The organism is Cupriavidus sp. 01L45 (assembly GCF_056399885.1).
Genome location: NZ_JBFTSG010000071.1, coordinates 1 through 40,636 on the forward strand (window position 1 = coordinate 1; position 40,636 = coordinate 40,636).

Sequence of the window (40,636 nt, forward strand, 5' to 3'; positions counted from 1 at the left end):
CGCGTCACGCGCTTCTTACTTCTTACCGTGGCTTTCCGCTTCCGCAAAACTGATCTGTCGCTTCATCTCCGGACCTGACTCAAGGGCATGCTTATGACAACGCACTCATCCTATGTCGCGATGACTCGCGAACCGATTTATTCAGCATTTCCCTAGCGTTCGCAATGAGCGGCTCGCCGATGGTGGCCGGAACGACAGTGTCCTTAGTAGCGCGGACGACCGTTAAGCGGCCAGGAAATGTCGCCATCTGTTCGAAGACAACCGGGCGCCGCCAGCTTTGCGGTGAGCGGAGTATCTTGGTGAAGGCTGGCGCGAAGGAAACCTCGAAAAGAGTAGTGATGTTCCAAGTCGGGACCCGTCACTTCCGAGTTCGTACTCGCGAGGGTGCTTCAGGGACATTCTCCGCGCGCTTCGCGCCCTTGCGCTCCTTCGTTATGAGGTTCGCGGCTTCCTCGACAGGCGCTTTGGCCTTGGCCGCTGGAGGCTTGGCTTTTCTGCCACCCTTAGCCAAGCTTGCTCGCAGCGCTTCCATCAGGTCAATAACTTGGCCGCTGGCCGACACCTCGACTTGTTCGGGCGACACAATCTGTTTGCCTGCAATCTTCGCGTCGATGGCCTGAAGGATGCGCTTCTTCTCTTCGTCCTCGTATTGCGTTGGCTCGTAGCTATCCTCTGCAGCCTGGTCGATAATTTGCAGCGCAAGATTCAACTCGGCGTCGGAAACCTCGACCTGTTCGATGTGCAGGTCTTTCATTGACCGGACTTCATCGGCGAACAGCAACTGCTGGAACACCAAGCCGTCCTCTGCCGGGCGAATCTGCACCCTATGCGTCTTCCCTTTTGACGCCCACTTTGCCAGCGCGCAGCGGCCGCTCTTCAGCATGGCGTCCTTCAGCAAGTTATAGGGCTTGCCGCCCCGCTTGTCGGGCGCGACGAAGTACGCCTTGTCATAGAACAGTGGGTCGACTGTCTTCTCCGGAATGAACGCCACGATTTCGACGACATGGCTTGCGCTTTCCTCCAACGCCTTTAGCTCTTCCGGCGAGAATAGGACATAGCGGTCCTTATCAAACTCATAGCCCTTCTGCAGGTCAGCACGCTCAACCACCTGACCGGTCTTCTCCGAAATGTACTGTTGCTTGGCACGGGAGCCGTCCTTGCACATGTAGTTGAACTTGACGGCGCTCTCACTCTCCGTGGCGGTGTATAGCTTGACCGGTATGGAAACCAAGCCGAAGGAAAGGGACAACGATGCGATGGAACGGGCCGGCATACTATCCTCCACGCCTCGACACTGTTGCACTGAGCAACTGAGGCAAGCGCACGCGCGCTAAGGTCAGCTTAGCCGCTTAAGTGCTGTCGTCAATGACTGCCGCGTCGACCAATAGCCACTCCATGGGTCCTCGGTTTGGAAGCTAAGGTACTCGCGCGCTGTCACGACAGTCCATTGCGCGCCACTTTTCAGCGACATAAGCTGCTCCCACGTCACTGGCATGGACACCCCCAAGCCAGGGCGGGCCCGGGCAGAGAAGGCTGCCACGGTCGTCTGGCCCATCCCGTTGCGCAGGTAATCGACGAAAACTTTCCCCTTACGATTGGCGGGCCCGGACGTAGCAGAAAACCTTTGGGGGATGGTTATGGCAATGTGTTGAACAAATGCCCGGGAGAATCCCTTCACGGTATCGTAGTCAAGCCTTGGCGACAGCGGCACCACTACGTGCAAGCCTTTCCCGCCGCTGGTTTTCAGCCAGGCTTTGAGCCCAAGTTCAGTCAGTAGCGTGTGGACAAGGAGTGCCGCTTCCTGCATGTGCGGCCACTTCAGGTCTTCGCCAGGGTCCAGGTCGAAGATGACCCTGTCAGGCTTGTTGAGACGCTTGGCCATAGAGTTCCAGGTGTGGAACTCCACAACATTCATCTGAGCAGCAGATACAAGCGCGTCCAGGTTGTCGACGGTGAGCAGAGCAGCGTGGCCCGGCCACAAGGCGGGGTCGTGTTCTTTGAGCCCCGGCATCTTGCTCTCAGGGTGTTTTTGAAAAAACAGTTCTTCGGTGATGCCATTGGGCGCGCGCAGCATCGATAGTGGGCGGTCCTTTAGGTGGGGCAGCATCCAGTCGGCTACGCTTTCGTAGTAGCGAACCAAGTCGAGCTTGGTGAGCCCCGTCGACGGGTCGATGACCCGTTCAGGGTGGGTCACCTTCACCAAGCTGGGTGCCGGCGCTGAAGCTGCGGTCTTGGCCGCTTCCCGGGTGATTTGGCTTGCCGGTTTGTCAGTACGCAAACCTTTGAACGAGGCTTGTCGCACGTGACCGTCAGGCGTCCACTCGGCGAAGGCAACCTCTGCCACCAGCAGCGGCTGGACCCAATGCTCGCTGCCCGCAGTGCGCTTTGACCAGCGCCCGGGCTTAACGGCTTTGGCGTCAAACGGCGCAGAAGGAACTTCAATTGCGGTCAAGCGGGTCCACAGGTCTCGGCCGGTCTTGGCATCCCAACCTGTGCCGACTTTGCCGGCATAGCGGAGCTTGCCATCCTCGTGGTAACCCACCAGTAGGCTACCGACTTCCTGGGGCGCTCCGCTTCGGTCTGTGAAACCGCAGATGACGAATTCTTGGCAGAGTGTGCATTTCGCCTTGAGCCACGTTTGCGTTCGTGTCGACACATACGGTGCGTCTTGCCGCTTGAACATCAAGCCCTCTAGCCCCAATTTGCATGCGGCCTTGAAAACCTGCGCCGGCGGCGCGTCGAAACGCTGGCTGGTTCGAATCCGCTCGGTGGGCTCGCCGATGAGCTGCTCCAGGAGCGCTTTCCGGGAGGTCAGGGGCACCTTTCGGAGGTCTTGGCCGTCCCAATATGGAATATCGAAAAGGAAGTAGACGATGTTTTCATTGCGAGCCCCGTCCATAGCGTTCTGCAAAGCATTGAAGTCAGGGAGTCCGTCCTTGATGACCACGAGCTCTCCATCGAGCCAAGCGCTTGTGATGCCCAATTTTTCTACTTCGGCAGCGAGACTCTTCAGTTTATTGGTCCAGTCATGGCCGCCTCTCGTGAACAAGCGGACTCGTCCCTTGTCGATGCGCGCCATCATGCGATAGCCGTCGAACTTCGTCTCGACTATCCAGTCATCGCCTTTCGGCAGCGAGGTTGCTAAGGTGGCTAGCTGTGGCCCTAGCTTCGCGGGCAGGTCGGCTTTGGCAGCAAGCGACAAGTCGATTGTTGATACCGCGGTGGGCGGATTCGCGAAAGACGTTTTCGGCTCGCGCTGCTCGACCAGTCCTAGCGGTCTGTCGATGACGCTGTCAGGCAGCGCCTTGACGACGTCATACTCGGCGAGCGGCTTTGCCCACTCATCGCGCTTCTTGAATAGCATCCACGAGTCTTGCTTGTCTTCAGGCTTGGAGATGCGCACCAGCTCCCACAGGCCGGCGAGCTTTTCCCCGTGGAGCTGGAAGATGAGTTTTCCGTCTTTCATTCCCACGTGTGGGTCGCCTGTCGGCTCCCAGGTTCCACGGTCCCACACGAGAACCACGCCTGCGCCATACTGTTTTGGCGGAATGGTGCCCTCAAAGTTTGCATAGTCGAGGGGATGGTCTTCGACGTGGATGGCCATCCGTTTTTGCTGCGGGTCGAAGCTTGGACCCTTGGGAACAGCCCAACTCAGTAAGACTCCATCGAGCTCAAGGCGAAAGTCATAGTGGAGACGGCCTGCCCAGTGCTTTTGGATGACGAAAGAGAGGCCTTTGACCGGCGTCGAGTGGCCGGAAACCTGAGAAGCAGGCTCGGGCGTGACATTGAAGTCACGCTTCTGCTCATACTGGGAGAGCGGAGGGCGGATACGGTCAGCGGCCATGGCCCAGTCTACGGCGAGTCCGAGCGGGCCGCCAACCCAGGCAAAGAATGTAATCAGTGCGATACCGACCCACCACCGCCAGAACGACGACCTTGTCGGCCATCCTCGGCATCGGCGCTACGGAGTTGAACTAGCCCTTCATCCGGCGGTCCGCACCGGCGCAGGCGGAATTGTTCGACGTGCTCAGGTCGCGACAATAGATATTGCAGCACAACGGAAGCCACGTGCACCGCCACGAGTATCGACCGGTAGACGGGCGAATTAAAGGCGTCTGCGACTTTCTGCACTGATTGATTGGTGCAGGAAGTCGAAAGGCCGTTGTTGTGAGTTGCAATTTTGGAAATAATGTAGGATGCTGGAGTTACTATAGAAACGGAGAAAGACAATGGCGACATACAAACAACTGCTGGCGGAAAAAGAAAAGATTGAGGCTCAGCTCATCGAAGTACGTGCAACAGAGGTCGCTGGTGTTATCGAGCAGATTCAAGCCCTGATGGCGCAGTATGAGTTGACTGCCGATGACATCGCTCCAAAGCGTCGCCGTGGCCGTCCCGCGGCAGGCGCGGCAGCTAAGGCTCCGGCAAAATCCAAATCATCCTTGCCGCCTAAGTATCAAGACCCCAAGACGGGTGCAACTTGGACTGGCCGTGGCCGTGCGCCGGCTTGGCTCGGTAAGAATCGCGTCAAATTTCTGATTCCAGAAGCGTGAGCCCCACGCGGCAGTACGAACTGCTGCCGAATGCCTTACGCCGTATTGACTGAGAGGTCTGGACGCAAGAGAGCTCTTCGCTGGGACGAAGGGCTTTTTGCTTATACGACTTAGCCGTGCTGACTGGCGTCTCCGACATTTCGCGGCTTCCTGACCTTGGGCCGGCGTCGTTAGGCTTTGCAGCACCGCCTTTGTGAGCAACGGCATGTCCACTTTGGCCCGTAATGGGCCGGCAAAGAGAGAAGAAGGCGAGCCCACCAAGACGTATTCAGAACCTCTTGTGCTCACGCGGATGTCGTGCCTCATGTCAAGCCTGCAAAGCTCTACTACGTCAAGCCGTTTCATAGTCAAGCTCCAGTTCATCCGCGGCACGTCGCCCGACGATGTGAAGCGCTTCAATCTTGGTGCATGCGACTACGTGCTTTGTCATGGGAGAACCTGCGCGGACGCCACACACTCACACTGCTGTGAGGCGAAGCATGAGGCGTGCGTTGACTTCAATTCGGCCACAGCCCGTGCATACATCCAGTCCACCTCGTCTGAGGACCGTACAGTAAGAGCAAGACTTTTTAGTAGTCCGTCATGAAGCCCATAAAAGAGGCCATGCACGGCGACTGTCTGACCCCGTGCCCACGCGTCTTGTAGCACCGTCGTCAAGCAGAGGTTCCTGGCCTGTTCAAGAACGTTAAGCCGGCACGTGGCGTCGAATCTAACCTCTGGTGCTAGCGTCTGGAGCCACAAAGAGTGCTTCTCGACAACATCCCGAATGTGTCTCACCCAGTTGTCGGCAAGGCCAATGCGCATCCCATCGAGAGCGGCGCGTACACCGCCGCAGCCAGAATGCCCAACGACCGTGACATCCTGGACCTTGAGCATGTCGACCGCGTACTGCAATACTGAGAGACAGTTCAAATCCGAATGTGCGACGACATTCGCGATATTCCGATGCACGAACAGCTCTCCTGGCAGCAGGCCAACGAGCTCATTCGCGGGAACACGGCTGTCAGCGCAGCCAATCCAGAGCCACTGGGGCGCTTGCTGCCGCATGAGCGAATGAAAGAAGCCTGGGCGTCTATCTTCGACCTCGGCTGCCCATTGGCGATTGTTCTCTAGGAGGCTGTCCAGGTCCAGCTTCAGCCTTCCCTTGGCTGCGTGGTTCATCACTAAACCTTTCCAGTGTGGCATCGTCGCTGGGTAGCGGGGCGATACCGGAGATTGGTCACGGCTTTACTGTCGTCTAAACGTTGCGACCTGTAAATTCCGAAGGATGGAAGCCATTCATACGCTAGACGTATGGAACCGATAGCGGTCGCTGGCAATGAATCGTTACTTTGGGCAAAGACAGGGCGTTTGACGCGGTCGCCGAGAAGGGGGGATGTTGTGCATCAGGACTGATGCACGCGAGGGACCACCGCGCGACGTGCGCACACACTGGGCGATGACGAGCCTGCGCAACTCATGCGCGCCATTTCCTTGCGAGACGCGGAAAGTTGGAGCGTCAGCTGGTGCAACTGCTGGCTGTCGCAAAGGCCATGAACATGGAACAGCTGGCGGAGCGAACAGCTGGCGTCCCACCCGACACCGCCCCTCGGACTTCTGTGTTTCAGAAATCCCATCGCTCACGCCATCCAAAGGATTCTTCCCACACCTTTTGAGTGTCCGGAAAAGCTCGTCCGGAAGTTTCCGTGACTTTGCTTTGTATGTACATTCCGAATTGCGTATTGAATGCATACGTAATTCGGATGTACTGGAGGCATCCACAAGCAGGACCCCAAGGTGGTGCCTGTGACGAGCATTGCACCTGTTGGCCCTTGAAGGAACGACGCCACATACTCGCTGAGCGCCGTATCCCCCCACCACGTGCCCGGTGGAAGAATGCATCAATCGAGTTTGATGCCGGCGTCCAGAACTACTTTCTTCCACTTTCCTGCCTGGGTGCGCATCAGACTTTCTAATGCTTCCTGGCTGCCTCCTGCAGGCTCAAGGTCCATTTCAACAAGACGACGCTTAATCTCGGGGTCGGCCAGAATCTCGTTGATAGCCTTGTTCAGCTTGGCTGTGACTTCCTTGGGCGTTCCTGCTGGTGCGACCAGCGCCTGCCAAAAAATCATTTCGAAACCTGGCAAGCCGTTCTCAGACACGGTCGGGAGTTCCGGATATGCTGCTGCCCGCTTTGATGTCGTAATGGCTAGCGCTTTGAGCTTGCCGCCCTTCACAAGCGGCATCGCTTCAGGCGCCAGCGCCATCATGATTTGCACCTGCCCCGCCATCAGGTCCTGTAGCGCCGGGGCACCTCCCTTGTACGGAACATGAACAATGTTCGTGTTAGTCGCCTTTTTGTACAGTTCCATGCCGAGATGGCTCGGCGTGCCATTCCCAGCCGATGCGTAACCGTCGGAAGAGGGGCGACTCTTCAGGTAGCGAGCTAGGTCAGACATTGAGCTGACGGGCACGCTGGGATTGACCACCACCACGCTTGGAATCGAGGTGACCTGGATGATTGGCGCGAAATCCTTTGCCGGGTCGTAGCTCAGTTTGCTGTACAGGCTTGGATTGACAGATAAGCCAGTCATCGTCGCGAAAAGCAACGTGTACCCATCCGGTACCGACTTTGCCACCGCGCCTGCGGCGATAGCTTCGCTAGCGCCAGGACGATTGTCGACCACAACTGCCTGGCCGAGTTTGGTCGCAAGCTTCTGGCCAATCAGGCGGGCCACGCCGTCTGTAGAGCCCCCAGGCGGATAGGGAACCAGTACGCGGATTGGTTTGTTGGGATAGTCGGCGGCACTGGCGAAGGCCGGTGCGATGAGAAGCGATATTGCGGCAACTAGGGCAGTGGTAAGGCGCTTCATGGCGTCGTCTTTTCAGGGGAGTGTAAGCTAAGGGTGCGAGGTAAAGGCGGACTACGCGCTGTGGAGTTCGAGAACGGCATCGCCGTACCCAACTGTCTTGCCATCATCCACAAGCTGGTTCCCAGTCCTCCCGTCTGCCGGGGCGATGATGGCACTCAAGACCGAGTCAATTGTCAGGTAGCCCACATGGTCTCCCTGCCTGACTGCATCGGAAAATGCATCAGCAGCGAGCGGATGCACCCGACTGAATGCGCCAGTTGCGCTCGAAAGAATATCCTTGTGCTTCGTAAGCGAGGGCTTGATGAGCACATTCGTCTTCACGGGCTCCTCAACTGGATGCGCAGCTTGTCCGGCCGCCTCGGCGAAGCGCAGAGTCAAGGTTTGAGTGCCATCGCTATACGACAACTCGGAAGCCCCGGCTCGCTCCAGACCGGCGACCAGCGAGGCAATCTCTTCAGTCTTCATGGCTGCCTTCCTTTGAAGCTGCGTCCCAATGCGATATCAGCCTCTCGAGATAGTGGATGTCGGCGCCCCCGTTGCCAAAGGTTGGCTCGTCCATCAATTTGCGGTGCAATGGGGCGGTTGTTTGAATCCCGTCAACGTGCATCTCGTCAAGGGCGGCCCTCATCCGCGCGATGGCTTCTTCACGAGTGGCTCCATGCACCAGGAGTTTCGCAATGAGCGAGTCGTAATGCGGCGGCACGACATACCCAGGGTAAACATGTGACTCAACGCGAACACCTGGCCCGCCCGGGACAATCCAGTCGAGGATTTTTCCTGGGCACGGCGTGAATTTCCACGGATGCTCAGCGTTGATACGGCACTCGATGGCATGACCGGAAAAAGAGACATCGCTCTGCGTGATACCAAGCTTTTCACCCAGCGCAACGCGCAGCTGCTCGGCGACGATGTCAATGCCGGTGACGAGCTCGGTCACTGGATGCTCCACCTGAAGGCGGGTGTTCATCTCAATAAAGAAGAACTCGCCGTTCTCGTATAAGAACTCGAACGTGCCTGCGGATTTCGGTGAAGGTGATCGACCGTTTCGGTGAACGTGATCAGGGAAGGAAGGTGGTACTGCGCGGTCAGGAGATTGTAGCGTAGGTGATCACGATCCCCGCTTCTTGCTATCTGTCGATGTCCGCTTGCGCATCGACTCGCCCTTGAGCGGCACCTTGTGGGCCTGGTGAACTAGCCGGTCCAGGATGGCGTCGGCGAGCGTCGGGTCATTGAGCCATTGGTGCCAATGCTCGATGGGTAACTGGCTGGTCACGATGGTCGAACGCGTGCCGACACGGTCGTCGAGGACTTCCAGCAGATCACCGCGGGCGCTCTCGGAAGGCTCCTGCAGGCCCCAATCGTCAAGGATCAGGACATCGACACGGGCCAGTTGCGCCAAGCGCCGGGTAAAGCTGCCATCGCCGTGGGCGATCTGCAGTTCTTCGAACAACCGCGGCACCCGCAGATAGAGCACCGAGAACCCTTGCCGACAGGCCTGCTGACCGAAGGCGCAAGCCAGCCAGGACTTGCCAGCGCCTGTCGGCCCGGTCAGGATCAGGCTCTGTGCATTACGGATCCAGTCGCAACTGGCCAGGGTGGCGACGAGCCGCTGGTCAAGTCCCCGGCTGCCGTCATAGATCACATCCTCAACGCACGCTTGGGTATGCTTGAGCTTGGCCGCGCGCAGCAGCCGCTCTAGCCGCCGGGTGTCGCGCCAGGCGATCTCGCGATCGACCAGCATCGAGAAGCGCTCCTCGAACGGCAGGCTGGTGCTGGCGGTCAGAGCGGACTGTTCCTCGAAGGCTCGGGCCATCCCATCCAGCTTGAGCGCCTTGAGTTGGCCAACGGTGTGTTGCATCAGCATGTATTTTCCTAATGGTAGTAGTCAGGGCCACGCACGTTGTCATGCATGGGGGAATGCCACTCGGACTGCGGTCCCGGCAGAGTGGCTTGCCGGTCCAGATGGTTTTCGAGGATGGAGATCACCGACTTGCGAGTGAGGGAACCGATGGCGACGGCTCGAGCGCAGGCAGCCTCCAACCGGTCCTTACCGTATTTCTTGGCGAGGCTGAGCAGGCCCAGACAGGCGCGGTAGCCCATTTCGGGGTGACTTCTGCTGGTGAGTTGGTATTCGACGATGACAGCGACACTAGGGCCAATCGAAGCCGCCCAGTTGAGCAGCCGGCCCGGCGTCCATTCAAGGTGGGCGCGGTGCGCTGCGGGCATGTGGTCCTTAACCGTGCTGTGGCTACCCTTGCGGGTATTGCGCGCGTGCAGCGCCACGCGCTTGCCGCCGGACAGGATCTCGATGGTGTGGCGCGTTATGCGAGCCTCCACGGCCTTGCGAACCAGGGCATGTGGCACGCTGTAGTAGTGGCCGTCGATCTCGATGTGATAGTCGATGTTGACCCGGCACTGCTTGAACGTCGCCACCTCATAGCGTCGCTCCGGCAGCGGGCGCAGCACCGGGCGGTCCAGCCGCTCGAACCATTCCCGTCGCGTGCCAGGCAACTTCTTGAAGGGGCGGCTGTTCAGGTCGGCGACGAGCTTCTTGATGGCCTTATTGAGCTCGGCCAAGCTGTAGAAGCGGTGGTTGCGCAGCCGTGCCAGAATCCAACGCTCGACGATCAACACGCCGGTTTCGACCTTGGCCTTGTCTTGGGGCTTACGTGGCCGCGCCGGCAGCATGGCCGTGCTGTAGTGATGAACGAAGTCCTCTGCGGTTCGGGATAGCACAGGCTCATATCGGTCCGGCCGAGCGACCAGCGCTCGCGGATTGTCCGGCACCAGCAATTCCGGCACGCCGCCGATGAACTCCATCGCGCAAACCATGCCTCCGATCCAGTCGGCAGTAGTCTGACCGCGGGTGGCGCACGCGTAGGTGTAGTTCGACGCGCCCAGCACGGCGACGAAGATACTGGCCTCGAAGGTCGTGCCGCCTTCCGGGTTGAGAACCGGAACCATAGGACCAGCGAAGTCCGCGAACAGCTTCTCGCCGGCATTGTGATGCTGGCGCATGGATCGCTTGAGCATCGCCGCCCAGTCCCGGTAGCGACAGCAGAACTGTGTGTACTGGTAGATTGGGACACCTGAATTCGCTTCCAGGTATTCCTCCCACAGCAACTGCAACGTCACGCCCTTGCGGCGCAACTCGCGATGCAGGTAGGCGAAGTCCGGTGTCACTCGACCGCCCGCGCTGTTGGCCGGCTTCTGCGCGCCAAACAGCCGCTGCTCCAGCGCATCCTCGTCAAGACTGTCTGCCAGCGGCCAATCCAGTCCCGACGCCTTCGCCATCGCCGCGTACTGCGAGACAGCGCCAACACTCACACCCGTAGCCCTGGYAATCTGCCGGTGCGACAGGCCACACGCCCACTTCAGGCGAAGCACTTCCTTGATCTTGCGCATGGTCATCCGGTTGGCCGGCATCAGCTTGCTTCCTTGCAAAAAAAGGAAACAGCGTATCGCCGGCGATCTAGCCCATGCGCAGTACCACCCCCAGCCCTTGCCCGGCGCCATTTCGGCGCATGATCACCCGTTTCGGCTGCTTGATCAGCTATTTCGGCAACGTGATCACTCGTTTCGGGATCGTGATCACCGATTTCGGCGTCGCCGCCAAAGTGATCACGTTCAGCCGAAACCGGCGATCACCTTCCGGCCGAAACAGGTGATCACGTTGCGCCGAAATCGCTGATCACGGGCCCCGAAATACGCAAACGTGCCGGCGCCGCGGTATCCAATTTGCAAGCACGCTTGAGTACAGAGCTCTCCAATTCGTGCTATATCGCTTCGGTCGATTCCTGGCGCTGGAGACTCCTCAATCAGCTTCTGGTGCCTTCGCTGGGTAGAGCAGTCGCGCTCTCCTAGCCAGATGGCATTTCCATGTGTGTCAGCAAGAATTTGTATCTCGACATGGCGAGGCGTCTTGAGGTACCGCTCAAGGTACACGGTGGGATTTCCAAATGCGCGGCCAGCCTCCTCGCGCGTCATGGCCACAGCATTCAGGAGCTCAGCCGGGCTATCAACCACGCGCATACCTCTACCGCCACCACCGCCCGCCGCCTTGACAATAAGCGGGTAGCCGACTCGCTCTGCGAGGTCAACAATGCGGTCTGGTTCTTCTGACAGTGGACCATCTGAGCCCGGAACGCAGGGAACACCAGCTTTTGCCATGGCCTGCTTGGCGCTCACCTTGTCACCCATTAGCCGGATGGATTCAGAGGTCGGTCCCACAAAAACAAGCCCGGCGCTCTCGACTGCAGCAGCAAACGAGCCATTCTCGGAGAGGAAGCCATATCCAGGATGCACGGCTCCCGCGCCTGTTGCCTTCGCGGCGAGAAGAATCTCTTGGTGATTCAGGTAGCTCTTCGACGATGGAGCAGGGCCGATGCATATCGCTTTGTCCGCCAATGCGACATGTCGAAGCGTGGCATCCGCCTCGGAGTGAGYCGCTACCGTCTTGAGTCCGAGTTTGCGACAAGCACGCTGAATTCTCAGTGCAATTTCACCACGGTTCGCTATGAGGACAGTATCAAACATGGGCTGCCTCCAGGTCCTCGATGACGAAAAGCGGTGTGTCGGCAGAGACCGCCGCGCCGTCGGCGACGAGAATCTCCGCAATCCGTCCTGCACGGTCGGATTCAATCGGGTTGAGCAGCTTCATTGCTTCCACGATTGCCAAGGTTTGGCCTTCCTCGACGGTGTCACCAACCGACACGAACGAGGGTTGGTTTGGGGCAGGAGAGCGATAGAAGGTGCCAATCATCCCCGCAATTACACTATTTCGAGTGGCCGTCGCGGTGGGGGCCTCGGCGACGGCGGCCTCTTCCGCCAACGCAGGCGCCCGCTCCGTCACAAGTTGTTCGGACGTCTCAGCGGTGGGGCTAGGGCGTGATGAGCGCCTCTTCAGCTTCACCTGTCGCTGCCCGTCGCCATATTCGATTTCGCTGAGCGCCGTTGAGCTTTCAAGGACGTCGAGCAGCGTTTGCACGAACTTCAGGTCCATGTGTTCCTCAGCTGAATGACTTAACCACGATGCCCGCGCCCTCGAGCGTGCTACGGACTTTCGCCGCCATCTGGATGGCACCGGGCGTGTCGCTATGGACGCAGATGGTGTCAATCTGGACGGGGAGAAGCTTCCCGGAAGTAGTTTCAATGGCGCCGGCCCGGACCATCCGCAGCATGCGGGCTGCCGCTTCGTCGCCGTCGTGTAGCACTGCGCCGGGCACGGAGCGATGTACCAGGTTCCCTTCCTCGGTATATGCACGGTCGGCGAAGACCTCGCGCCGCACAGCCAACCCCATCTCGGAAGCCACACGCTCCATAGCAGCGCCAGCGAAAGTCATGCAGGTAAGGCTCGGGTCGACCGCCTTGATTGCACGTGCAATGGCTTTTGCGACGGCTTCGTCAGCCTGCGTCAGGTTTCCGAGTGCACCGTGTGCCTTGACGTAGGTAATGGGGTGGTCAGCATATCGCGACAGCGCTTGCGCCGCGCCAATCTGATACGCAACCAGACGTTCAATTTCGCCGTGCGTGAAAGGAATGACGCGACGACCGAAGCCCCACAGGTCGGGGAAGCCAGGATGGGCACCCACGGCGACGCCACGAGCCTTTGCCAGCGCGAAAGTCTTCGCCATGATTTCCGGGTCGCCCGCGTGCAATCCACAAGCGACATTGGCCGAGGTGACAATCTCGAGGATGGCAGCATCATCGCCCATCCGGTAGGCGCCGAAACCCTCACCCATATCGGAATTGAGGTCTACTTCGATGGCTCTATTTTGTGTGCTCATGATTCTCGGTTCCTTGTTGAGGTTTGGGAGGCGGCTAGCTAGGCGCGCCCAGACATCATTGCCAGGGTGTCCCTGATGCGTAGTTCTTCGTCGCGTCTCGTTTGAAGTGCGGCTACGGCGGTATCAATGTCTGTGAGTTCGAATCGAATTCCGCAACCGATAGGAGCTTGCGATAGCTTCCACAAGTCGGCTTCAATCACAGTGGCAATCTTCGGGTAGCCGCCGCACGTATTGGCTTCTGCAAGCTGGACGATGGCTTGACCCGATGGGGGGACCTGAATGGTCCCCGCGACGATGCCATGAGAGAGCAGTTCGACGTGTTGCGATTGATTCAGCATCGGTCCGTTGAGTCGATATCCAACACGATTTGCGTCTGGTGTCACCTTGAACTCATCTCGCAGGAAGGCCGTCTGCGACTCGGGCGTGAACCGCTCGAATTCAGCTGCAGGGAGTACACGGACGGAGATGCAGTTTGTGCTCAGTTCATCCCAATATTCGAGCAAGCCCTTAGGAACCACGCCGAGCCCGACCTTCCAAGGACGGTCCGAAGCCGATTGCTCAGTGCCCACCTCCAGGCGGTCCCCGCGCATCAAGCCGCGACCCGAAGCACCACCAAAGGCGCCTTTCAGGTCAGTTGACTTCGAGCCCATGATTGGTTTGACGTTCATGCCGCCACCAATAGTCAAATAGGCTCGGGTCCCGCGCCGGGGGCGCTCGATGACGAGGGTCTGCCCCGCCGAAGCTGTTCGACCCCACCATAGCGCGAGGCGCTGTTCATCCAGGCTCGCCTTGGCGTCAGCGCCTGTCACGGCAAAACGTGTATCCTCGTGGAACTTGACGCGAAATGGGAACAGGTTGATTTCGATGCCCGCTTCCCCACGGTCATTTCCTACCAGCGCGTTACCGATTGATAGGGCGAAAGGGTCCATGGCGCCGCTGCGGCTGACGCCGTAACTCATGCATCCGTAGCGTCCCAGGTCCTGCACTACGTTTGGAGCGCCGTTCGAAAGAATCTCTATCACGCCGCAATCTCCTTGATGCCGAACCTGACCGTGTCCCCGGGCGCGAGTAAGCACGGACTGTCCTTGGTTGCGTCAAACATCTCTCGGTCGGCGATGCCGATGAGGTGCCAGCCTGACGGCGCTGTGCATGGCATGACGCCGGCCTGGCTGCCGCCCACAATCACTGAGCCCTTCTGGACCTTCATGCGTGGCGAGCTTCGACGCGGCACTGAAAGCTCTTCAGGAAGTCCCGTCATGTATGCGAATCCGGGCATTGAGCCAACGCACGCAACGGTGTAGACCGCTGAGCTATGCCGAAGGACATACTCGTCTATGGTGAGTGCCGCGCCTTCTGCGAGGTCCTTTAAGTCCTCGCCATACTCGCCGCCGTAGGTGACGGAGATGTCGAAATGCCTGCCGGAGCGGTGCGTTGGCGTTGCGGACTCCCATAGCTGGCGCATCAGCGCTTCCGCTTTACGTGGGTGAAGCTGGAGCGGGTCGAATGTCAGGAGGAGGTTATTGACGCCGAGTACCACCTCATGAGGCGTAGCCTTCCCTAAGCGCTGACGCAGCTTGCTGGCCAGTGAAAGCAGGAGTGACTGGATGTCTTTGTCGAAAGCGCCGGTGGACGCGTCGAGCAGGAGCGCGCCGGAGCCTGCGGCGTGAATGCGGGCAGCGATGGTGTTGTCGGGCTCTGCCAGTTCCAGTGTGAGCGTCATGCTTGAAAGATACCGATTGCGATTCAGGGTCCGGCCGCGCAGTGACGCAGCGGCCGGGACTGGTCAGTGTTCCAGCGGCTTGTGAGCCGTCTCCTTGGCTGCAAGGAGGCTGGCCAAAGTGACCAGCAGGCCGGCTCCGATGTAGAGCGAGAGGGTGGTGGACGACTGATATGTCTTGTAGAGGCTGGCGAAGACGAGGGGCGCAAATCCCCCGCCGATGATGCCGCCCAGCGTCGCTGCCAGCGATGCTCCCGCATACCGGACACGCGTCGGGAACTGTTCCGTCACAAAGGCAGCTTGTGGACCGTACATCATGGCCTGGAACAACATGCCAACTACGACTGCGATACAGATGTTCGCCGGGTCGAGGGTGTTCATCAGCGGAAAATATGCAAACGCCCAGCCAATCGACAACACGGCGCCCGCCCCATACACAATTCTCCGGCCGAGCTTGTCGCTGAGCGCGCCGAAGAGTGGCACCGAAACTGCATGGAGAGCAGCGCCGAGCATGGTTGCGGTCAGTGCCAGAGAGCGAGGCAGATTGAGCACCGTCGTCACGTAAGTGAGCGTGAAAACCACGAGCAGGCCGTAGACAATGTCGGAGCCGATTCTCACGCCACCCGCAATCAGCAGACGCCGCCCGTAGCTGTGGAGGACTTCCTTCAGCGGCATTTTGGCTTTGCTATGGCCCCGCTCGAGCTGCTCGAACATCGGCGTCTCGTCCACGCCGCGGCGCAGCCACAGACCGAATGCAACGAGGAAAACACTTGAAAGGAAAGGAATCCGCCAACCCCAAGCGTGGAACGCTTCGGTGGGAAGGAAGTAGGTGAAGAAGGTAATGAAGCCCGCACCTAGCAACGTGCCACAGGCAGGGCCAACCTGGGCGAAAGATGCATTGCACCCACGTTGTTCCTGGCTGCCATGCTCCATCGAAAGCAGCACGGCGCCCGCCCATTCGCCGCCAATCGACACGCCCTGGAGGAAACGAAGCGCGACCAGCAGGATGGGACTCCAAGTGCCCCAGACTTCATAGGTGGGCAACATGCCCATGAGGCCGGTCGACGCACCCATCAGCACCAACGTGGCGACCAGGACGAAGCGTCGGCCGAGCTTGTCACCGAGGTGGCCGAAGACAATGCCGCCGAAAGGCCGTGACAGGTATCCGACGGCGTAGGTCGAGAAGGCCAGGATGGTTCCAGACAACGGGTCCACCGACGGAAAGAACACGCTGTTGAAGACGAGTGCCGCCATGAGGTTGTAGACCGTGAAGTCGTACCATTCCAGGGTCGTACCAATTGAACTCGCGGCAGCGAGGCGCCGCATCTTTTGACGCGGGGCCGCAACATGGGCTGACTCGCCTGTTGGCGAAAAAATCGTTGCGTTGTCCATTACTTCAACTCCTCGCGAGACAGCTTCCACGTCAGCTGATAGCGGGCTGCATCGGCTGGCGAACAGGGAAGGGCTTCGATGGCATGGCGCAAAGCAGCTTCGTTCGAAGCGGAGTTGCTGCTTTCGATGATGTAGAGCGGACGCATCTTGCGCGTCGCAAGGTCCTCAAGGGGGAGCGGGCGGCTGAGCTCGTCATTCGGGCTGATGAGGTATGAGCGGACGAAAGCACTGTCTTCCGCAAGGAGGGCCCCCACGTTTTTGCACTTCCCTTCCACGTCAGGAGTGGGGGCATTCAACGGGAGCACTGCGACCCAACCTCCACTGCCTTGACCGACGTCTGCGGAAACGTCGCCAATCCGGCGCGTTGGGAGGAGCATTTTCGGCAGTATTTTCATGGACCAGGGAGTCTGGTTCTTGAATGCATGGGAATATGCCGGTGAAGCAAATACTGAAATCGATTCCGCCCAATACAGGCCCAGATATTTCGGGCGACCAGTTACCGAAATATAACGAGCCGCCGAGATAACCCCTTCCATCCGGACTCGCTCTTCAATATGTTCTCTGTCATACCAGGCGTTAAAATCTATTTCATCATCGGGGCTAATATCCGATGCGACAAAAAGAATGCCAAATTTATTCTCTGCCATTTCCTCACCTCGCTCGTTTTGCTAATTTGAATGCTACTAAGACGGCGTAGTGAGGCACAAACGGGAATTTTTTCGACTACCTAATAGACTTTCTTTCGACCCTTAAGGGTTGATGCACCAGAGCGGTCGAAAAGAGGGCGTTTTTGGTGCATCGAGTGCCTTCTGGAGCTTTTGCGGGCGAGGGTAATCCCTATCTTTATCGAGCCATGGAAGACTTCGATTTATTCGGAGTATTGAGTGGTGGGGTAATCCCTAGGTGTTCAAGGTGCTCCAGGAACTAAGAAATGCTGCGTGCGGATGGGTGAGTCTGCATCAATGTGGGGAGAATGGTGCAGGCATTGAGCGCATAAATCGGTCTGCTTCCTGGCAAGCCAATTCGGCGACAAGTTTGATGGCGTCGGATACGCGGCTTTCCAAATAGCTGACAATCAGGCCCTGAGGCGGGAGCGGCATGTCAGTTTCGATAATCCGCAGCTCACCCCTGACAACCTCCTCGCGTACCGGCGGCAGTGGTATTAACGCGTTTCCAAAACCGCACCGCACCAGTCGAGCAAGCGCAGCTATCGAATTAACACAATGCACCTTTCCCATTGGCACACCGGCGCGCCGATACACGTCCTTGAGCACAAGGTAAGGCTGAGAGCCACGGCTCATTGTGACCACTGGTTGGGTAAGCAGCTCTCGGACGTCTACCTTACGCTCGCCTTTATTGCCAGGCCCAACCCATCCAATCCGCATTGGGAGGCAGGTCGTGCTAACTACACCATCTCCGGCCAGCTGGTCGGTCTGGAGAGCAATATCGACATCCCCGTCGCGAAGACTCTTGTTCAGTCGGTCGGTGGACTCAGAACTCAGCTGAACTTCAATTCCCGGATAGGATGATTGGAGATGCTCGATGAAGCTCACGAGCCAAGTGTGGACCACGGTATCAATTGCACCGATGCGAACGCTGCCGAGCACGTTCTGGTCTGACTGTCCGAGCTGCATGATGTACTTCTGCATCTCGATTACCCGCTCGCCAAGCGGAATCAGCCTCATGCCTACCGGGGTCAGGCGCAAGTCCCCAGCATCTCGGGAGAAAACTCGGGCGCCGATTTCTTCCTCCAGTGATGCAATACGATTGGAAATCGTAGCTTGGGTGATGTGGAGCTTTTCGGCAGCGGCGCGAAAGCTACCCAACTGCACGACAAGGATGAAGCTCTCAAGAAAGCGAGTGTTCATGTGAGTACAAAGCTCGGTTTCATGCCGCTGCAACTACATTCCGGCGCTACGGCAATGTCAGCGGCGCTCAGCACTTGTTACGAACGCATCGATGCGCCGCCACATCTCCACCGGATTAGAGTACATCGGAAAGTGGCCACAATCGCTGATTTCTGCGAGTTCGACGCCGGACTTGGCCAAAAGCGGCAAGTACGTCAGATAACTATTCTGTTCACCGTACATGAACATCCTCGGGAAAGGTAACGACAAGAACTTGCCCATGAGGTCGCCGTGGTCCGACAGGTGCACCATCGACGTGAAGATGCCGGACACCGCCTGCGCGCGGACCTTGTGACGGAGGCTTGCGGCGTAAAGCGGTGAAGAGTACTGAGAGGAGTGCCAGTTTCGGTCGATGAAGTCGTTGAAGAACGCTTGAGGGTCTTCGGTGGGGAAGTCCATAATCTGCCTGCTCAGGAAGCAGTCTTCCGGTGCGACGTTGCCCTCAATGTCAACGAAGCTCAATACTCGGTCCCGCAACTCATTCGCGAGCATCAACGCCGTGAGTCCACCCATGGAATGCCCGACCAAATGAAAGCGGTCGATGCCCGCATGAGCAACCATTGCTTTGGCCGTCTCGACCAGGAAGGGGACAGAGACCTTCCGAAGGTCGCCGCAGGAAGTCTCTCCACAACCCGGAGCGTCGTAGGCCAGGAACGGACGGCCAGCGAGTGCTCGGTTGACGGCGATGTCGGCGTAGTCCTCTTTCGTCGAGCCGAACCCGTGCAAGAACACGATAGGTACAAGCTCGCCCTGACGACTAATGGCAGCGACCTTAAGCGCCACGCCCTCGACCTCAAGCGATACAGTTTCTTTTCGAGTGTCTCTGTTCATTGTCATCATTGGATGTTGTTGTCTTGATTCTCAGAAGGTTCAGTCGACCGTTGCCCCAGACAGCTTTACAGCCTCTGACCACCTTCGAATATCTGAGCCAATCAAAGTACGGAACTGGGTGGGTTTCATCGTCAAGGGCTCCGCACCTTGGCCTTTCAGCTGTGCCACGACCCCGGGAGATGCCAGGACCGATTGGACTGCATTGTTCATCTTCTCTGTGATATCGCTGGGTAGGCCGGCTGGGGCAAGCATTCCGTACCAAGGCTGAGCATCAAAGCCCTTAACACCTGACTCTGCGAGTGTGGGGATATCCGGGAACAAGGGGGAGCGCTCGGCGCTGGTAATGGCGAGTACCTTGATATTGCCTGCCTTCACCTGAGGCATGATGGGAAGTGGGTTCTCGAAGGCCAGTGCAACTTGCCCTCCCACCAGGTCGTTCAGCAGGGGACCGGAACCCTTGTAGGGGATGTGCTGCAACCTAGTCTTGGCTTCCACGTTGAACATCTCACCAATAATGTGCTGCGGCGAACCGGAGCCAGCAGAACCGTACGAAAGCTGGCCGGTCTTGCCCTTGCTGATGATGTCCTGAATCGAGTTAAGGCCGGACTTGGCGTTCACCGCGACAACAAAGCTGGCCTTGGCCAGCGGAGAGACAGGAGTGAAGTCCGTCTCAGGCCTATAGGGCAGCTTGGGATACAGGGCGCCAGCGATAACAATCGGACCGCTGGAGCCGACCAGGAACGTATACCCGTCCGGCTTCGCCTTGGCAACCAGGTTCGTGCCGATGTTGCCACCCGCTCCGGGCTTGTTCTCAACGACAAAGGTTTGGCCGAGCTTGTCGTGAAGCTTTGCGGCAAGGATGCGCGCGAGCACATCCGAGGTGCCACCGGGGGCATAGGGAACGATGAGAGAAATGGGCTTGCTGGGCCAGCGGTCTTCAGCGTGTGCTGCTGAGACAGTGGCGCACACGGAAAGGGCCGCGACCAGAAGTTTTGCGATGTTTGAGAATTGCAGCATAACGGTCTCCTCCAATCGGTGCGACCGTTCGGCCGGCACGATTGTATTGTCGTGTCGCGACGTAGGGGCAGCGATGTTGCTGACCCTACTTCCAATCTCACTTAAGAGACAGGCAGAACCGATGAATGGCTTCGCAGGCCTTACGCAGCGAATCGTTGTCCAGCGCGTATGCGATGCGGATGTATGGGCCGAGCCCGAAGGCCGACCCGTGCACCACGGCGACATTGGCTTCTTCAAGCAGGGCGAGGGCAACATCCTCGTCCGTGCGGAGCAGCGTGTCGGCGGGCGTGGTTTTGCCTAGCAGACCTTCGCAAGATGCAAACGCGTAGAACGCACCGCCCGGTACAGCACAGCTCAGTCCCGGCGTATTGTTCAGCAGGTCCACCATCATGTCTCGCCGCGCCTGAAATACGGCCTTCGAGTCGCAGATGAAATCCTGAGGGCCTTGCAAAGCGGCGAGCGCAGCGTGCTGCGAGATTGAGGACGCACCAGAGGTTTGCTGGCCTTGCAGCTTCTCCATCGCCTCGAGCAACCATGCCGGCCCGGTACCGAAGCCGATGCGCCAGCCCGTCATGGCATACGCCTTGGATACGCCATTCATCGTCAGCGTCCGGTCTTGGAGGCGCGGCTCCACTTGGGCTATCGTATGGAACTTTTCACCGTCGAAGGTCAGGTGCTCGTAGATGTCGTCAGACAGCACCAGTACGTGGGGATGAGCCAGCAGCACTTCTGCCAGCCCGGCCAGTTCTGCTTGCGAGTAGACGGCGCCGGTCGGATTCGACGGGGAGTTGAGAATCAGCCAGCGCGTCTGAGGCGTGATAGCCTTGGTCAACGCGTCAGGCGTCAGTTTGAAGCCCACGTCGGCACTGCACTGTACCACCACCGGAGTGGCTCCACACAGCTGAACCATCTCGGGATAGCTCACCCAGTACGGAGCGGGAACGATGACCTCGTCACCGGTGTTCAACGTGGCGGCGAGGGCGTTGTAGATGACCTGCTTGCCGCCCGAACAGACGATGGTGTCTTGCCAACTGACATCGAGTCCGTTCTCGCGATTGAACTTCTCGGCGATTGCTTCCCGCAAGGCGCGCAGTCCGGCGACCTGAGTGTAGCGAGTATAGCCGCTACGAATGGCGCCGATAGCCGCCTCACAAATGTGACCCGGCGTGTCGAAATCGGGCTCTCCGGCACTCAGGGAGATGATTTTCGCACCGGCCGCACGCTTGGCGGCGACGCGGTCCATCATGCGGTATGTGGCCGACGGCTGGGCGTTGGCAAGATTCACGTTTAAGCGCTGTTGCTCGGCTCCCATCACGCCTTCCTCTGCAAGGTGTGGTAGCCAAGAGCTTCACGGGCTTCACCCAGCGTCTTGCCGTTGGCAATGTGCTCGCGAATCTGCGATTCGACGACCTCAATCTTGCGTGCAAGTTCAGCGACTTCCTTTGCACGCTCACGCGGGATAACGACAACGCCATTGGCGTCTGCCACGACGATGTCGCGAGCACAAACGCGGGCGGTTCCCACAGACACGGGCGTGTTCACGGATTCAACCTGCACGCGGTCCTTGCCGGTACGCATGAATCGACCACGCGTAAAGAGCGGATAGCCGTCGCCGAGCGCCTTGGTCACGTCGCGGCAAACGCCGTCAATCACGGTTCCGGCGATGCCGCGGGCGCCTGCGTACTGCGTCATGATGTCGCCCCACACCGTGCAATCGGTGCGGCCGTCGTTGTCGATGACGACGATGTCGCCGGGTTGCACGTCGTCGATGAAGTCACCGACAGTACCTGGAGGCGTGCTAGCCGACACGTACTTGACAGTGAAGGCGGGGCCGACCACAGGCTTGCGGTAGTTGTCCAGAGGGGAAATATCCAGGCATTGACCGGGAAGTCCGAGGCGGTCCATCGCGTCAGATACGCCAGGGGTGTCGAGGCCCTCGAAAAGGGCTACCAGTTCCTTGTCAGTCATTTTGCTTCCTTGCTGTTGATGGCTTCGAATTCCTTGTCGTGCATGACTTCCTCGACAGAGCGTCCAGAACGCACGGCCTGCACCATGCCGTCCTGACGACGCGCAATGCGCTCGCCCAAGTCGAGCACTTCTTCGATTCGGCTCGCGGGGACGAAGACGGTGCCGCAACGGTCCGCGATGACATAGTCGTCCTCGCTGACCACCACACCCGCGAACTTGACGGGCTTGCCGGAGTCGACCTGCACCACGCGGTTGCGCGCGCTAATCATCGTGACGCCGCGGCCGAATACGGGGTATCCGATGGATTCGCTACCTTCAATGTCGCGACTAACACCGTCAATGACGGAGCCCCGCACCTTCTTCGCTGCCGCCGCGTTGGCCAGGATGTCACCCCAGCAAGAGATGCCATCGATGCCGCCGGCGATTACCAGAATGCGGTCATCAGTCTGAATCTGGGCGACTACCGGCGTGATGAGATGCACGGTAGGTTTGGCATCAGTTTTGGGKCCAAGTTGTATCGTGCTCGCGCGACCCACAATCTTGGGGCAGTCCCAAAGCGGGCGAATGCCAAAGGTCGCACCGGGGAGATTGAGGAAGTCGAGGGCATCCGAAACCGTATTGGTGTCGAGCGATGCCAGGCGGTCCAGCAGTGAAGGAGTACTCATGATGAGAGAGTGTGTGGGGTTGCCATGTTCATACTGTCGGCGCTAGAGTTACAAATGTAAATTCCGAATCCAGTAACCTTTCGATACGCCAAACCTATCAATCGTCATGATTAACTTCAGGCTTGTTCGGCATCTCTATCTGTTCCTCGCGGTGGCTGAAGAAGGGAATTTCGGGCGTGCCGCGAAGCGGCTTGGAATGTCCCAGCCGCCGCTGACGGAGCAGATTCAGGTGTTGGAACAGGCGCTTAAAGTGAAGCTCTTCGAGCGCGGCAGGAAGGGCGCGACTCTGACTCCAGTTGGGGTGGCAATTCTCCCGGCAGTTCGCAAGTTCGTGGAGCAGCTGAACCGACTCGAACTCGCAGTGCAGGAGGCAATTACCGGCAGCACGGGTGTGCTAACGATTGGCGCAATCTCGTCGGCGCTGGTCGATACGTTGCCCGGCTTGATTGATGAATTGGGGAAGAGATTTCCTCAGTTGACCGTCTCGGTTAGGGAGATTGACAGCGTCGACGCGGTACCTGCGTTGGAGAGGGGCGACATCGACTTGGCCTTCGCGCGACTCGAAGGCGACATGGGGGCAACAATTGGCGCCATTCCACTGAAACAAGACCGGCTAGCCGTTGCTCTACCGAAGACCCACAGGCTCGCGGACATGCCCAGGGTTCGTCTCGCTAGCCTCGCTGAGGAGCCATTCGTCATCTTTTCTCGCGCGGTYAGTCCGACGTACTTCGACAGTATCATCGCAACTTGCCGCGCTGCCGGCTTTTCGCCCCGGATACTCCACGAAGTACGAACTGTTGCTACTCAGGTGGCGTTTGTTGGCTGTGGGCAAGGTATTGCGCTCGTGCCATCGTCTATGAAGAAGGCCGCACCCGAGAGCGTGGTTGTTCGTCCGTTAAAGGAGGCCGTCAATGTCGTCACCACCGCGATGGCCTGGTCGAAGAGCAGGCAGAGCCCTGCAGTTGAAGCCGCCATCGACATCCTTTCGAGTGGAAAAGTGGCCTCGTCGAAGTCACTTCAGCCACGCCAGGCGGGATAGGGCCAACTAGATTAACCATAGGTTTGGCGTATCAAATCCATCCGGTATTTGGAATTTACAGAAGTGAGGCGTTGCCGGAGAGTTCGCATATCACCGCGACCTTTCCAGGAGATGCCTGTGGCAACATCCAACCTAGTAATTAATCCCGTTCCAGACCTCGCGCCTGCCGAAGTTATCGAGGCTTTCCGAAACGTGGTCACTCCGCACATCAGCGACAACCTGCAGCGGTTGTCCGGCGTAACAGGGCTGAAGCGATACAACCGCAGCCGCAAGCTTGTCGGTACGGCCATCACGGTCAAGGCTCGACCGGGTGACAATCTGTTGATTTACAAGGCGTTGATGGAGTTGCAACCCGGCCACGTTTTGGTCGTCGATGGCGGCGGCGACTGTACGAACGCGCTCGTGGGCGAGCTCATCATGCAATACGCGGCGGAACGGGGTTGCGCCGGCTTTGTTCTGGATGGAGCCATCCGCGACACGGCTGCGTTCTATGAGGCAGATTTCCCGTGTTACGCGAGGGGCGTCAGCCATCGAGGACCCTACAAGATGGGGCCGGGTTCCATGAACGCGCCGGTGTCGATTGGGGGCCAGATTGTCTCTCCAGGTGACGTCGTTGTTGGAGATGAGGATGGCGTAGTCACATTCCCTGTGTCTCAGGCAGGCGCTTTGCTGGATGCAGTCACCCTAACCGCGAAGAACGAGCAGAAAATCATGGCAGAAATCGCAAGCGGTGTGAGGGAGCAGGAGTGGCTTCGCAAGGTGCTTGAGCCTCACGGCCTGTACTAATTTAGCGTTGAAGAAAGGGAGGTGATTCAGTTCGCCTCCCGAGCGGGAACCTCTCGCAGTAACTTGAGGCCATCAGCTCAATCTGGTTAGGGGCTCGCGCTATATGGTCGTCAATGCGCAAGTCTGTCACCAACATGTAGCTTGGCTCGTGGCCGAAGGTGATGGGAAACTTGGCGCTCATCACTCTGCACGAATACGGGAATCGAAGGCAGAGCCAGGCGTTCGGCGGCCACCGGCAGCGCGATAAACTGCCGGCGAGACATACGGAATTCAGTCATTTGTTAATTCGCGCCAGCCGGAGGTGGCGGGATGACGCAATGGGTCAAGCACGCAGCGGCGCGCTGGTGTTGAGCGGCCGTCGTGAAGCAGAGTGGCTTTACCGACCGTTAGCAGTTCAATCGGTCGTCTTACTTAGATGCTCGACGAGAAGTGCAGCTGAGCCTGACAAAGCGCGGGAGGCGCTCGTGGCAATGAGCAGCCTTCGCTCTGCCCAGCTGTCCACGAGCCGTATAGCTTTCAAGCCCAGGGGTTCGAGCTTTCGAAAGCATGCTCCGAGGGGGAGTACGCCAATCCCCAGATTCGAAGCTATCATTTCGGACATGGCGTCAAAGCTTCGAACTTGAACGCGCAGCCGCAAAGGGAAGCCGATGTCATGCGCCGCGGTCGAGATGGTGTTGAGCAGTGAGCTTCCGCGATTCAGACCCACGAAGTCATAAGAAAGACAGCTTCGAAAGTCGATTTCGTCCACTTTGCCTAGGGGATGGGTCTTGGAGCAAAGGACAACCAATCGGTCAGTCCGATAGGGGAGTACGTTTAGCCCGTGGGTCGGCGCACCTTCGACAAATATCCCCACGTCGGCCATCCCTTCCACCAACGCGCGCACGATGTCGCCACTAAGCTGCTCCTCGACCTCCACTCGTGTGTCAGGGTAAAGGTGCAGGAAGCGCTCCAGAGCAGAGGGAAGAAACTCGACCAGGGCGGACATGTTCGCCCAAAGCCTAACATGGCCGCGTGAGCCGTTCGAGTATTCGCTCAGCTCATTGCTGAAGAGCTCGAACCCCTGGAACAGTCGCATCGCGTGTTGCAGCGCCACGTGTCCAGCAGGAGTCAGCCGAGTCCCGTGAACTGTCCTCTCCAACAGTATTGCCTTCGAGGCCGCTTCAAAGTCCGAGATGCGCCGGCTTGCGGCCGACAGCGCTAGATTGCATCGCTCCGCCCCCTTCGTAATGCTGCCTGTCTGCGCTACCGCGCAAAACAGACGCAATGTGACGAAATCCACACGAGCGGGGTTGATGAGGTCTTGTGACATGGACAAATCTTAGCAGGTCACTGCGACCCATGTCTTCGCAAAATGCGAAGGACGCATGCGAAATTAGGAATTCCTCCCGCACTTTCAGCCCGCATACAGTCAGGTCATTCGCAAAAATGCAAGAAGGAGACAATCTGTGATTCATCACTTGGACCATCTTGTCCTGACCACCAGCAACGAGGAGGCCTGCGTCGACTTTTACGTCGGGCTCCTCGGGATGACGCTTGAGACATTTGGCGAAGGCCGAAAGGCATTCAAGTTCGGCGAGCAGAAAATCAATCTCCATGAGAAGGGCAGGGAGTTCGAACCGAAGGCCCACCTGCCGGTCCCTGGCGCGCTGGACTTGTGCTTCATTGCGTCGATTCCACTGGATGACGTCATCGCGAAACTGAATGCGCGGGGCGCCCGCATTATCGAAGGGCCGGTCGCCCGTACCGGCGCGAACTACCGCCTGCGTTCGATTTACCTGCGCGACCCCGACCTGAACCTGATTGAAATCTCCGAGAGGGCCGACGCATGACCCAGGAAAAATCCGGCCGCACCATCATTGGCTTCGTGGGTCTTGGCCAGATGGGCAAGCCGATGGCGCTGAACTTGATTCACGCCGATACGGACCTGCGTGTCACGTCAAAAGTACAGGACCCATATCCCGAACTGCAGGCAGCAGGCGCTACGACGGCCGACACCTTGGCCGGCCTGGCCGACGCCAGGATTGTGTTCCTGAGTTTGCCGGGCACTGCAGCAGTACTCGACGTGCTGTTCGGCGACGGCGGCCTGGCATCACTGCTGCGCCCCGGTTCTATCGTCGTCGATACCAGCACCATGGAGCACGGTGCCACGATGGACATCCATACTCGTCTTTCGGCTGCCGGAATCGCCTTCCTGGATGCGCCGGTGTCGGGTATGCAATCGCGCGCGGAAGCCGGCACGCTGACTGTCATGTGCGGAGGCGCCGAAGAGACGTTCGAAACAGTGAGGCCATGGTTCGAACGGATGGGCAACAACATCCTCTATATGGGTGACGCCGGCAGCGGACAGCTGACGAAGCTCGTGAATCAGCTGCTTTTCGACATCAACTGCGCAGCTCTTGCAGAGATTCTTCCCATGGCGCGACGCATGGGACTTGACCCGGAAAAGATTGCGTCGGTCATCAACAGCGGCACGGGGCGCAGCTACGCGTCGGAGTTCTTCCTGCCGCGCATCCTCGCACGCCACTTCAGTGACGGCTATCCGCTCAAGGCGGCTTACAAGGACCTGGTTAGTGCCGCCGAGCTTGGCGCGCGCCACTGCATCCCCATGCCGGTGCTCGCTGCAGCCACCGCTACCTATCAGATGAGTCTGTTGGCCGGCCACGGCACCAGCGACAAGGGCGCGATGACGCGCTTCTTTGAAGACATGCTTGCCGTGCAGTTCAGCGCCGCAGCACCCCAGACGGAGAAAGAAAATGGCTGAACCGCTTGGCCTTGACAATGGCCTGACAAACTACGGCGACCGGGATTTCGCGCGTTATCTGCGCCGCTCGATGGCGCATTCGATGGGCATCTCGGGGGAACTGCTGTCGAAGCCGGTTATCGGTATCGCGGCATCGCCGAGTGATTTCAACAACTGTCACCGCTACATGCCGCAACTCGTGGAAGCGGTATCGCGCGGGGTGTTGGCTGCAGGCGGCTTGCCGCGCATGTTCCCCACGGTGTCGCTGGGTGAGGTGTTCCTTAACCCGACCAGCATGGTGTACCGCAATCTGATGTCGATGGACGTCGAGGAAATGGTGCGGGCCCAGCCGATGGACGCCGTCGTGCTGATTGGCGGCTGCGACAAGACTGTCCCGGCTCAGCTGATGGGCGCCGCTTCTGCCAATCGCCCGGCCATTCAACTGGTGACTGGCCCGATGTCCACGGGTCGCCACAAGGGTGAGCGGCTGGGCGCATGCACGGATTGCCGTCGATTCTGGGGCAAGTTCCGCGCCGGAGAGATTGACCAGCAAGAAATCCAGATGGTCGAAACGCGTCTGGCCACCACAGCCGGAACCTGTGCCGTCATGGGTACCGCCAGTACGATGGCGTGCATTGCGGAAGCACTCGGCATGTCGCTGCCAGGTACCGCGGCGATTCCTGCAGTTGACTCGCAACGTTTGGTCGCCGCTGAAGAGAGCGGAAGGGCTGCAGTGCGACTGGCGCGTTCGCCAATCCTGCCTTCGCAAATCATGACCGAGCAGTCGGTCGAGAACGCCTTCCGCGTCCTGATGGCGCTGGGCGGCTCCACCAACGCCATCATCCACCTCACGGCCGTTGCCGGCCGCCTCGGCATCCGCATTAGCCCGCAGCGGCTGAACGAGATTTCGGACGAGACGCCGGTGCTGGTCGACCTCAAGCCGGTGGGAGAGGGCTACATGGAGGACTTTCATGCCGCAGGCGGTATGGGTGCGGTGCTGCGCGAGCTGCGCCCGTTACTGAACCTGGACTGCCTGACCATTGATGGCCGGACGCTGCGCGAGCGTCTGGACGAACCGGCTGGCTGGGTGGACCGCAAAGTCATCCGTGCGTTCGACAAGCCGGTTAGCGAAGTTGGTGGACTGATTGCCCTGCACGGCAGCCTGGCACCGGACGGTGCCATCTTCAAACGCGCTGCCGCCACGCCTTCGCTGTTCGAGACCGAAGGCCGCGCGGTGGTCTTCGAAAGCCTGGAAGACCTGGCCAACCGTGTCGATTCGCCAGACCTGGACGTCAATTCGGACGACATTCTGGTGCTGAAGAACGCCGGCCCTCTAGCTGCTGGCATGCCTGAGGCTGGATATCTGCCTATTCCTTCGAAGCTTGCAAAGGCCGGTGTGAAGGACATGGTGCGTATTTCGGACGCTCGCATGAGCGGCACTGCCTACGGCACCATCGTGCTGCACGTCTCTCCAGAAGCCGCTGCGGGCGGACCGCTGGAAGCAGTGCGTAACGGCGACCGGATTCGCCTCTCGGTGTCGCAGAAGACCATCGATTTGCTGGTCGAGCCTGAGGAAATCGAACGCCGTCTTACGGAGCGCAAGCCGCTGCCCCAGAAGCGCGGTGGCTATCAGGAACTCTATCAGCGCACAGTGACGCAAGCCCCTGAAGGCTGCGACCTCGACTTCCTCGCCCAGCCTCGCAGCTGACACCGTTCGTTACCTCCTTACTTGATTGACCATGAACTTTTATCCTCAGTTGCTCGCTCGCGCCGAGCAGGGAAAACCCGTGCGCGTTGGCCTCATTGGCGCAGGGAAATTCGGCTCGATGTACCTGGCGCAAGTGCCCCGCACGCCGGGCGTTCACATGGTTGGTATTGCTGACCTAAATCCGGCAAACGCGCATGCCAGCCTTGAACGTGTGGGTTGGGAATCCGGCCGCGCAACCGCAGCCTCGCTCGACGACGCCGTTAGCAAGGGCACGACGCACGTCGGCGATAACTGGGAAGCGCTTGTGGCACATCCCGGCGTTGACATCATTATCGAATGCACGGGCAACCCGATYGCCGCTGTCGACCACTGTCTGGCGGCCTTCAAGCATGGCAAGCATGTCATCAATGTAACGGTCGAAGCCGATGCGTTCTGCGGCCCGCTGCTCGCGCATCGTGCCCGCGAGGCAGGCGTGGTGTATTCACTGGCCTACGGCGACCAGCCGGGCTTGGCTTGCGAACTGGTCGACTGGGCGCGTACCTGTGGCTTCCCCATCATCGCGGCTGGTCGCGGTCACAAGTGGCTGCCGCAGTTCCGAGAATCCACACCTGATACGGTCTGGGACCACTGGGGCGTGACGGCCGAACAGGCGCGAATCGGCGGGATGAACCCGAAGATGTTTAATGCCTTCCTTGACGGCTCCAAGCCGGCCATCGAAAGCACCGCCATCGCGAATGCCACTGGCCTCCAGGTGCAAGCCGAAGGTATCACCTTCGCACCAGCGTCTGTCGAAAAGATTCCGACCGTCATGCGCCTCAAGTCCGATGGTGGCGTGCTGTCGGCCAAGGGCGTGGTGGACGTGGTGTCGTCGCTGAATCCCGACGGAAGCTCTGTCGGCTATGACATCCGCAAGGGTGTGTGGGTCTGCGTCGAAGCACCGACGGACTACATCCAGCGCTGTTTCAAGGAATACCAGGTCTTCACCGACCCCGATGGCCGCTGCATGGTGCAGTACAAGAAATGGCACCTCATCGGCCTGGAGCTTGGCATCTCCGTGGCGAGCGTCGGGCTGCGTCGCGAGCCGACCGGCGTTGGCCAGCATTTCAATGCGGACGTGGTTGCCACTGCGAAGCGCGACCTGAAGGCTGGTGAGATGCTGGACGGCGAGGGCGGCTACACGGTGTTCGGCAAGTTGTTCCCTGCTCAGGAGTCGCTGCGCCTTGGCAGCCTGCCGCTTGGCCTGGCCCATCACATGAAGCTGCGTCGCGACGTCAAGAAAGACCAGTCCCTGACGTGGGAAGACGTAGTCATCGACGCTGAGCAGCCGGCCTACCGCGTCCGCAAGGAAATGGAAGCACTGTTCCAGAAGTAAAGGAAACCAACAAAAGAACCGGGACGGCACCCCCGTCCCGGCAATAACCAAAAGGGAGACAGAAGATGAACTGGAGCGTGAAAGCCTCCGTGACGGCGCTCTTGCTCACCACGGTATTGCCGGCATTCGCCGCCGACGCCTATCCGAGCAAGCCCATCACGATGATTGTCCCGAGCGCGCCCGCCGGGTCAACAGACATCGTTGCGCGACTTATTGGCGAGCAGCTTGCCAAGGATTTGGGACAACCCATCGTCATCGAGAACCGTCCCGGTGCAAGCGGCAACATCGGCACGGAAGCGGTAGCTCGAGCCAAGCCGGATGGCTATACGCTCCTCATGCAGTACTCGGGATATCACGTCGGAAACCCGGTGCTATTTCCCCAGGCACGCTGGAAGCCTAAAGATTTCGTATCCGTGGCGCTCGTGATGCGCGCCCCCCATGTGGTAGCGGTAAGCGGGAAGATTCCGGCTCAGAACCTCAAGGACCTGATTGCGTTCGGCAAAAAAGACAATCGAGGCCTGTTCTACGCATCGTCGGGCAACGGTTCTATCCAGCACATCGCCGGCGTCGTGTTCGGCAAGCAAGCGCAAGTGCCGGTCACGCACGTTCCCTATAAGGGTGCAGGTCCCGTTGTTAGCGACCTCATTGGCGGCCAGGTCGATATTTTCGTGACGACACCTCCGTCGGTGATTGGCCAGGTGAAAGCAGGAAAAATCAAGGCTCTGGCCTACACCGGACCGAAGCGCCATCCGTCGATGCCAGACGTTCCGACTTCTGCCGAAGCGGGATTGCCAAGCTACCAAGTCGAATCCTGGTTTGCCGTCTTTGCCCCGACGGGAACGCCGCCCGACATCGTGAACAGGCTGTCCGCGTCGATTAAGAAGATTGTCGACAGCCCGGACTATCGGCGGAAGATTGAAGAGCAGGGTGGGTTCGCTGCCTACATGGACCCTCCTACGCTCGACAAGTTTGTGTCTCAGGAACTCGCTACCTGGGCGAAGGTAATCAAGGACGGAAACATCACGGCTGAATAAGAAAAATTCTGAGGAGGCAGCAATGAAGGCGGCGCACCTGGTAGCAGCGGCAGCGGGAGCACTCGCAGTCTTCACTTCGGCGGCATCAGCGGCTGAGGTCGTGAAGACCGAGGCAGGAGCGGTCTCCGGCATCGGAGAAGGCGTGAAGAACTATCGCGGCATTCCATATGCGGCGGCGCCGGAAGGTAAATTGCGGTGGCAACCCCCTCAACCAGCCCAACCGTGGGAGGGGGTGTTGGATGGAAGTCGTTTCGGTCCCGATTGCCCGCAGCCTGCGGAGTATCCCGAACTGCGTGGCAATGGAATGAGTGAGGATTGCCTCCGTCTGAATATATGGACTCCGGCAAAGGTTGCTAGTGATAAGCTCCCTGTCATGGTCTGGATTCATGGTGGTGGCTTTCGATACGGCTCGGGTTCGCATCCGACCTACGATGGCGAAGCACTTGCCCGTAGGGGTGTCGTGGTTGTCACCATCAACTACCGTCTTGGCTTGTTGGGATTCCTGGCGCATCCTGGCCTTGCCGCAGAGTCGCCGACGCACACTTCCGGAAACTACGGTCTGATGGACCAAATGGCTGCGCTTCGTTGGGTCCAGCGAAACATTGCAGCGTTTGGAGGGGACCCGGCGAAGGTGACCGTCTTTGGTCAATCTGCTGGTGCACATTCCATCAGCACACTGCTGCTGTCCCCGAAGTCGAAAGGACTCTTCCAGCAGGCCATCATGCAAAGCGTTGGCGTGATGCGGCCGCAGGCTACGCAGGCAGAGGCACAGGAATTCGGTGCGAGATATGGTGACCTCAAATCGCTGCGCAAACTCTCTGGCAAAGACCTAGTCGAGCTGCAGAAGAAGGGGCCGAAGTCCGATGGCAGGATGACAGCGCCTGCGATGATTAGCCTCGTACAGGACGGGGATATCGTTGCCCGGCCTGACTATCAGGCAATCGGCTCTGGAGCGTTGCCCAACATCCCGATTTTGGTTGGTAGTAACGCGGACGAGGGCGGCAAAGCAGCGAAGAGCTTCTTGCAGCCGACCGTCGAACGCTACTTTTCGTTTTTGGACCAGAATTTCCGTGGATTTGAGTCGCGAGCCAGGGCTGAGTATGGCGTGGAGTCTGAAGGTCAAATTTACAAAGCCACCGCCGATATGTACAGCGATACGCAGTTCAACTTCGGCACGCGCGAACTCCTTCGCGCGTATGCGAAAGCAGGACTTCCCGCTTACCGATACTTGTTCTCACGGCACAGGAACGACAGCAAGGCAGCGCCGGTGCATGGTGATGAGCTTCAGTACGCTTTCGACAATCTCTCCGCGTCGCATCGCGGAAAGAAGCCTCCATTCACCAACACCGACTCGAAGGTCGCAGTTGCAATGGCGGATGCATGGGTGAGCTTTGCAAAGACCGGGGTACCCGGAAGTCCCGAGCACGTGGCATGGCCACCCTTTAAGCTCCCACATGAGGCGTATTTGGACTTCGCGGACTCGGTACATGCCGAAAGCGGATTCAAGAGTGGGAGGTTGGACCTTGTGCGCGACTATTACGCTAGCGGCCGAGGTCAATAGTCACCTGATAGCCTGCGTCGGGTTCAAAGAAACTTTTTTGCAGACTGGAGTGCGCCAGCACTAGACCAGCGCGGACGGCGGAGACAGGACTCTACGCGTCCGGATTTCTTTTTCGGAAAGGCGTGTTGACGAACGGTCAATTTTCGCCACACGCCTTTCCTTTCACCATCCTACGACGACATTACCCCCAAGAAAGAAGAGGGGTGGCTGCACACGCGTGCAGCATGCCGCGTCAATCGGAACAAGACTTCGCTCTTCAGTAAGGTTGGTCGGGCTAGGTTTCCGATTCGGTTATGCTTGCTTCTATCGATTCGTATCTCCCCATTGGCTACAAGACTGTGCGGATAGACCCCATCACCCTGACCATCTTTCTCACGGTTGTTGAGGAGCAAAGTCTGGCGCGCGCCGCAGAGCGGCATTTCATGGCCGCTTCGGCTGTCAGCAAGCGGATTAGCGACCTCGAAGACGCGCTGTCAGCGCGGCTCCTCGACCGGCACAGCGGCGGCGTTCGCCCGACAGCGGCAGGCCTTGAGCTCGTCGAGTATGCGAAGGGCATCGTCGACTTGCTTCAGCGCCTGCGTGCCGACATGAGCCAATACAGCGAGGGTACGAAAGGGGATGTTCGGGTTTACGCGAATAGTACGTCGATAGTCGGCTTCTTGGACCAGGACCTTCCCGCTTTCCTCAATCGCTATCCCCAGGTTGAGGTACGTCTGGAGGAGTGGAGCAGTCCGTACATCGTGCGGTCGCTGAAGGACGGCTTGGCCGATGTCGGCCTCTTCTGGGCTGAGACACCTCATGCCGGACTCGAGACAGCAGCGTATCGCTCGGCTCGCCTTGTGGCTGTCGTTCCGAAGGGGCATGCCCTTGCCGACAAGCCAAGCGTGCAGTTCGCGGAGACCCTGGACTTCGCTCATGTTGCCTTCCATGAGGGCAGCATGATTCACAGACTATCCCTTCAGGCGGCTGAAGCACTCCAGCGAACAATTCGAACTCGACTCCAAGTGACAAGCTTTGACGCCATGAGAACCATGGTGTCGGCGGGGGTCGGCATCGGCATCATGACCGACGTCACGGTTGCTGCAAAGCACAATAGGGGCGAGCTTTGTATAGTTCCCCTGCTGGATGACTGGGCCGGGCTGGAAATGAGAATCGGTTATCGCGATTACGCAGCACTTCCGCGAGCGGCGCAGCAATTCGTTGAGCATCTGTCAGCCGAGAAGTCCACGCCGGGCTAGCCATCAAAATCTGGAACGGCCGCCATCGAAATCCAATTATTTACGGTTCTCCGAGTTTTTTCGACACTAGCCACTCAAGCAACAAGATGGCTGGTGCCCCATGACTCTTCCGTTGGATGGAATCACAGTAGTATCGCTCGAGCAGGCAATCGCGGCTCCCATGGCAACGCGTCACTTGGCGGATTGGGGTGCTCGTGTTATCAAAGTCGAGCGTCCCGAAGTAGGCGACTTCGCTCGCGGCTATGACAAGGTCATGCAGGGCATGTCCAGCCAGTTTGTCTGGACGAATCGCACAAAGGAAAGCGTCGCGCTCGACTTCAAGACCGAGGAAGGTCGTCGTGCGCTTGATGCGCTTCTTGAGAATGCGGACGTATTCCTGCAGAACCTCGCCCCCGGGGCTGCCAAGAAACTCGGCCTGGATGCCAAAAGCCTGGTCGCCCGCCATCCGTCCCTGATTGCTTGTGATATCTCCGGATATGGTTCGACTGGCCCGTACCGCTCGAAGAAGGCGTACGACCTGTTGGTTCAGTGCGAGACCGGTTTCCTCTCCATCAATGGCACCCCGGACGCGCAGGCAAAGTGCGGTCTGTCAATTGTTGATATCGCCACAGGCATGTACGCGCTGAATGGCATCCTGATGGCTCTGTACCGTCGTGAGCGTACAGGCCAGGGTACGGCGTTTGAGGTCTCACTGTTCGACAGCATGACCGAGTGGATGAGCTATCCCGCCTACTACACGCGCGACAGCGGAACGCCCCTTACTCGTGCTGGTGCGCGGCATGCCACTATCGCTCCATATGGTCCCTTCAAGGCCGGAGACGGCAAGGCAGTGTTCTTTGGCATCCAAAACGAACGTGAATGGCAAGCGTTCTGCACTCGGGTGCTGGAGGACGCTTCTATCGCAGTTGACCCGCGCTTCAGTACGAACCCGCATCGACTGGCGAATCATGCCGAGTTGGAGGCGGTGATTACGGAACGGTTTGCGAAGTGGTCGAGCGATGAGGTCGCCGTGAAGCTCGAGATGGCATCCATTGCGAATGCCCGCCTGAATGATGTCGCGGAGTTCCTGCAGCATCCGCAATTGCACGAACGTGACCGAATCCGAACTGTCGATAGCCCGGTTGGACGGCTTCAGGTGTTCAAGCCGCCTCTCATCATTGACGGAATCGAGCCGGTCCTCGGTGCTGTGCCAGCGGTCGGCGAGCACACAAACCAGGTCCTTGCCGAACTCGGATTGGATGGGGCGGCTCTGGCTTTGGCGTCTGCCGCAGGGAGTGTCAAATGAGGATTACACGAACTTATCTTGCCGTGCCAGCCCACCAGGAAAAGCTGGTGACGTCTGCCGCGCGCTCCGACGCTGACGCCGTATTTCTGGACTTGGAAGACGCCGTGCCTGAGACGATGAAGGCCGCGGCCCTCGGAGCTGCGGTACGTGCTATCAACGAACTTGATTGGGGCGACAAGGTCGTCGTAGTCCGGGTGAACGGCACTGGGCCCCGCCAGCGGAATGAAATCGACACGCTGGTGAGGTTCGCAACTAGGCTGAATGGCGTGCTGCTGCCCAAGGTGGAGTCGGCCCAGGAAGTCGTCGCCATTCAGCACCAGGTGGACGGTACGAGTGTCGCCATTGAGGCGATGATTGAGACGGCCAAGGGCTTGGTGTTTTGCGAGCAAATCGCTGCCGCCGGAGGAAGCCTCGAGGCGCTGCATTTCGGGGTAGGCGATTTTGGCGCCTCGATTGGGGCCAAAGGGGTGGAAATCGGTCTGTCGCATCCGCAGTACCTGATGACCTCCCGCGCGGAATCCGGCTACGCGGACACTGCCCTCGACATGTGGGCCTACCCGATGATGCGCATCCTGGTTGCCGCAAGCGCCTTCGGGTTGCGAGCCATTGACGGGCCCTGTGGTGCCTTCCGCGACGCAACGCTTAGTGAATCCAGTGCGTTGAAGGCAGCAGCCATGGGATATGACGGCAAGCAGGTCATCCATCCTTTGCAGTTGGCTTTCACCAATCGCGCTTTCACCCCCTCGGAGGAGGAGTACGTTGCCGCGCAGCGGATTGTTGCCGCTCTTGCGGAGGCGGAACTGGAAGGGCGCGGTGCCGTTCAGCTCGATGGCAAGCTGGTGGACTACGCGAACATCCGGATGGCAAAGAAGGTGGTAGAAGTCCGCGACCGCGCTATCGCATAGGCGGGGCCCATTTACTGAAATGCCGGCCACGTTAGAGGGCCGGCAATACCCCAGGAGACAAAAATGAATCGACCGGTTCGCATGGCGCTTGCCTGCGTTCTCTTCGGCGCATCGCTCGCGAACGCCGCCACGGACAACTACCCTTCGAAGCCAGTAACCATTGTGGTACCGCAGGCGCCCGGCGGTACGAACGATATCGTCGGCCGAATTATCGGCGCCGCACTTTCCCAGTCCACAGGTCAGCAGTTCATCGTTGACAACAAACCTGGCGCCGGCGGAAACATCGGAAGCCAGTACGCTGCCCGGAGCAATCCGGACGGCTACACGGTTCTGCTGACCATCAGTAGTACCCAGGCAATCAACCCTGCGCTGTACAAGAAGATTCCGTTCGACCCAGTGAAGGACTTTGAGCCCGTCGCGCTCGTGGCCAGCGTGCCGAACGTTCTGGTGGCCAACCCGGCGTTTCCCGCAAACAACATGAAGGAACTCATCGCGTTGGCGAAGAAGAAACCGAACGAGTACCGGTTCGGCTCCGCCGGCAATGGCTCCCTCAATCATCTCTTGGGCGAAATGCTGAACAACATGGCCGGCATTTCCCTCGAGCATGTGCCGTATAAGGGCGTGGGCCCGGCGCTCAATGACCTGTTGGGCAATCAGATTCCGCTAGCCTATGCTAGCCTTCCTTCGGTCATCTCCCATATCAAGGCGGGCAAGTTGAAGGCTCTTGGCGTCAGCTCAGCCAAGCGTTCCAGCGCTGCACCAGATATCCCCGCTATTGCCGAGACTGTCCCGAACTATAACGGAGACCTTTGGGTCGCTCTCTATGCGGTACACGGCACGCCCAAAGACGTCGTTGCAAAGTTGACGAATGCGGTGGACAAGGTTCTTGACGACAAATCGGTCCAGGAAAAGCTGAAGGCTCAGGGCGCCGACTTGCCGAGGGCCACACCGCAGCAACTCTCCGCGATGCTGAAGACGGACATGGACAAGTGGGCCAAGATTGTCAATGCATCTGGCGCCACGGTCGACTGAGCGGAAGTCACCGAAGCTAAGGAAGGTATGGCCGCATAACCCTTTCCATTTGGGAAAGGAAGGTCAACAAAACCGCGGTTCTCCTATCTCGGCCTTCCCCTCATCATGTAAATGAAGCGACCCGGGCGGCGATGCCGCCCGCAGTTCATTCAGGTTGGCGAGTCGCAACACGCTCGCGCGAAATCCACCTCAGACCGTACCCCGGCACTATTCCGATGAAGATTGTCTTCCTGGACCGTTCGACCATCTCCCCTCAGACGACGCTCAAGACACTCCCGTTTTCTCACGAGCTTGTTCTCCACAATGAGACGGCCGACGAGGATGTGGCGGGCCGTATCGCTGACGCTGATGTGGTGATTACCAACAAGGTGAAGCTCAGCGGTCAGCAACTGGAGCAGGCGACCAAGCTCAAGCTCATCGCCGTAGCAGCGACCGGCACCGATATCGTCGACCTCAAGGCGTGCGCGGCGCGAGGTATTGTCGTCTCCAACATCCGGAACTATGCCGTCAATACGGTGCCGGAACACACATTTGCCCTGATTTTTTTGCTGCGTCGCAGCCTGACGGCGTACCACGATGCCGTGCGGAATGGACGCTGGCAGGAAGCCGGGACCTTCTGCTTCTTCGACTACCCCATCAAAGACCTGCATGGTTCGGTACTGGGCATCATCGGCGATGGCGTTCTCGGACAATCGGTTGCTGCACTTGCACGAGCGCTGGGCATGCAACCGCTTATCTCCACGTACAAAGGCCGCAGTGATATGGGGCCACTGTACACACCGTTTGAAGAAGTCCTCCGCCGAAGCGACATCATCACTTTGCACTGCCCTCTGACTCCTCAGACCCGCAATCTCATCGATGCCGCGGAATTTGACATGATGGAGAAGCGTCCGCTGCTCATCAATACGGCACGCGGTGGCTTGGTGAACGAGTCCGCGCTTGTAGACGCCGTGAAGAGCGGGAAGGTTGCTGGTGCGGGTTTCGATGTCGCCACCCAGGAGCCCCCGAGCGAAGACCACCCCTTCCAACAGTTGAAGGACGAGCCCAACTTTATCCTCACCCCACACGTCGCGTGGGCCAGCGACGAGGCGGTGCAAGGATTGACCGACCAGCTCTTCGACAATATTGCCGCGTTCGTTCAGGGAAGCCCTTGCAACGTAGTGGTTTGACCCACAAGCTGCCACAGGAGGCAAAGCCCATGAGACGCTACCGCAAAGCAAAGATTGTCGCGACGCTGGGGCCGGCGACGTCATCCCTCGAGGCTATCCGTGCGCTGTTCGTCGCCGGAGCAGATGTCTTTCGATTCAACTTCAGTCATGGGTCTCATGAGACTCATCAGCAGAACTACGGTTTTGTACGTCAGGTTGAGAAGGAAACTGGGCGGCCAATCGCGGTACTGGCCGACTTGCAGGGGCCCAAGCTGCGAATCGGGATGATGCGCGAACCAAGCACCCTGGTCGAAGGTGCGGAATTTGTCCTCGACCGCTCGCTGGAGCCTGGTGATGCCACGCGCGTGTGTTTGCCTCACCAGGAGCTGTTCGACTGCGCAGAGCCCGGAAAGACGCTGTTGATTGACGACGGAAAGCTGCAGCTCCGCGTGGAGACCGTTGAATCGGAGAAATTGGTGACCACGGTCATCACCGGCGGCGTCCTCTCTTCGCGCAAGGGTGTGAATGTCCCCGATGCCGTCATCCCCATCCCGGCTTTGACGGATAAGGATATTGCCGACGTGGAATTTGCACTGGCACTCGGTGCCGACTGGGTTGCGCTCAGCTTCGTGCAGACTGCGGAGGATGTTACGGCGGCAAAGGAACGAATCGCGGGCAGGGCAACAGTCGTTGCGAAGCTGGAGAAGCCGGCGGCAATCGAGCATCTCGAAAAAATTGCACTGCATGCCGACGCAGTGATGGTAGCTCGTGGCGACCTTGGCGTTGAGCTGCCGCCCGAACGTGTACCCGCTGTACAGAAGCGAATCTCACGAGTATGCCGGCAGTTGGGGCGCCCCGTGATTGTCGCGACGCAGATGCTGGAATCCATGATTTCGGCGCCTGTGCCCACGCGAGCGGAAGCTTCTGATGTCGCAAGCGCGATTTACGACGGCGTGGATGCCGTGATGCTCTCGGCAGAGTCTGCGTCTGGTCGGTACCCCCGGGAAGCAGTCCAGATGATGGACCGAATTATCCGAGAGGTCGAAGCCGACCCGCTTTATCGCAACCTGATTGATGCTCAGCAGGTCGCTGCGCTGTCCAATCGACAGGATGCCGTATGCGGTGCTCTTCGTGACATTACTCGGACGGTCGGCGCAAAGACCACGATTGCCTACACATCTTCCGGTGCCACGACGTTGCGAGCTGCCCGTGTGCGGCCGCAAACTCCGATTGTCGGTGTAACACCRTCCCTCGAGGTCGCACGTCGGATGTGCCTCACCTGGGGCGTCCATGCTTCGGTGGTACCTGACGTAAAGGATGTCGATGAGATGGTTGCTGTGGCCAGCAACGCAGCATTGACTGAAGGCTTCGCCGTTGATGGTGAAGAAATAGTCATTGTTGCGGGCATGCCGTTCGGCAAGCACGGTTCGACAAACTTGGTGCATGTCGCCCGCATCGCAATGGCCCAGAATTCGGCGCTTAATGCAGGGACGGCCTCCCCAGAATCGGCTGCTCGTGAGGGAGTTCCCGCATGAACAAGGCAGCATTTCGCGTCCTGGTTGCCCCCGATTCGTTCAAGGGTAGCCTGGGTGCCTCGGATGTAGCCGAACGGATTCGTACGGGGATTCTGAGGGCCGTTCCGGAGGCTGAAGTCGTGCTGGCGCCGATAGCCGACGGCGGCGAGGGAACGGCGGAGGTTCTGGCGGCAACCCTGCCTGGCATGTGGGAGGAGGTATGTGTTAGCGATGCCAATGATGCGGAGAAGCCTGTACGCTATTTTCTTGGTCACAGCAATGAGTATGGGAGCATCGCCATCCTTGACGTGGCAGCAGTGGTCGGCCTTCCTGATGCCATAGCCAAGCCAGCCAGGCGGACAACGCGGGGTGTYGGGCAAGCCTTGCGATTGATTGCAGCGCGGGGGGTTATTGATCCTTGTATAAATGATGACATCACCACAACTCGGCCTGCTTCCAGCACGCGGCAATGATGTTGGCGCGTTGTTGTGCGCTGCGCAGCCGATTGCGGGCGGTCGTTTTGAGTTCGGTGAGCGAGTGTGGGCAGAAGTTGGCCAGGGCATGGCGCTTGAGCCAGGCCCAGAGA

General features: G+C 59.0%; 36 protein-coding genes and 3 pseudogenes. 16 read left to right on the forward strand and 23 right to left on the reverse strand.

Annotated features, from left to right (window positions below; genetic code table 11):
* Positions 1–358 precede the first annotated feature (358 nt).
* Together ku and ligD are read right to left on the reverse strand one after the other, a co-directional pair.
* Complete coding sequence (gene ku, locus AC1DT6_RS35195) at positions 359–1,273, reverse strand: non-homologous end joining protein Ku (RefSeq protein WP_477102890.1); 915 nt, start codon at positions 1,271–1,273, stop codon at positions 359–361.
* Between the two features lie 63 nt (positions 1,274–1,336).
* Positions 1,337–3,844 (reverse strand): DNA ligase D, encoded by a 2,508-nt coding sequence (gene ligD / locus AC1DT6_RS35200; RefSeq protein WP_441632290.1) that lies wholly within the window; start codon positions 3,842–3,844, stop codon positions 1,337–1,339.
* A gap of 385 nt (positions 3,845–4,229) precedes the next feature.
* Here ligD and AC1DT6_RS35205 point away from each other — a divergent pair, with 385 nt between their 5' ends.
* Complete coding sequence (locus tag AC1DT6_RS35205) at positions 4,230–4,553, forward strand: H-NS histone family protein (protein WP_441632292.1); 324 nt, start codon at positions 4,230–4,232, stop codon at positions 4,551–4,553.
* Positions 4,554–4,979: 426 nt separating this feature from the next.
* Here AC1DT6_RS35205 and can read toward each other — a convergent pair whose 3' ends face one another.
* The 19 genes and pseudogenes from can to AC1DT6_RS35300 all read right to left on the reverse strand — a co-directional run bounded on the left by can (position 4,980) and on the right by AC1DT6_RS35300 (position 22,688).
* Positions 4,980–5,738 carry a carbonate dehydratase gene (can, locus tag AC1DT6_RS35210; RefSeq protein ID WP_441632294.1) on the reverse strand — a complete coding sequence of 253 codons (759 nt, stop codon included), beginning with the start codon at positions 5,736–5,738 and terminating at the stop codon, positions 4,980–4,982.
* A 695-nt stretch (positions 5,739–6,433) separates the two neighbouring features.
* Positions 6,434–7,405, reverse strand: a complete 972-nt coding sequence (locus tag AC1DT6_RS35215; RefSeq protein WP_441632296.1) for a Bug family tripartite tricarboxylate transporter substrate binding protein — start codon at positions 7,403–7,405, stop codon at positions 6,434–6,436.
* 51 nt (positions 7,406–7,456) lie between these two features.
* Positions 7,457–7,870: a hypothetical protein gene (locus AC1DT6_RS35220; RefSeq protein ID WP_441632298.1), complete on the reverse strand. Its 414-nt coding sequence runs from the start codon at positions 7,868–7,870 to the stop codon at positions 7,457–7,459.
* Positions 7,860–8,423: pseudogene (locus tag AC1DT6_RS35225) on the reverse strand (ATP-binding protein); the annotation flags it as partial. The pseudogene AC1DT6_RS35225 and the gene AC1DT6_RS35220, both read right to left, overlap by 11 nt.
* 90 nt (positions 8,424–8,513) lie before the next feature.
* Positions 8,514–9,269, reverse strand: coding sequence for an IS21-like element helper ATPase IstB (gene istB / locus AC1DT6_RS35230; protein WP_477115345.1), 756 nt, complete (start codon positions 9,267–9,269; stop codon positions 8,514–8,516).
* A gap of 8 nt (positions 9,270–9,277) precedes the next feature.
* Complete coding sequence (istA, locus tag AC1DT6_RS35235; protein WP_477115346.1) at positions 9,278–10,831, reverse strand: IS21 family transposase; 1,554 nt, start codon at positions 10,829–10,831, stop codon at positions 9,278–9,280.
* Positions 10,832–11,110: 279 nt separating this feature from the next.
* Positions 11,111–11,941, reverse strand: a pseudogene (locus AC1DT6_RS35240) (ATP-binding protein); the annotation flags it as partial.
* The gene (gene accB, locus AC1DT6_RS35245) at positions 11,934–12,407 is read right to left on the reverse strand and encodes an acetyl-CoA carboxylase biotin carboxyl carrier protein (protein ID WP_441632302.1); all 474 of its coding nucleotides are present in this window, start codon (positions 12,405–12,407) and stop codon (positions 11,934–11,936) included. The gene accB and the pseudogene AC1DT6_RS35240, both read right to left, overlap by 8 nt.
* Positions 12,408–12,414: 7 nt before the next feature.
* On the reverse strand, positions 12,415–13,191 hold the full coding sequence (locus AC1DT6_RS35250) for a LamB/YcsF family protein (RefSeq protein WP_441632304.1): 777 nt from the start codon (positions 13,189–13,191) through the stop codon (positions 12,415–12,417).
* A 38-nt stretch (positions 13,192–13,229) separates the two neighbouring features.
* Positions 13,230–14,213: a 5-oxoprolinase subunit C family protein gene (locus AC1DT6_RS35255; protein WP_441632306.1), complete on the reverse strand. Its 984-nt coding sequence runs from the start codon at positions 14,211–14,213 to the stop codon at positions 13,230–13,232.
* The gene (gene pxpB, locus AC1DT6_RS35260) at positions 14,210–14,911 is read right to left on the reverse strand and encodes a 5-oxoprolinase subunit PxpB (protein ID WP_441632308.1); all 702 of its coding nucleotides are present in this window, start codon (positions 14,909–14,911) and stop codon (positions 14,210–14,212) included. The genes AC1DT6_RS35255 and pxpB overlap by 4 nt, the downstream gene beginning before the upstream one ends.
* 63 nt (positions 14,912–14,974) lie before the next feature.
* Positions 14,975–16,300 carry an MFS transporter gene (locus AC1DT6_RS35265; RefSeq protein ID WP_441632310.1) on the reverse strand — a complete coding sequence of 442 codons (1,326 nt, stop codon included), beginning with the start codon at positions 16,298–16,300 and terminating at the stop codon, positions 14,975–14,977.
* Entirely contained in the window at positions 16,300–16,947 is a 648-nt protein-coding gene (locus AC1DT6_RS35270) for a hypothetical protein (RefSeq protein WP_441632311.1), read from the reverse strand. Before AC1DT6_RS35270 ends, AC1DT6_RS35265 begins: the two co-directional genes overlap by 1 nt.
* 312 nt (positions 16,948–17,259) lie before the next feature.
* Entirely contained in the window at positions 17,260–18,168 is a 909-nt protein-coding gene (locus AC1DT6_RS35275) for a LysR family transcriptional regulator (RefSeq protein WP_441632313.1), read from the reverse strand.
* 57 nt (positions 18,169–18,225) lie between these two features.
* Complete coding sequence (locus tag AC1DT6_RS35280; protein WP_441632354.1) at positions 18,226–19,044, reverse strand: alpha/beta fold hydrolase; 819 nt, start codon at positions 19,042–19,044, stop codon at positions 18,226–18,228.
* A 33-nt stretch (positions 19,045–19,077) separates the two neighbouring features.
* Positions 19,078–20,055 carry a Bug family tripartite tricarboxylate transporter substrate binding protein gene (locus tag AC1DT6_RS35285; RefSeq protein WP_441632315.1) on the reverse strand — a complete coding sequence of 326 codons (978 nt, stop codon included), beginning with the start codon at positions 20,053–20,055 and terminating at the stop codon, positions 19,078–19,080.
* Between the two features lie 97 nt (positions 20,056–20,152).
* Entirely contained in the window at positions 20,153–21,367 is a 1,215-nt protein-coding gene (locus AC1DT6_RS35290) for a pyridoxal phosphate-dependent aminotransferase (RefSeq protein WP_477115347.1), read from the reverse strand.
* The gene (locus AC1DT6_RS35295; RefSeq protein WP_441632319.1) at positions 21,367–22,023 is read right to left on the reverse strand and encodes an RraA family protein; all 657 of its coding nucleotides are present in this window, start codon (positions 22,021–22,023) and stop codon (positions 21,367–21,369) included. Before AC1DT6_RS35295 ends, AC1DT6_RS35290 begins: the two co-directional genes overlap by 1 nt.
* Positions 22,020–22,688 (reverse strand): RraA family protein, encoded by a 669-nt coding sequence (locus AC1DT6_RS35300; protein ID WP_441632321.1) that lies wholly within the window; start codon positions 22,686–22,688, stop codon positions 22,020–22,022. The genes AC1DT6_RS35295 and AC1DT6_RS35300 overlap by 4 nt, the downstream gene beginning before the upstream one ends.
* 106 nt (positions 22,689–22,794) lie before the next feature.
* On the opposite strand from AC1DT6_RS35300, the gene AC1DT6_RS35305 reads away from it, so the two are divergent.
* Together AC1DT6_RS35305 and AC1DT6_RS35310 are read left to right on the forward strand one after the other, a co-directional pair.
* On the forward strand, positions 22,795–23,727 hold the full coding sequence (locus AC1DT6_RS35305; protein WP_441632323.1) for a LysR family transcriptional regulator: 933 nt from the start codon (positions 22,795–22,797) through the stop codon (positions 23,725–23,727).
* A gap of 111 nt (positions 23,728–23,838) precedes the next feature.
* Positions 23,839–24,513: an RraA family protein gene (locus AC1DT6_RS35310; protein WP_477102895.1), complete on the forward strand. Its 675-nt coding sequence runs from the start codon at positions 23,839–23,841 to the stop codon at positions 24,511–24,513.
* Between the two features lie 394 nt (positions 24,514–24,907).
* Here the strand turns inward: AC1DT6_RS35310 and AC1DT6_RS35315 are convergent, their stop codons facing one another.
* Positions 24,908–25,822: a LysR family transcriptional regulator gene (locus AC1DT6_RS35315; protein ID WP_441632327.1), complete on the reverse strand. Its 915-nt coding sequence runs from the start codon at positions 25,820–25,822 to the stop codon at positions 24,908–24,910.
* A gap of 136 nt (positions 25,823–25,958) precedes the next feature.
* On the opposite strand from AC1DT6_RS35315, the gene AC1DT6_RS35320 reads away from it, so the two are divergent.
* The 13 genes from AC1DT6_RS35320 (at position 25,959) to AC1DT6_RS35380 (ending at position 40,523) form a co-directional block, all read left to right on the forward strand.
* Positions 25,959–26,342: a VOC family protein gene (locus AC1DT6_RS35320; protein WP_441632329.1), complete on the forward strand. Its 384-nt coding sequence runs from the start codon at positions 25,959–25,961 to the stop codon at positions 26,340–26,342.
* Positions 26,339–27,274, forward strand: coding sequence for an NAD(P)-dependent oxidoreductase (locus AC1DT6_RS35325; RefSeq protein ID WP_477102896.1), 936 nt, complete (start codon positions 26,339–26,341; stop codon positions 27,272–27,274). The genes AC1DT6_RS35320 and AC1DT6_RS35325 overlap by 4 nt, the downstream gene beginning before the upstream one ends.
* Entirely contained in the window at positions 27,267–28,961 is a 1,695-nt protein-coding gene (locus AC1DT6_RS35330) for an IlvD/Edd family dehydratase (RefSeq protein ID WP_441632333.1), read from the forward strand. Before AC1DT6_RS35325 ends, AC1DT6_RS35330 begins: the two co-directional genes overlap by 8 nt.
* A 31-nt stretch (positions 28,962–28,992) precedes the next feature.
* Positions 28,993–30,333 (forward strand): NAD(P)H-dependent oxidoreductase, encoded by a 1,341-nt coding sequence (locus AC1DT6_RS35335; protein ID WP_441632334.1) that lies wholly within the window; start codon positions 28,993–28,995, stop codon positions 30,331–30,333.
* A 65-nt stretch (positions 30,334–30,398) separates the two neighbouring features.
* Positions 30,399–31,367 (forward strand): Bug family tripartite tricarboxylate transporter substrate binding protein, encoded by a 969-nt coding sequence (locus AC1DT6_RS35340; protein ID WP_477115348.1) that lies wholly within the window; start codon positions 30,399–30,401, stop codon positions 31,365–31,367.
* 22 nt (positions 31,368–31,389) lie between these two features.
* On the forward strand, positions 31,390–32,928 hold the full coding sequence (locus AC1DT6_RS35345) for a carboxylesterase/lipase family protein (protein WP_441632337.1): 1,539 nt from the start codon (positions 31,390–31,392) through the stop codon (positions 32,926–32,928).
* Positions 32,929–33,221: 293 nt separating this feature from the next.
* The gene (locus tag AC1DT6_RS35350; protein ID WP_441632339.1) at positions 33,222–34,166 is read left to right on the forward strand and encodes a LysR family transcriptional regulator; all 945 of its coding nucleotides are present in this window, start codon (positions 33,222–33,224) and stop codon (positions 34,164–34,166) included.
* 100 nt (positions 34,167–34,266) lie between these two features.
* Positions 34,267–35,451: a CaiB/BaiF CoA transferase family protein gene (locus AC1DT6_RS35355; RefSeq protein ID WP_477102897.1), complete on the forward strand. Its 1,185-nt coding sequence runs from the start codon at positions 34,267–34,269 to the stop codon at positions 35,449–35,451.
* Positions 35,448–36,356 (forward strand): HpcH/HpaI aldolase/citrate lyase family protein, encoded by a 909-nt coding sequence (locus AC1DT6_RS35360; RefSeq protein ID WP_441632343.1) that lies wholly within the window; start codon positions 35,448–35,450, stop codon positions 36,354–36,356. The genes AC1DT6_RS35355 and AC1DT6_RS35360 overlap by 4 nt, the downstream gene beginning before the upstream one ends.
* A 63-nt stretch (positions 36,357–36,419) precedes the next feature.
* Complete coding sequence (locus AC1DT6_RS35365; RefSeq protein ID WP_441632345.1) at positions 36,420–37,388, forward strand: Bug family tripartite tricarboxylate transporter substrate binding protein; 969 nt, start codon at positions 36,420–36,422, stop codon at positions 37,386–37,388.
* Positions 37,389–37,603: 215 nt separating this feature from the next.
* Complete coding sequence (locus AC1DT6_RS35370; RefSeq protein WP_441632347.1) at positions 37,604–38,557, forward strand: D-2-hydroxyacid dehydrogenase; 954 nt, start codon at positions 37,604–37,606, stop codon at positions 38,555–38,557.
* Positions 38,558–38,586: 29 nt separating this feature from the next.
* Entirely contained in the window at positions 38,587–40,071 is a 1,485-nt protein-coding gene (gene pyk, locus AC1DT6_RS35375) for a pyruvate kinase (protein ID WP_441632349.1), read from the forward strand.
* Entirely contained in the window at positions 40,068–40,523 is a 456-nt protein-coding gene (locus AC1DT6_RS35380; RefSeq protein WP_441632350.1) for a glycerate kinase, read from the forward strand. Before pyk ends, AC1DT6_RS35380 begins: the two co-directional genes overlap by 4 nt.
* On the opposite strand, the pseudogene AC1DT6_RS35385 reads toward AC1DT6_RS35380, so the two are convergent.
* Positions 40,486–40,636, reverse strand: a pseudogene (locus AC1DT6_RS35385) (IS630-like element ISCARN39 family transposase); the annotation flags it as partial. The gene AC1DT6_RS35380 and the pseudogene AC1DT6_RS35385 sit on opposite strands and share 38 nt — an antisense overlap.

Coding starts and splice junctions, on each gene's coding strand:
- ku (WP_477102890.1), bottom strand. CDS start 1,273: ATGCCGGCCCGTTCCATCGCATCGTTGTCCCTTTCCTTCGGCTTGGTT.
- ligD (WP_441632290.1), bottom strand. CDS start 3,844: ATGGCCGCTGACCGTATCCGCCCTCCGCTCTCCCAGTATGAGCAGAAG.
- AC1DT6_RS35205 (WP_441632292.1), top strand. CDS start 4,230: ATGGCGACATACAAACAACTGCTGGCGGAAAAAGAAAAGATTGAGGCT.
- can (WP_441632294.1), bottom strand. CDS start 5,738: ATGCCACACTGGAAAGGTTTAGTGATGAACCACGCAGCCAAGGGAAGG.
- AC1DT6_RS35215 (WP_441632296.1), bottom strand. CDS start 7,405: ATGAAGCGCCTTACCACTGCCCTAGTTGCCGCAATATCGCTTCTCATC.
- AC1DT6_RS35220 (WP_441632298.1), bottom strand. CDS start 7,870: ATGAAGACTGAAGAGATTGCCTCGCTGGTCGCCGGTCTGGAGCGAGCC.
- istB (WP_477115345.1), bottom strand. CDS start 9,269: ATGCTGATGCAACACACCGTTGGCCAACTCAAGGCGCTCAAGCTGGAT.
- accB (WP_441632302.1), bottom strand. CDS start 12,407: ATGGACCTGAAGTTCGTGCAAACGCTGCTCGACGTCCTTGAAAGCTCA.
- AC1DT6_RS35250 (WP_441632304.1), bottom strand. CDS start 13,191: ATGAGCACACAAAATAGAGCCATCGAAGTAGACCTCAATTCCGATATG.
- pxpB (WP_441632308.1), bottom strand. CDS start 14,911: ATGACGCTCACACTGGAACTGGCAGAGCCCGACAACACCATCGCTGCC.
- AC1DT6_RS35265 (WP_441632310.1), bottom strand. CDS start 16,300: ATGGACAACGCAACGATTTTTTCGCCAACAGGCGAGTCAGCCCATGTT.
- AC1DT6_RS35270 (WP_441632311.1), bottom strand. CDS start 16,947: ATGGCAGAGAATAAATTTGGCATTCTTTTTGTCGCATCGGATATTAGC.
- AC1DT6_RS35275 (WP_441632313.1), bottom strand. CDS start 18,168: ATGAACACTCGCTTTCTTGAGAGCTTCATCCTTGTCGTGCAGTTGGGT.
- AC1DT6_RS35280 (WP_441632354.1), bottom strand. CDS start 19,044: ATGACAATGAACAGAGACACTCGAAAAGAAACTGTATCGCTTGAGGTC.
- AC1DT6_RS35285 (WP_441632315.1), bottom strand. CDS start 20,055: ATGCTGCAATTCTCAAACATCGCAAAACTTCTGGTCGCGGCCCTTTCC.
- AC1DT6_RS35290 (WP_477115347.1), bottom strand. CDS start 21,367: ATGGGAGCCGAGCAACAGCGCTTAAACGTGAATCTTGCCAACGCCCAG.
- AC1DT6_RS35295 (WP_441632319.1), bottom strand. CDS start 22,023: ATGACTGACAAGGAACTGGTAGCCCTTTTCGAGGGCCTCGACACCCCT.
- AC1DT6_RS35310 (WP_477102895.1), top strand. CDS start 23,839: ATGCCTGTGGCAACATCCAACCTAGTAATTAATCCCGTTCCAGACCTC.
- AC1DT6_RS35315 (WP_441632327.1), bottom strand. CDS start 25,822: ATGTCACAAGACCTCATCAACCCCGCTCGTGTGGATTTCGTCACATTG.
- AC1DT6_RS35325 (WP_477102896.1), top strand. CDS start 26,339: ATGACCCAGGAAAAATCCGGCCGCACCATCATTGGCTTCGTGGGTCTT.
- AC1DT6_RS35330 (WP_441632333.1), top strand. CDS start 27,267: ATGGCTGAACCGCTTGGCCTTGACAATGGCCTGACAAACTACGGCGAC.
- AC1DT6_RS35340 (WP_477115348.1), top strand. CDS start 30,399: ATGAACTGGAGCGTGAAAGCCTCCGTGACGGCGCTCTTGCTCACCACG.
- AC1DT6_RS35345 (WP_441632337.1), top strand. CDS start 31,390: ATGAAGGCGGCGCACCTGGTAGCAGCGGCAGCGGGAGCACTCGCAGTC.
- AC1DT6_RS35350 (WP_441632339.1), top strand. CDS start 33,222: ATGCTTGCTTCTATCGATTCGTATCTCCCCATTGGCTACAAGACTGTG.
- AC1DT6_RS35355 (WP_477102897.1), top strand. CDS start 34,267: ATGACTCTTCCGTTGGATGGAATCACAGTAGTATCGCTCGAGCAGGCA.
- AC1DT6_RS35360 (WP_441632343.1), top strand. CDS start 35,448: ATGAGGATTACACGAACTTATCTTGCCGTGCCAGCCCACCAGGAAAAG.
- AC1DT6_RS35365 (WP_441632345.1), top strand. CDS start 36,420: ATGAATCGACCGGTTCGCATGGCGCTTGCCTGCGTTCTCTTCGGCGCA.
- AC1DT6_RS35370 (WP_441632347.1), top strand. CDS start 37,604: ATGAAGATTGTCTTCCTGGACCGTTCGACCATCTCCCCTCAGACGACG.